A 53,602-nucleotide genomic window follows, 5' to 3' on the forward strand; every position below is an offset into this window, starting at 1 on the left:
TGCTTATAGCGTATTTGCCAACAAGGGTACATGGACCCAACCCACTTATATCTTAAAAATTGAAGATAAAAATGGCATCGTACTTTACGATAGCAAACCGACCATTAAAGTGGTAATGAATGAAGAAATAGCCTATGTAATGACCAGAATGCTAAGAGGGGTAATTACTGGAGGTACTGGATGGAGATTAGCAGGCAAGTATGGTGTAACTGCACCAATAGGAGGAAAAACTGGAACTACACAAAACAATTCTGATGGTTGGTTTATGGGCATCAGCCCCGATTTGGTAACTGGCGTTTGGACTGGTTGTGAAGATCGAGCTTTCCACTTTACAAGTACCAGAGATGGTGAAGGTGCCAATTCTGCCCTGCCAATTTTTGCTGGTTTTATGAAAAGGATCTATGCCAATCCGGGACTTAAAGTAAGTAGGGCCGACTTTGAACCACCAAAAAATGGTGTCTCTATTGTTTACGATTGTAATAATTATGTAGAACCCGAGCAGACTACAACAGAACTCGACAAGAAATTAGGCTTCTAATTTTGCAAATCATTCTTATTAAAAATGAGTGCTTTCGATCATAAAAAGGCATTGGCCGATATTCCGCATAAACCTGGTGTATACCAGTATTATGATGTAGAAGGTACGCTAATCTATATCGGCAAGGCTAAAGATCTACGCAATCGGGTTGGTTCTTATTTCAATCAAGACAACCAGATGAATGGCAAAACCAGGGTGCTGGTTTCTAAAATCAGACGGATCAGTTTTACCATTGTAGATACAGAGATTGATGCTTGGTTACTTGAAAATAGTTTAATCAAAAAGCATTTACCTCGGTACAATATCATGCTTAAAGATGATAAGACCTATCCATGGATCATCATCAAAAAAGAATCATTCCCCCGTGTGTATTGGACCCGTAAAATGGTAAAAGACGGGTCTACCTATTTTGGTCCTTATGCTTCTGTTGGCATGATGCATACCATTTTAGACCTCATTAAAGAAACCTATACCTTAAGAACTTGTAACCTTCCACTAACCATACAAAATATCAACGATGGAAAGTTTAAGGTTTGCCTAGAATACCAAATTGGGAATTGCAAAGGGCCTTGTCAAAACTATCAAACCAAAGCAGATTACGATCAAAATATTGAGGAGATCAAAGATATCCTTAACGGAAAAATTGGCAACGTTATCCGTGAGGTAAAACAAGTGGTTAAAAAAGCATCCGAAGACCTGAATTTTGAGTTGGCGCATAATTACCAAAAGAAATTATTGGTGTTAGAAAAATACCAAAGCAAATCGACCGTGGTTAACAGCGCCATTACCAATGTAGATGTGGTTAGCATTGCCTCAGATGAGCGTTATGCCTTTGTCAATTACCTTAAAGTAATGAACGGAAGCATCATCCAAACGCAGACCATAGAAATCAAAAAACGTTTAGACGAAACAGACGAAGAACTCTTAACCATTGCCATTACCGAGTTTAGAACAAAATTCAAAAGTACCTCTAAAGAGATCATCGTTCCTTTTCCCATTTCACTGGTTGATTCAAATTTGAAGTTTACTGAGCCCAAATTAGGCGAAAAGAAAAAGCTCTTAGAATTGTCTGAAAAAAATGTAATGTTCTTTAAACGCGAAAAGTTAAATCAATACGAAAAACTGAATCCAGATTTAAGAACAGATCGCATTTTAAGTCAGATGCAAAAGGATTTAAGGCTTACCCAATTGCCTCAACATATCGAATGTTTTGACAACTCTAACTTTCAGGGCAAGTATCCAGTATCTGCCATTGTAGTTTTTAAAGATGCCAAACCCAGTAAAAAAGACTACCGTCATTTTAATGTGAAAACTGTTGAAGGACCCAACGATTTTGCAACGATGGAGGAAGCCGTTTACAGGCGCTACAAACGCATGTTAGAAGAAGAGCAGCAATTGCCACAACTGATCATTATTGATGGCGGAAAGGGACAATTATCGTCTGCAGTAAGCAGTTTAAAGAAACTAGGAATAGACAAGAAGGTAACTGTAATTGGCATTGCCAAGCGTTTAGAAGAATTGTACTATCCTGGAGATAGTTTTCCTTTATACCTAGATAAAAAATCTGAAACCTTAAAAGTTATTCAGCAATTGCGAGATGAGGCACACCGTTTTGGCATTACTTTTCACCGTAAGAAAAGAGATCAGGGTACACTTAAAACAGAACTTGAAATTATACCGGGCATTGGTAAAACCACTGCAGACAAGCTATTGGTGAAATTTAAATCTGTGAAAAGAATTAAGGAAGCCAAAGCAGAAGAGCTTGCCGAAATTCTCAATAAAAAACAGATTATTGCTTTAAACGATTATTTTAAGGCATAAAGCTGTTGGTCGAGATTTATAATCTCGACTATTGTAATTGTGGATTTTAAATCCACCTTAAAACAAAGATCAGGATTACAAATCCTGATCAACATCAACAGTACATAAAAAAGCCTCGATCAATGATCGAGGCTTTTATTTTAATATTCCCAAAGGCCTTGTTCAAAATCGGCCCATTTTTTCTTAATCTTTTCTGCTTCAATCAGTCTTTCTTTTGAAGTTAAGAATAGGTCTTGTAACCTGTTATCCGCAGCATTTGATTCTTTTGTAATGTAGCTATAGAATAATCTTCTGATAAAAACATCGTCGAAATTAATTCCAGAGTTATCATTGCCATTGTTGGCAATTTTATGCTTCACCAAAATCTCACGTAGGTCATCAAAATAGAACCAACCCACTGCACTTTTTAAAGTATCAGCTCTTGCGGTATTGGTAGTTGGATCCATTACTGGGTTACCATTGTTATCTAATTGAGTTTTCACATCAATTCTAACTGGAGCAATGCCTACAATTCGTGGCTCAAAAATTCCTCTTTTGATATCTAAGATCCAATCTTCTTTAATTCTGATGATAGGATAACTTGCTGCAAAAAACTCATTATTTGCTCTATTTACTTCGTTGGTACTTGGATTAACCCCTAGAAAAGCAGTGTCAACAGCTGAGCTGCTGGTATCACTTATTTTTTTCTGGCTAATTGGATCTCCAGTCTGAAAATCTTCATTATCGCTAGCATACATATCCAATTCGCCATTCTTTAAGGCTTCATAAATAATACCCAACAAATTAACCTTAGGCGAAGCTAAAACAGAGTTACCACGATCACGCAGATCAATTTCTCTCCAGATACGTTTGGTAAATGCTACATCTTCTTTATTTACTACAGAGTAAGGTACAACGGTATCTGCTTCTGTGGTCTCCTTATAGATATAACCATCCTTTTTAGGTCCCAATTTCTTTTTAGGAATTACCTTTTTATCTTGCACAGGAGGTTGGGCTGTATTCTGAGCGAAAACAGTACCTGTTAATAATAGCAATGCGAATAGAAAAAATATCCTTTTCATAATTTTTTAGTTTACGGTAAATACCATCGTATTTATAATCGGTGTACGGCCATCCGGCAATTGAACCTGTATATTATCAATGTAAACAGTTGATCTAAATGGAAGTGAAGCCATTGCTGATTTAGCCTGAGGGCTTAAACCTCCACCTGAACAGAAAAATTGTTGTGCTTCTTGTCTAGGTCTAACCACTGTAACAGTAAATTTAAGTACTGGTATTTTAACATCAAATTCAAAGTTATCTATGCCAGCTACCACTTGTCCACTCGTAAGTTTGCTTCCAGTAAGGATACCTCCCATTACTCCAGCAAATTTTGCAGTTGGGTTTGGAATTGGTTTTACCCTAAATACATTACTGCCTAGGTTTAAGCTCTTCCCATCAGTTGTTCCGGTAACGCTAATGGTTACTTCTTTGCCAACCATGCTACCAGGTACATTTACTTCGTAGTTACCAGCACTACCTGTTAATGAGCCACCAGAGATACTTGCTTTTAAGCTTTCTAAAGAAAAACCTGGTGCTGAAACTGAGAATGGATTATCTATTCCGGCATAAATTACATTTAATCTTTTAGATGAAACTGTTGCCGATGGTTTAGCCACTTGGTAAGTAATCGGTTGTGTTTCATAGATCTTCACTTCTCCATCAGCTTGTTTTACCCTAATGGTACCTTTCCAAGTGAAAGAACCTACATTACTGGTACCACCTGTATAAGTTCCAACACCTTCTTTTACATTTAATGAAGTTCCGCCAACAGAAATATCAGGATTAGATTTAGAATCGCTAGCGGTTAAAAATACCTCGGCTTTGTAAGGCTGGCCTTGAATTACGTAACTTCCAGAAGGAACTGCAACGGCTTTAAATCGATCTAAAGTCATTTGGGTCTGGTTCATTCCGCTAAATAGCTTTTTAACTATTTCTGCTTCTGCATTTTTCAGATCGGCTTGGATTTTAGTTAAAATGGTATTTGCCGCTGTTAAAGGTGTGCCTTCGCCAAAGTTAATGTCTTCCCATTTTTTCTTGCCATTCACTGCCTTTTCAGGATCTTTTGCTTCTAAAGAGAAAGAAACATTAGCTTGATCTTTCGTTTCCAGCAAAGAAATCAGCTTTGCCCTTGTTTCATTGATCTTAGCTTTTAACTGTTCGCCTTCTTTTTTATTGATCATGATATTTTGTGCAATATCCATGTTGTCTCTCAATACAAAATCGCCTGTTTCTTCGTCAATACCTTCTCCTGCAGTTTTAAACTCGTCTTTTAGCCTTTGAATGTTTTTGTTCAACTCTTCAGCGTAAGCTTTGGCCTTATTGGCTTTATCCCAAAGTGGTTGGGCACGTTCAGGCTTATTTTTTAGTTCTGTATTCTGAAATGCACTAAAAAGTTGGTCTAAGCTTGTACTTACATTGGTTTTAGAGGCATCTAAACTATCGTTAATATTTTTAAATGCATTTAATATTGTATCTGAAACGTTTAGGGCAAGCATAGCTAGCAATACCAAATACATGATATTGATCATCTTCTGCCTTGTCGTTTCTCTTCCTCCTGCCATGTTTAATTAGGTTTTTTGGTTAAAATTATACAAAAATTAAACACGAGGTTGGTTCATTGCAGTTAGCATATTGCCGTAAATTGAATTTAACGACGCAAGATTTTTAGCCAATTTACCCACTTCTTCTTTGAACTGTTTTGAATCTTCCATCGATTCGTTAAAGTTGTTCATTGTTAATGATAAATTCTGATAGAATTTGTTCATCGATTTTAAGTGTGCACTAGAATCTTGCAATTCTAATTCGTATACAGCATTTAATGCTGATAAATTTTTAGCTAGGTTATTTACCTGATCATGGTAAGCTTGAGAGTCTACATTGCTTTCTCCCATTTGTACCAATTGTTCAGTAGCTTTACCAAAGGCAGTATTTAAATTATCAAAGCTCGAAGAAGCCGTTTTAATCTTTCCGGTAAATTCGTTGGTAGCTGTAGCGGCATCAGTTACATTAGAAATAGTGGCTACTTTATCGCCAAAAGTACGTAAACCTGTACCTAGACTTTCGATCAATTCTGGTCCAATTTTAGCATCAACCAACATTTTATCTAAAGCAGCTGTAGAAGAGAAACCTGCTGCAGCAACTGCTGGTCTGGTTGTTGCTTTAGGCAATTCGCCTGTAAACTTATCGCTCAACTCAGGATAAACGCGTTCCCATGGCAATTCTGGCTCAGGTGGGTATAAACCTGTTAAAAAGAACAATAATGCTTCTACTCCAAGTCCAACGCCAATTACATAATTGGCAGCAGAGCCACCAAAGTGTATAATTTTAGCCAATGCCCCCAGAATAACGATACTTGCTCCCCAGGAAATTGCCACGTGTAACCATCCTGGTTGTTTTCTTGCTGCCATAATCTTTTAAAAGTTTTGTTTTAGTTTTTTGCTTGTTGAAATTTAGTTGAGTGTGCTTCCAGCAAAATCAGATACACAACGGAAACCAATATAAGATCTTGGTTTATCTTGGTATTCATAAGTTGCAACAGAGTTTTGAAGGAAGAAACCTATGTCTTTCCAAGAACCGCCACGAACAACTTTAGCGCCTTTAGCAGTATTCGTGTAGTTAGGATTAAAATCTAATAATAAAGGAGTAGCCGATCGGTTATAAGCGGTACTGGTCCATTCGGCTACGTTTCCTGCCATGCAGTACAAACCATAGTCATTTGGCATATAAGATTTAGCATCAACGGTGTACATACCACCATCATCAGAGTAATTACCTCTACCTACCTTAAAGTTTGCCTGTAAGCAGCCTTTAACGTTCATGATATATGGACCACCCCATGGATATTTAGTTTGTGTTTTACCACCTCTTGCGGCATATTCAAATTCCTGATCAGTAGGTAAACGATAGTCGCTTCTAGAGTTGATAGGAATTTTTCTGGCGTTTGCCACATTTTGATACAACAAAGTTCTCCAGTTACAAAAAGCATTTGCCTGCTCCCAGGTTACGCCAACAACTGGATATTTATCATAAGATGGGTGGTTAAAATAGGTTTTAACCATTGGATCATTTTGAGAATAAGAATAATCCATTTTCCAAACCATGGTATCAGGATAAACACTAACAGAAGGATGCTCATTTGCTTTTCCAGGTGTTGGATTATCGGTGTAAGTTTCGATAAAGTCTTGTCTGCTTTTGTTCGGATCATTTCTACCCGCTGCAGCTAAATCATAGCTTTCATAACTGTAAGCATATTTTAATCTTCTTACATCAAGCTGATTTTTACCCGGCAAAGCATCTTTACCAGAATAATACATGTTTTGAAGTTTCGCTTTGTAGGTGCTGTTTTTACCCCAAAGATTGATACCATTTGCACCTACTTTACCCCAATCGATATTTTGTGGACCCATTGCAGGAGCACCCCCAGTTGTAGCCGGAGCTTTGTATAAACCTGGAGCACCAGACTGACCCATTGAAGTAATGGCGATTGAATCTCTAACCCAGTTTACAAATTGGCGGTATTCTGCATTTGTAATTTCTGTTTGGTCCATGTAAAACGCCGTAAATGAAGTCATTCTGCTCGGATTACCCTGAGAAAAATTAATATCTTCATCGGTCATCCCAATTAGCGTTCTTCCTTGAGGCACAAAAACCATCCCTAAAGGAATTGTTTTATTCTTGAATTTTTTATTGAAAGCACCCACCAACTCTCCTTGCGCACCGCCTTTTGAACAGCTTGCTAGTAGACCACTGATGATAAAAAAACCAAGAAAGTATATTTTTCTCATAAATCAATTAAAGCAAAGTCTTAGTTATATTAATAGCAATTTTATCGAATATCCTTGATATAAACAATTATTTACCTAAAAAAATCAACAACTGTGGCGAATTAAGCTGTCACAACACATTAATTTAACCTTAAATTTATTAACCATAAATTAACAGCTATTTTTTTAGCGTAAAACTACATCATATAATTGGGCCTACACTTTAACCTGATGAACCTTTGAACGAAAAAAATACTAGAAATCTACTTATTAGATTTCTTAATATAGTTTTCGATAGCCATGATCATTGATGGAGCTTCTGGACTTGGCGCAGCAATATCTACAATCTGCCCTGCATCTGTTGCTGCCTTATTGGTATTAGAACCAAATGCAGCAATACGGGTATTGTTTTGCTTAAAGTCTGGGAAATTGATGTAGAGCGATTGAATACTTGATGGGCTGAAAAATCCAATAATATCATAAAATACCTCTGCCAAATCAGAAAGATCGCTCACCACAGTTTTAAATAAAACTGCAGGTGTAACATCATATCCATTTTTTTGAAGGAAGTTCATGGTATCTTCAGTAGCCACATCAGAACATGGGTACAAGAATTTTTCAGTTGCGTGTTTCTTTAAAATTTCAGCTAAATCTGAAGCAGTTTGTTTACCAAAGAAAATTTTACGTTTTCTATATTGGATGTACTTCTGCAGGTATAATGCTGTAGATTCAGAGATGCAAAAATATTTAAGGTCTGCAGGAACTTCATATCTCATTTCTTCACATATTCTAAAGAAATGATCAACTGCATTACGACTAGTAAATACTACCGCCGTAAAATCTGCTAAATTAACTTTATCTTTTCTAAAGTCTCTAGCTGGCACTCCTTCAACGTGAATAAATGATCTAAAATCAATTTTCAAATTGTACTTTTTTGCCAGATCAAAATAAGGCGATTTTTCTGTTTCCGGCTTTGGTAAAGTGATCAGTATACTTTTTACTTTACGTAACCTATCTTCTTTCTTTTCCTGCATTTTAACTAATTACCTCTTAAAATCCTATTGCCTTGATTAATATTAAAATAGGGCAAATTTCGAGGGTGCAAAAGTACAAAAATAAATAGACTTTTGAAAACCGATAATGAGATAAAATATTTATTCCAGCCCTAATAAACTGAAAAACAAAAATAATTGCCAACAAAATAGTGGCTACTGCAATATAAAATACGCCATATTTGAGTGGTGACAAGGCAAAAGCAATCACCAAGGGCATGAACAATAAAGACGCATTAAAATAACTTAAATATAATATAGAGACGTACTCATTTACCGGTTTTTGAACATTAAACACATAACCTAGCAAACGCAAGATGATGATCTTGAAAATATACAATACAATAATGAGGATAGAAATGGTCACATAGAACTGAAATCCATGGGCTACATCATCAATCTGTTTATATTGTGCCATCAGGTAAAAAAACATCCCAATGGTAAAGCCAAACTGAACAAATAACAATAAAAATGGCCACGAGGTAAACAAATTATCCTCTTTATTTAAATTACCCAAGGCCCTATTGCTAAAGAACGATTGCACAATAGCCACCAACTGTTTAGAAAAAGTATGCTTTAAAATAGCAAACAGTAAAATCAATGTTGCAATTACGGCCAAGATCCAAACTTCACCTTTAGGCATAGGCGAACCTTCTTGGTAAACACTAATACCCCCTGTTTTAGATAAATACCTTTTAGCCAAACCCTCGGGATCAAAAAGCGGGAAGCCATATCCCTTGCTCAAACTATCGGCTATCAATGCTTTGGTCAACGAATCTGGCACCAATAACATTTTAGGGGTAATGGTATCTTTTACCGAGGTTACAACTTGTGCCGAATCTAAACTATCAACCAGCACCAAATTTTGTTTATTGGTATCTAATTTTAAAGACGCCTGCTTAGACTTAACCGAAGTTATACCAACCGTTAGGAGCAAGAAAAGAAGCCAAACACCTTTTTTATACATGTAAAACCAACAAAATATCAATTGTAGCGCTACAAATTTAGTGCTTTATTATTTTGTTTTCCTAATGCGAGCTAAAGCAATCAGCAAAAGATGATATGATTTAATTAATTTATCTTTGTCCAATGGCTGGTGTATATATCCACATTCCCTTTTGTAAAAAGGCTTGTACCTATTGCGATTTTCATTTTACCACTTCTTTAAAGTATGTGGATGAAATGACCGATGCAATTTGTACAGAAATACGATTGAAAAAGAATAGGATTAATGAACAGATCGGGAGCATTTATTTTGGTGGGGGCACGCCATCGGTTTTACCTGCTAAATCTTTACAACAGATATTTGATACACTTACGGAGTGTTTTTCGATCTCGGCCACTGCCGAAATTACGTTGGAAGCAAATCCAGATGACCTGGATGCGCAAAAAATAAAGGAATTGCGCCAACTTCCTATCAACCGGTTCAGTATTGGTATTCAATCTTTTTTTAATGAAGATTTGCTTTGGATGAACCGTGCGCATACTGCTGATGAAGCTGAAAGCTGTATCAAGAGAGCGCAAGATGCTGGTTTCGAAAATTTGAGCATCGACCTGATTTATGGTTACCCTATTTTAACCGACGAAAAATGGCTGTCGAACATCCATACTGCAACTACCTTGCAAACACCACATATTTCTGCCTATTCATTAACTGTCGAAGCCAAAACGGCCTTGGCCAATGCCATACAGAAAGGAAAACAAATAGGCTTGGACGATGCGCAAAGTGCAGCACAGTTTGTATTGTTAACCCAACAATTGGCTAAAGCTGGTTTTGAGCATTATGAGATCTCTAACTATAGTTTGCCCAATAGATATGCTGTACACAATACCAATTACTGGAAAGGCATTCCTTATTTGGGCATCGGCCCTTCTGCACATGGTTTCGATGGGCAGCAGCGCTACATCAACCTAGCCAACAATGCCAAATATTTAGGTTTATTAGCCGACAAAAAACTAGCCGAAACTGTAGAAGAGCTCAGCTCGATAGATCGATTTAACGAATATATCATGACTTCTTTACGAACCATGTGGGGAACAGATCTCCATCAAATTGGTAAAGAATTTGGAGCTCGTTATGCCGATCTGACCCAGAAACAAGCAAAGCCGTTTATTGAGAATGGCCAACTGAATTTGACCGACAACCTACTTAAACTTACCCCCGAGGGCAAATTATTTGCTGATGGAATTGCTGCCGCACTTTTTGCGGAAGAAGATGACTAAATTATTTTTTTAACATATGAAGCATAAAGTTGTTTGGATTACTGGTGCGTCTTCTGGAATTGGAGAAGCCTTGGTTTATGCATTTAATGCAATGGGGGCAAGACTCATTATCTCTGCTCGTAATCGGGATGAATTGTTTAGGGTAAAGGCCAACTGCAAGGATCAAATTAATGTTCATGTGTTGTCTTTAGATTTGGCAGATGGCGCCGCCTTGCCAGGAAAAGCGGAAGATGCACTCCGAATTTATGGGAACATCGACATCCTGGTTAACAGTGGTGGCATTAGTCAGAGAAGTTTGGCTTTAGATACTGACTTAGCTACAGAACAGCGCCTAATGGCGGTAAATTTTTGGGGAACGGTCATTTTAAGTAAAGCAGTACTTCCTCAAATGTTGGCCAGAGGCGAAGGCGATATCGTTTGTGTAAGCAGCTTGGTGGGTAAGTTTGGCACTCGTTTTCGTTCTGCCTACTCAGCTTCCAAACATGCTTTACATGGTTATTTTGATTCGTTAAGAATAGAAATAGACAACCCTAATATTCATATTTTACTGGCTTGTCCGGGCTTTATTAAAACCAATGTCACTATCAATGCCCTCACGGCAGATGGTTCGGCCCAAGGCACCATGGACGACGCCCAAGCAAACGGCATGGCACCCGAGCTTTGTGCACAAGAAATTATCAAGGCCATTACGGCAAAAAAAGAAGAAGTTTACATTGGTGGCAAAGAAACAAAAGGAGTATTGCTCAAAAGACTCTTCCCTAAACTATTCTCTAAAATTATTAGAAAAGCAAAAGTCACTTAGCTAAAATTATATTAATAAATTGATTGTCAATCAATTATAATTAATTTAATTTTTTTTCAATCTGCTCAGGTTTATTCTCCGTATCTGCTTTCATATCAAATTAAAAAGATTATGAAAAGAATATTCCTATCTGCAATTGTCGTAGTAGCTATGGCATTTACAACTCAAGTTCACGCTCAAAAAAATCCAATGGTTGGTGGCGCTGCAATGTATCCTACTAAAGATATTGTAGACAATGCGGTTAACTCAAAAGACCATACCACTTTGGTTGCAGCCGTAAAAGCAGCAGGCTTGGTAGAAACTTTAAAAAGCGCTGGTCCGTTTACAGTATTTGCACCTACCAACGAAGCATTTGCGAAATTGCCAAAAGGCACTGTAGAAACCTTGGTTAAACCAGAAAACAAAGCAACATTAACTAAAATTTTAACTTACCATGTGGTGGCAGGCAAAATGGGCAGCAAAGAAATTGCAGCAGCCATTAAAGCTGGCAAAGGCAAAGCAGAATTAACTACTGTACAAGGTGGTAAATTATGGGCTTGGATGGAAGGTAAAAACCTAATGTTGAAAGATGAAAAAGGAGGCACTGCTAAAGTAACTATCAAAGATGTTTTCCAAAGTAATGGCGTAATTCATGTAATCAATACTGTTTTAATGCCAAAATAAGGAGTTAGTTATCCAATTTTACCTATTGATTGAAAGCGTTCTAAAATTTTTAGAGCGCTTTTTTTATAAACTAAGCTAACCTTAAATTATCATAGACTTAACATTTTATGAGCTAAATCATATTTATTTCAAATTTTAATTTACACTTTTGTGTCGGGTAGATGATTTGATCAGTTTAATCCAAAACTTAATTTATTGGCACACTATGAGCTTTATTTTAAAACCTGTTGATACAGTAGAAACTATTAGTAGAGAAGATTTCAAAAAGAATTATCTTGACAAGAAAAAACCTTTAATTATTAAGGGTTTGACCAAAGATTGGCCTGCTAGAGAAAAATGGACAACTGAATATTTAAAAGAAATTGCCGGCGAATTGGAAGTTCCTCTTTACGATAACTCTAAAGCTGATCCTGCAAAGCCAATCAATGCTGCTGCTGCCCATATGAAATTTGGGGATTATTTAGACCTGATCAAACGTGAACCAACCGAATTAAGGATTTTCTTTTTTAACCTGTTTAAAAAAGTACCAAGCCTAATCAACGACATTAAAATACCTAAAGATTTAATGGGTGGTTTTATCGAAAGCATGCCTGCCATGTTCTTCGGTGGTTCAAACTCGGTTACTTTCTTACACTACGATATTGATTTACCACATATTTTCCACACGCATTTTGGTGGGCGCAAGCATATTATCCTTTTCGATTACAAATGGAAAGATAGATTGTATTGTTTGCCTAATGCTACCTATGCTCTGGAAGATTACAAAGTTGACAATCCAGATTTTGAAAAATTCCCTGCACTTAAAGGCATCGAAGGTTATGAAGTGTTTTTAGAACATGGAGATACTTTGTTTATGCCTACCGGAATGTGGCACTGGATGAAATACGTTGATGGTTCGTTCTCTTTAAGTTTAAGAGCCTGGGATCAATCAATTAGCCGTAAAATTGCCAGTGTTTGGAGCTTATTTACTCATGGGGCGGTTGACAGCTTGATTAAAATGACTTTTAAGGAGAAATATGCCATTTGGAGAGAAAAAGGCGCAGTTAAACGTGCCGAGCGAGCGCTAAGAAACGGCAGCCCAAGATAAAATCTCTGTTTCATACGCATTAGTATTGTTTGGTTTTGTTTATCTTTCAAGATTAACCGATAAACCAAACTGCTATTAATGACCACTATTTCTAAATCAAACAGCCAAGTTAAAACTGGTTTATACGCAGCTATTGTTGTGTTTTTGGCCTACACCATGATTTTCGGCTTTAGAAAATCATTTACCGTATCCACTTTTGACGGTTTAAGTATTGCCGGTTACAGCTATAAAACCATCTTGGTCATCTGCCAGATGCTGGGCTACCTTTTGGCCAAGTTCTATGGAATTAAATATATTTCTGAACTGAAAAGAACCGGTAGAGGTCAAATCATTTTACTACTTACAGGTATTGCCTGGTTAAGTTGGTTATTTTTCGCCCTCGTTCCCCTACCCTATAATATCGTCTTCTTGTTCGTTAATGGTTTCCCGTTGGGGATGTTGTGGGGCGTGGTCTTTTCTTATGTTGAAGGCAGAAGGAGTACTGATTTTATTGGCGCTGCCTTGGCCGTAAGTTTTATTTTTGCTTCGGGCTTTGTTAAATCTGTTGGGGCATGGCTGATGGTTAATTTTGGGATCTCAGAATTTTGGGTACCTTTTTACACTGGATTGGTTTTTTCTTTACCCTTGATCTTTTTTGTATATCTGATGGAAAAAATTCCTGCGCCAAGTGCAGAAGACATCAGTTACCGTGCAGAACGCATTCCAATGACCCCAGCTGATCGTAAAAAGTTCATCAAAGATTTTTTTGGCGGTCTGGTGGCCTGTGTGTTGATCTACTGCTTTGCCACCATATTTAGAGACATTAGAGATAATTTTGGTGCAGAGATGTGGAAAGAAATGGGCTTTTTTAATCAACCTGCTATCTTTTCTAAAACAGAAACCCCTATCACTTTAATTGTGCTTTTGTTAATTGGTAGCATGGTGCTAATCAAGAACAATTTCTTGGCTTTAAAAAGTGCGCATTACTTTATCATTATCGGTTTTATCCTAGCCGGAACCAGTACCCTCTTATTTAAAAACAATCTACTAGCACCCATTTGGTGGATGACTTTAGTGGGGCTTGGCTTATACATGGTTTACATTCCCTTTAATGCAGTATTTTTCGATCGGTTGATCTCTACCTTCAAGTACGCCAGCAATGTGGGTTTTCTAATTTACATTGCCGATTCTTTTGGTTATGTAGGCAGTATCGGGGTATTGCTAACCAAAGAGATTTTTAAAATTAAATTAAACTGGGTTACTTTCTTCTCTAACAGTGTAGTACTACTTTCTGTTGCTGGCTGTTTACTCACCCTATTCTCTCTGTATTATTTCACCAAAAAATATCGACAATTGACAAAACTTAGCTAGAGTGGTCTACCACAATTTTCCAAGCTCCATCAATCTTGCGTAACAAGAGGGTAAAATAACCTTTAAACTCAGCATTTACGACTTTAACATTCCAACTTCCTAAAACAAAAGCTTGGTCGGCAGTTAAAAGTTCAACTTTTTTAATCCCAAAGATCAAGGTGCCCATTGCCGTTTTATTCGGATAGTCCTTTCTATAATTGTCTAAGGTTTTTTGCCAGCCATAGGTAGGCCCCTTACTCCCTACAAACAATACGCTATCGCTTTTCCAGTAACCCTGCATAAACGCATTCAGGTCTCCTTTGTTCCAATCGCTACGTACTTTTTCCAACGCTTTTAAAATGCCTTCTTTTTCTGAATTTTGTTGCGCATACGCACTAAATGAAAGGGTAAACAGCAACAAAAAGATTAATTTTTTCATAATGGTTTGATGGGTTAGTTAAATCTATGATCATTTAATTGCAGAAGAAGGTAATCGAACCCTGTCTCCTGTCGCCAATAAAAACTTGTGGGTAAAACTATAAATTCATTTTTATTTCAAGCAATAAAATTGTTCCTTTATCCATACGATGAAAAAAACAGTTGCCGCCATAGGCGAAATATTGTGGGATGTACTGCCCGAAGGGAAAAAAGCAGGTGGCTCTTCTATGAATGTTGCCCTAAACCTCCATAAACAGGGCATCAATAGCCTATTTATCAGTGCCGTTGGTAATGATGAGCATGGAGCCGAACTACTCGATTTTTTAGCAGACCAACACCTCAATGGCGATTTGGTTCAACTCAATAAAACCCTACCTACAAGTACAGTAGCAGTAACGTTAGACGCCGAACATCAGGCTACGTATACCATTGTTGAACCTGTAGCCTGGGATGCCATTGAATTAACAGATGCAGCAATTGCTGCAGTACAATCGGCCGATGCTTTTGTGTATTGTAGTTTAACCTGTCGCAATGAAAAAAGCAGAGAGACCATTTTAGCCTTAATTAAACAAGCCAAACTTAAGGTATTCGATATCAACCTTCGTGAACCATTTTATACCATTGCTACACTAAAAATATTGTTGGCTGAGGCAGACATTCTAAAAGTCAATGAGCACGAATTGCGCTATCTTCAAACAGAATTGCACTTAACAGGAAGTACAGATGAGCAACTGCTCAAACAATTAGGGCTGTTGTTTAACATACAAACCATCTGCTTAACCGTTGGCGAAAAGGGTGCTTATGTTTTACATGAAGACAGGCTTTATCAACATCAAGGCTATCGGGTAAAAGTAGCAGATACAGTTGGGGCTGGCGATTCTTTCTTAGCTACCTTTTTGGCTAGTTATTTAAACGGTTATCCATTTGAGCAGATTTTGGATAGGGCTTGTAAGGTGGGTGCTTTTGTAGCCTCGCAAAAGGGCGCCAACCCTCCGTATGGAAGCGAAGTTTTTGAGTAGACAATTGATATGAAGTTCAGTTCTTTAAACGCCTCAAAAATGACATCAGGCTTAAAATACTGTGGCCTCAAACTTTTACCTTCGATACATCGTTTATATAACTAATGAGAGGATTCCAATTTTCTAAATTCCTGCCCAATGAATTGCCAAAAGGTGGTTTCAATGAACTGCTAAAGCTTTTTACCGAATTGCTCAATTATACCGCTGGCGATGCTGGAGAAACATTGGCATGGATGAACGAGCTCGACAAACAATATAAGTTTACCAATAATGAATATGCCATGGGCGATTTTATTGAAGACTTAAAAGAGAAGGGCTATCTGAAAGAAGAAGATGGTGAAGTTAAAATCACCCCTAAAACTGAACAGACCATTAGAAAATCTGCCTTAGAAGAGATTTTTGGCAAGCTTAAAAAAGCGGGAAAAGGAAACCACAACAGCAATATCTCTGGCATTGGAGAAGAGAAAAATGCAGACCGTAGGGAATACGCTTTTGGAGACAGTCTAGATCAGATAGACATGACAGCTTCTATCCAAAATGCACAGATTAACCACGGCATTGGCGATTTTACCTTAACGGATAGAGATTTAGAGGTGGAGGAGAAAGATTATAAAACATTAACTTCAACGGTGTTGATGATCGATATTTCACACTCTATGATCTTATACGGTGAGGATAGAATTACACCCGCAAAAAAAACTGCCATGGCCTTGGCCGAATTGATTAAAACAAAATACCCAAAAGATACTTTAGACATTGTAGTTTTTGGCAACGATGCTTGGCCCATTACCATCAAAGACCTCCCTTATTTACAGGTTGGGCCATACCATACCAATACCTTAGCTGGCTTGGAGTTGGCTACAGACCTGTTGCGCAGAAGAAAAACACACAATAAGCAGATTTTCATGATTACAGATGGGAAACCTACTTGTTTAAAAGAAAATGGTCGCTACTATAAAAACAGCATGGGCCTAGATAGAAAAGTAATTGGTAAAACTTTAAATATGGCTGCACAATGTAAGCGTTTAAATATCCCCATTACTACTTTTATGATTGCTCAGGACCCTTATTTACAACAATTTGTACGACAGTTTACACAGATTAATGGAGGCAGAGCTTTTTACAGTTCCTTAACTGGCTTGGGCGAGTACATTTTTGAAGATTACATTAAAAACAGAAGAAAAACTTTTAGATAAGGTAAAAGGTCGAAGGTTAAAGGCAGCAAGCCCAATACCTTAACCCTATACCCAAAACCTTATACCACCATATGCAAGCAAAAACACTAGGCGAATTAAAAGCCACCAATTATACCTCATTAAGTGTTAAAGACGAACTGAGAAAAAACCTGATCAAACAACTCCAAAATAAAGAAGCTGGTTTTGAAGGAATATTGGGTTATGAAGAAACCGTAATTCCGGAATTGCAAACGGCTATTTTATCTCGTCATAATATATTATTACTCGGTTTACGTGGGCAGGCCAAAACCAAAATTGCCCGTTTATTGGTTAATTTATTAGACGAATATATTCCTTATGTGGCAGGTAGTGAGATTTTTGACGACCCGTTGAATCCGATTTCATGGTTTGCCAAAAATGAGATCAAAGAGAAAGGTGATGAAACCCCAATTCTTTGGCAACACCGCAGCGACCGTTATACCGAAAAGCTGGCTACCCCCGATGTTACCGTTGCCGATCTGATTGGCGACGTTGACCCGATTAAAGCGGCTACCTTAAAATTAACCTATAACGACGAACGTGTAATTCACTTTGGTTTAATTCCAAGAGCACACCGCAGCATTTTTGTAATTAACGAGCTACCCGATTTACAGGCTAGAATACAAGTTGCTTTGTTTAACATGTTGCAAGAAAAGGATATCCAAATTCGTGGTTTTAAATTGCGTTTGCCTTTAGATGTCCAATTTGTATTTACGGCAAATCCTGAAGATTATACTAATCGTGGCAGCATTGTTACGCCTTTAAAAGACAGGATCGAAAGTCAGATCTTAACCCATTACCCTCGAACAATTGAAATTTCTAGAAAGATTACTTTCCAAGAGGCTAAATTAACCGAATCGCAGCGTTTGATCGAAGCCGATGGATTGGTGAAAGATCTTATTGAACAAGTAGCCTTTGAGGCACGAAAAAGTGAGTTTATTGACCAAAAATCTGGAGTTTCAGCTCGTTTAACCATTTCAGCTTACGAAAACCTGATCAGCAATGCAGAGCGACGCATGTTGATCAATGGTGAAGAATCTACTTTTGTTCGATTGGCAGATCTTAGTGGCATTATCCCTGCAGTTACGGGAAAAATAGAATTGGTGTACGAAGGAGAGTTAGAAGGTCCGGCTAAGGTAGCCCATACCTTGATTGGTAAAGCCGTAAAACATTTATTTGCCCGTTATTTCCCAGATCCAGAAAGAGCTAAGAAAAGCAAAACAGCTAATCCATATACCAAAATAACCGAATGGTTTACCGAAGGCAATACCATTGAAATTGCAGACGATTTAACGGTTAAGCAATATCAAAAAGAATTGATGGCTGTAGATGGTTTGCATGAACTTGTTCAACAGTTCCATCCTAAACTAAGCGAAAACCAAACCTTGTTAATGATGGAGTTTGTGTTACACGGTTTGGCCGAATTTTCTCAGGTAAGCAAAAACTATTTGAATGGTGGTTTTGGTTTTGCTGATATGTTTGAAAGTCTATTCAATGCAGACCTTACAGATGATGAAGAAGACGATTTCAACTAATTTATTGTAACTAAACCCGTTTTTATCATCTAATTGATATACACCTAGATTTATTTATTGCCTTTATAATCCATGAGACCATATTTTCTGATCGTACTTTGCTTTGTCGTTTTACTACTTGATTTTTATTGCTACAAAGCAATTGTAAGTGTCTTCAAAAAATGGTCGCCCAAAACAAAAAGAAATTTCACCATTGTTTGGTGGACAATTAATATTTTGTTGATTATCGGTGTATTTGCTGCTATTTTTCTCAATTTGTTTTTAACAGCAAGGGCAGTAATCCTTGTGGCCTTCTTCTTATTAACCGTAGGCAAATTCTTTATGTTGCCTTTCCTTTTAATTGATGATTTGAGACGAGGCCTGTTAAAAATTGTAAAGCTGGCCCAAAAAGAAAAACCTGCTCCTGTTGAAAATGAACCTGCTGTTGGCGAACCAATTAGTCGTTCTTCATTTTTGGTTAAAGCCGGATTGGTAGCAGCAGCAGTTCCCTTAAGTTCTTTAAGTTGGGGTATTGTTTCTGGGGCATACGACTATCAGATTAACCGCAGAAAATTGATTTTACCAAATCTACCCGCTGCTTTCGATGGAATTACCTTAGGACAGATTTCTGATGTACACTCTGGTAGTTTTTACAATCAAAAAGCAGTAAAGGGTGGTGTAGAAATGTTATTGGCCGAAAAACCAGATTTGATCTTTTTTACAGGTGATTTGGTAAATAATCTGGCCAACGAAATGCGTGATTACCAAGACATATTTGCAAAAGTAAAAGCACCATTAGGTGTTTACTCTGTTTTGGGTAACCACGATTATGGCGATTATCATTTTGGTAGAGAAAGTTCGCCAGCGAAAGTTAAAAACCTACAAGACTTAATTGCTACACACAAAGTAATGGGATGGGACCTTTTAATGAACCAGCACCGCAGGTTAAAAGTGGGTGGAGAAGAAATAGGCATTTTAGGAATTGAAAACTGGGGAATGGGTCGTTTTCCTAAATATGGCAAAATGGAATTGGCCACCAAAGACACTGATGATTTGCCTGTAAAACTATTGTTATCTCATGACCCATCTCATTGGCGAGGAGAGGTTTTAGAGAAATATCCGCAAATAGATGCCATGTTTAGTGGCCATACACACGGTATGCAGTTTGGCGTAAGGTTAAAAGAGTTTCAATGGAGCCCGGTTCAATACATTTATAAAGAATGGGCAGGATTGTATAAAGAAAAGCAACAACAGCTCTATGTAAATGTTGGTTATGGCTTTTTAGGCTATCCAGGGCGTGTAGGAATTTTACCAGAAATTACGATATTTACGCTAAGCAGAGGTTAGGGTTTGGGAGAATAGGAAATAGGGAATAGTTTACTTTGCCAATGAACAAATGAAAATAGAGAATAGGGAATAGATTACTTTAGCAATAAACAAATGACACCACTGAGCCAATAAAGTAAATCGAAGAGGTAAAATGGAAAATGGAACCCGAGTTAAAGGTTGAAAGTGTAAAGTAGAAAGTTATGGGTTGTGGGTTACAAGTTGCAGGCTAAAGGTTTAAATCTGCTACCCTTAACTTCGGACTTTCTAACTAATGAACAAATCACCACTGAACTAATTAACCACCCTGTCTTTATACTTTGTACTAAGTACTTTATACTAATGAACCAATGAACTAACAAAGAATGATTAAAAAAGCACTCTTCTCTATTTTAGATTTTCTGCTTTTTAGCAATCTCTTCATTGCCGTTTGTGCCGTAGCGCAAGGTTTAGTTACTTATTATTTATTAAAAGTTCCTGCAGATAAATCTGTACTTGCCTTTTTATTCTTTTCAACACTACTGATCTACAACTTGAGCATGTTGCTGGCCAAGCCAAAAGATCCACAAAAATCGCCATTTAAAAGAGTGCGATGGATCTTTGCCCACGATCGGCTGATTATTTCGATTACGCTCATCTCTGCACTTTGTATTATTCCACTAGGCTTATTGTACCTGAGCTTTCAAGCTAAACTTTTAATGGGTTTTGTTGGTTTAATTGCCCTTGCCTATAATTTCCCTTTTTTAAGTATCAATCAGAAAAAGATTGGGTTAAGAAACCTACCAGGCATTAAACTATTTTTAATTGCTTTAGTTTGGTCGGTAAGCTGTGTACTTTTGCCTATTGTAGAACTAGAACACAATTATGGCATATCGGTAACCTTACTGGAAACCCTTTTATTGGTTGCCAAACGCTTTTTGTTCATTTGTGCCATTACCATTCCTTTTGATATCCGAGATCTTTTTCAAGACAAACTTTACGAGCTTAAAACTATCCCAGTGATATTGGGAGAGAAAAAAGCATGGATTTTTTGTCAAGGTTTATTGGTCATTTACCTGATCCTACTTGTTCTTTTCACCAAAGAATTTAACCTCGATGTGATCGGTTTGGCCTTAACCATATTTCTAACTGGCTGGCTCATCTTTAAATCTAACCTGAAAAGGAACGAATATTATTATTTCTTCTTTTTAGATGGCACGATGATCTTACAGTGTGTAATCTTAGCGATTTGCCATTTCATGAGCACTTCTTTATTAGTTTAAGTTCAAATCCCTCATGGTAATGTTTACAGGTTTTCCATCCCATTGGATATGGATTTTAAGTGTTGCAGTTGTTGCATCATAAAAATAAAAATTTGAGGCACTGAGTAACACCTGATCTGAACTGGCTTTACGCAACTTAACCGTTCCATTAAGCAATGCAGATGGCATTTTCTTTACTCTAGGAATTTCGATAAATACATCACGTTGTTTTGGAGCACCTACAAATGTTCCTGTTTTTTCGAGCTTTAACACATGTGTGCTGTTACTGTTGCTAGCTTTGAAAGTAAGCAGTTCAAACTCTCCTTTTTGGTCTGCATTTGCTGTTTTACCATCGTCCATATACATGTTAAATGCACTACTTTTTACTTCTTCAGCTGCATAATATTTCAGAATTAAGGTAGTGGCATTGTAACCATCGGTATTGGGCATGGTATTGGCCATTGGAATAATACTACCAGCCTTTGCAAAAACGGGCATTGAGGTAAGTGGGGCTTGAACCATTGCTGTACCCATATAAGTCCGATCATCACGAGTATCTATCCACTTGCCAGCAGGAAAAACAACCTTACGTTTTGTTGCTCCTTTTTCTAACACTGGTGCTACCAGCATATTTGCACCCCATAGGTATTCATCATCTACATTCTTCAAGGCTTTGTTTTGGATATCGAAATAGTTAACTGGCAAAACCAATGGCCTTGCGGTTTTTGTATTTAACCAAGTTAAAGAATAGTTGTAGGGCAAATAACGATACCTCAGGTTCAAATATTCTTTAATGATATCTTTTGTGCTTTCATCCCAGAAAACTGGCTCTGGATAAGCAATATGATCTGTAGCAGTAGTTTTTACTGCTGTACCCACTGCACCAGGATCAGACGAGGCAATTTTAACATCGGCATGTGCCCTGATAATGGGTAAAAAGCTAGCAAATTGCAGCCACCTAATGTACAATTCAGGTTCTTTCTCTCCTCCGGTAAAACCTCCAGCATCTGGATGCATGTATCCAATGCCACTCATGCCCATTCCTGTAATTAGGGGGATTTGGATTTTCATGGCTTCCCAAGTTCTAGACACATCGCCACTCCAGGTAAAAGTAGCATAGCGCTGCATGCCTGCACCACCAGAACGAGTCAGATTAAAAACACGCTCTTTCGGAAAATCCTTTTGATAATTTTCATAGATCAACTTGTTCCAGGTTAAAGGATAGATGTTATGGATTTGTCTTTCGCTACCCAAAACAAATTGCATGCTATCTGAGTGCATTTCTGGCTCTCCTAAATCTGTCCAGAAACCGGCTACTCCTTCTTTAATCCGAGCTTTATAATTGTTCCATAAATATTGCTGGGTTTCTGGTTTAAAAACATCTAACAATGAGGCTGGACCAGCCCAGAACTTTTTCAATACATAAGGATACTCATTTATACCCCCCGCAAATAATTTAGCCTGAGCTGAACTTTGGTAATTGGTAGACTTTAGGGTTGCAAAGGTTTGGGTAATTGGAATGGTCTTGATCCCCATCTTTCTTAAATCTGCCATCATTTTAGGGGCATTGGGAAATGTTTTTTTATACCAGTCCATATTTCCGATCCCAGAAATATCATCGGCATACCAATAAAGATCCAAAATCATGGCATCAATTGGAAAGCCTTCTTCCTTTGTCATTTTAGCTACTTCCATCATCTCCTGTTCACTTCGGTAACCAAAACGAGATTGCATAAAACCTAAAATCCACATGGGCGGCAAGGGTTGCTTACCAGTAAGCTTGGTATAGTTATTTAAAATCTCATCATAATTATTGCCTGCCACTACAAAATATGAGGCTACCCCCACATTGGTTTGGTAATTGATTACATCTGTTTTTGTTTTGCCTAAATCGAAGGTGCCAGAACCATAATTATCAAAATAAACGCCATAATGTTTATTGGTTACAAAAAACGGTACTGAGATATTCAGGTTTTTTTCGCCCGCGGTATAACCATAATGCGCTTGGTGGTAATTTTCTAATAATTCTCCTTTTCTGTTGGCCTTTAAGGCATGAGAGCCTAAACCATAAATACTTTGGGTACTGTCTATTTTAAAATTAAGCTCTTTTTTATCGTCACTTACCGAAACGTAGTTGGTATTCTGCAGCAGTCTTTCCTTCCCATTTAAGTAGAAAGTGATGGCAAGCGTTTTCTTATTAATTTTAGCACTTAAAGCAGTAGAGCTTAACCAAATTTCGTTGGCATTTTGTTTTAAAGTGGTTTTTACGCTATCAGGCGTAGCAATTAAAGTATAAGGAATATCGTATTTGATTTCGTTGCCGAAGTAGGCCACCCTAAATACCTGTTTGGTAAAGGGCGTAATTTCTATGTGGCCTTTTTCTCCTTTGATCTGTAATTTTTTACCATCGTAGCTATGTTTTTGGTATTGGCCAATGGTGGTTTGTTGGGCAAAGATGGCTTGCGAAAAACCTAGAAAAAAAAGGGCATAAAAAATCCTGAACTTCATATCATTAAAATTTGAGTGGAAAACTACAAAAATCAAATAAGAAATTCAGGAGAAATATTATCCCGCGTTAAAGCGGTAACCTACACCACGTACGGTTTGTAGCAGTTGTGGATTATCTGGGTTAAGCTCGATTTTTTTACGCAACCTTACAATGTGCATATCCAAAGTACGGGTATTCACATCAGAGTTATAGCCCCAAACTACCAGCATCAGCTCATCGCGGTTAATGACTTTATTTGGGTTACGCAAAAAGTACAATAAGATTCTATTTTCTAAAATCGTCAATTCGATTTTTTTGCCATCTCTAAATAAGGTATGGATATTTGGGTGATGTTCCATGTTTCCAAAACGGTGAATTTCAGAGCGGTCGTTGTTTAACAAGAACTTCGCTTTGCTATCTAACATCGCTACCAAAACATCCATGTTAAAAGGTTTGGTTACATAGTCTGATGCACCAAAATTATAGGCATCGATCTTATCTACATCTTGTGCCTTGGCGGTCATCATAATCACTAAGCCTTCATATCCATTTTTTCGCACTTCTTCGCAAACATCGGCACCTTCTTTGCCTGGCAACATCCAATCTAACAACACCATATCTGGTTTTTCAGACATGATGGTATCTACTGCAGTTAACCCATCGCCACTTTCCAGTACTTGATATCCCTCTGCCTGTAAACGATGAACTACTAAAAAACGTAGGTTTTCATCATCCTCAACTATCAGTATTTTAATTCCTTTAGACATCTCTTTTAATTATTATATGGTAGTACAATTTTAAATTCTGTTCCTTTATCTACAACACTTTTAACAGATATTTCGCCGTTCATAAAGTTAACTAGTTCTTTACAGAAAGCCAAACCCAAACCTACACTTCCATTTTGGTTATATCGGTTTTGAACACGGTAAAACTTTTTAAAGATATTATTTATTTCTGATGATGGAATACCTATTCCCGCATCTTTAAATCTGAGCACCACCTTATCTTTAATTAAGCGGGCACTGATATGAAGCTTTTTATGGTTTGGTGAAGAATATTTATAAGCGTTCTCTGCCAAGTTATCGAATAAACTGCCCAATAAAACCGGATCGGTAATAAAGGTAGTAAACCCAGAGGTTTCATACGTAAAGTCAAAATCAGGGTGTTTCAGCTTGTGTACATCAATTGTACTTTCTATAAAATCATCAATATTAATTTCGTCCTGATTTAAGATAATGGCTTTGTTCTCTATCTGCGTAAAGGCCAACAACTTATTCATCAAGCCATTCAGCTTATCGGCCTCTTCATCTAATATTTTACCGTAGAGCTGTTGTTCTCTGGCACTTAAACTTGCTGCGCTTTTAATGTTATTTCCCGCAATTTTAATCACGCTTACGGGTGTTTTAAACTCATGCGTTAGGTTGGTTACAAAATCGTACTGTAGCTTAAACATCTTATGGTTGATGTTCAGGTTTCTATAGATTAAAAAGGCGACCAACACCAATACGCCATAGAACAATAACAGTAAAGCGGCTATCGGCAAAAAGAAACTATAAATCTCTTTTTTAACAAAAGATTTTGAGGAGATAAAGTAAAGCTTATAATCAGAGAATGGTCCACCTAAAGTAATCTCGCCCGTAATGTATTCTGATGAAGTATCAAGAGGGTCATAGGTAATGGGCTCTATCCTGATGTTTTGGTACAACAAAGGCCTGGTATTTTTGATCTTGATTTTACTGGGGTCCAGCTCAAAAGAAAGCATATCCTGCTGATAAACAGGATCTGAATCCAATTTATAGGCCACCATTCTTTTATAAACTTTTAAGAGTTCAAAACTTGGGATATTGAAGTAGTCTATCCGATTTGAGCGGATATTGGTAAAATTGCTAAACAAGCTTTCTTGACTGGGAGCTTTTGCAGTATCTAGTTTAGCCGCAAACTTCATCATCTTTAAAGAGAGCTGATCAAAACCATCCCGATCCACATTATTCACAATATCGTTCTCTCCAAACAGTTTGATCGAATCTTTGGGTATGGTGCTGCCAAACTGATAAACATTCTTAAGCCCTACAGAACAATCGCCATAGTTGACCCCATTCTCTTCAAACTTGATGTTTTTTACCAAGGCATCATAAAAGACTACCTTAGAAACAAAAGGGTATTGCAGTAAGATTGTATCTACATATTTAGCGGCCGTAGCCGAATCTAAATAACCATTGTAATAAGAAATTACAGGCAATTTGTTTAAAAAGAAATCATTATAGGGTTTGATACTTTCTTCGAGCACATTGGCCTTGGCCGATACAAAATCGTTCTCGATATTCTTTTTACTAAAGTTAAATGCTAGAAAAAGAGAAATTACAAATACTACGGAGATTAAGACAATAAAAGTTATTATCAGCGAAAAATTCTTACGATAACCACTATCCTTTTCTGAAACCATTTGATCAACAGGTTACTTTTTCTTCAAATTAACCTCTAAAAACTGTTCTAAAGCCGAGTACATTTTCTGACGACCTTCTTCTCTATTCATAGAAAAAGCGGCATCTTCCTTTTCGTAATAGGTAACAGGTGCGTTCCGTTTCTTTAGCTCTTTTACAAACTGTATCGCATCGCTGGTATTGATTCGAGGGTCTTTGATATTTTGTGTAATAAAGATAGGAATATTAACCTTATCTGCATGGAAAATTGGCGAAGCCTGACGCAAGTATTCAAAATCGACATCTGGATTTCCAAAGATCTCATAATACATCTGTAAACTCGATTTATAAAATGGAGGTATGGATTTGATATAACTCAACAAATTGAGTACACCAGAGTTGGAAGCCGCACATTTGTATAATTTTGGATTTTTAATGGCACTGTTTATGGCAATATACCCGCCCAAACCATTTCCATAAATGGCTATTTTTTGTGGGTTTGCTATTTTTTGGTCGATCAACCATTTTACACCGTCATCAACATCGTCTTGTATCTTAGCTCCCCATTGTTTAAATCCGGCAGCAAAAAAAGCCTTACCATAACCAGAAGAGCCTCTGTAATTGACCTGTAGCACACCATAACCTCTATTGGCCAAAAACTGTACCTCGGCATTAAAGCCCCAGGTATTGCGTTGCCCTGGTCCATTATGCGGCATTACCACAATAGGTAAGTTATTGGCTTTGGTATTTAGGGGTAGCGTAAGGTAACCATCAATCTTTATTCCATCTCTAGATGTATAACTGATTGGCTTCATTTCGCACATCTGATCTTCCTGAATGGCAGAATTGATGTCACTTAATTTCTTTAAATTTCCAGTATTGGCTACATAGAGGTAATAAGAACCCGGGTTGCGGTCTGTAAATGTGCGGATCACAAACACATTTTCGCTTTTGTCCTTGCTTATAATTCTAGATTCCGTATTTGGCAACAACTGGTCTATCTTTTGGTACAAAACCTTGGCCTCGTCATCTAGATAGTGTTTGTGTTTTTTCCAGGTTTCGTAAACCACATAGGCCATTTTACCTTTTTGTCTAGAATATTCTCCATCTACAACATTTAAGGTATCATTGGCAAAAAGTACGCTTTTCTCTTTTCCAGTAATACAATCCAATTCTACCAAAGCTTTTTTATCCCTGTTGATGTTGGATATGGCATAAACGATGTTGGGCTTGGTTTCTGAGAAAGCAATTGGAAGTATAGTGGTTTTAAAGTCATTGGTCATGATGGGACTAAATTTCTGCCCTTCATTTTCTCTATACAACAAAGTTTGGCTTACCCCATCACTTGAAATGGCCATCCGTAGCATACCCTTAGCATCTGTTACCCAATCAATAATATTACCCGGATTTTGTGCCGCCATCTGCATTTCTCCATTTCTTACGTTTAATCTGTAAACGTCTGAAACGGTAGAATCTCTTTTATTAGACGACACCAACAAAAAATTATCCTCCATCAGTTGATCATCCAAAACCCTGATCTTGTTCTTCTCGTTTTTGCTCAACTGTTGTTCATTCTTGCCTTCTTTATTGATGATAAACAGGTCAGACTGGAAACGTTCTCCTTCTTTTTCTTTGTAATAGATCAGTTCGTCGTTACTTACCCACGAGTAAAAACTGATATTTTTTTCATGGAGTTTGGTCAACTGTACTGTTTTACCAGTTTCAATGTTCTCTACAAAAAGGTTTTGTTTTTTATCCTGTAACTTTAAATAGGCCAAGCTCTTTCCATCTGGCGAAACGCGATAGGTAGCTTTATCCTGTGATTTGAAAAAGTCGTTAACGGGTAATACAGCAACCTTTCCTCCTTCTTTACATGCAAAGAGAAACAATAGCAATAGCAACCCTAAATATTTTTTTATAACCGTCATATATCTATTCTACAAAAATACGGATCACCTTTTGGCAAAAACATTAATTATTAATATTGTTACTTACCGTAAACCTTATTCTAGGTCTCAATGTAGCAACATTGACATTATTCAAATCATAATATCGGTAACATTTAGAATACGCGTTAACATTTTTCGTTATTTTAGCACTTAAGCTTTAATTGACTATTAATTTTAGCGCTATTAATTTATTCCACTAATGAAGAAACTCATTCTTTTAATCTGTAGTATTTTCTCTTTCTCTTTTTTGCAGGCGCAAGAAGGGGTAGATGAGGCATTGGCTTATCAATATTACCAACAGGCAGATTATGAAAAGGCTGCAGTGCTTTTAGAAAAATTATTTAACGCTACCAAAAATGATGGCTATTTCGACCTTTATTTTACTTCATTAATCAAAATAAAAAAATACAAAGAAGCAGAAGCCATTCTCAAAAAATTAATTAAAGAATATCCAGATAAATCTCAATATGGTGTTGCGTTGGGTAGAGTTTATCAAGAAAATGGCCGAATTGAAGAAGCCAACAAAATATTTCAGGGGGCCATTAACGCTACACCAAAAGACGAAAACAAATTTAGACAACTAGCCAACGATTTTTATCGTTTTGAAGCTTACGATATGGCCATTGCTACTTTTATACAGGGCAGAAAAGTATTTGGCGACGAACAGCTCTTCGGTTTTGAGTTATTGAGCATCTATCGTTATAAAAAAGACAAGGTGATGTTGATCCAAGAATACATGAATGTATTGACCAACACCCCTCAATTATTGCCCCAAGCACAAAATGCACTGGCCTCTATTTTTGAAGACAATAAAGATTATCAATTGCTTCAAACAGCCTTATTTAAGAAAATACAAAAAGATCCACAGGCCGAGGTATTTACCGAAATGTTGATTTGGCAATACATTCAACAGCAAGAGTATGAGATAGCCTTAAGGCAATTGATTGCCCAAGACAAACGGACCAAGGGCGACGGAACTTTTCTTTTCAATACAGCCAATACTTTTTTGGCCAACAAGGCTTACCCAACTGCAATTAAAGCTTATGAGTACATTTTAACAAAAGGAACTGAAAGCGAGATCTACGTGAGGGCTAAAGTTGCATTGATCAATGCCAAATATGAGTTGGTAGTAGCTGGTAAATTTGACAACCAGGCTATCGCTGCCCTAGCTAATGAATATCAAGAAATTTTAACCCAATATGGCAAAAATATCGAGACCTTATTTGCCTTAAAAAAACTAGCCTATCTACAAGCTTATTATCTGAACGATTTAAAAAAAGCAGAAGAAACCTTAGAAAGTGGATTAAAAATTATGAATGTTCCATCTGCAGAAATTGGGCAGCTAAAAATTGATCTTGGCGATATTTATGTATTGTCTAAACAACCTTGGGAGGCCATTTTAGTATACGAACAAGTAGCCAAACAATTTGAAAACCAAGTTATCGGAAACGAAGCACGTTACCGAGCTGCAAAACTCAATTTTTATGTGGGCGATTTCAAATATGCAAAATCTCAGGCAGATGTTTTAAAGGCATCAACTTCTGCATTAATTGCCAACGATGCCCTAAATCTCAGTCTCCTGATATCGGACAACCTACAGAGCAAAAATGACAGCCTAGCTTTAGTGATGTATGCTGATGCGGATATGTTTCAGTTTATGAACAAAACGGATAAAGCTTTGGCAAAACTGGACAGTATTGACACCATGTTCCCTAAAAATAGCCTAACTGACGATATTTTAATGGCTAAAGCCAATATCTACATCAAAACAAACGACCTAGCAAATGCAGTTACCATGCTTAAAACATTAATTACCGACCATAATACCAGCATTTGGAGAGATGATGCACTTTTTACATTGGCAGATATTTTAGAGAAAAAGCTGAACAATCCAGAAGAGGCTAAAAAACTATACCAACAGTTGATGAATGATTATCCGGGCAGTATGTTTAATGCAGAGGCTAGGAAACGATTTAGGAATATGCGTGGTGATAATTTAGGCACATAATCCTATCTTTGTAACATGTTATTATACAATGTAACCGTAATTATTGAAGATGCAGCTAAAGAGGAGTGGTTGCAATGGATGCAAGACATTCATATTCCAGCAGTAATGGCAACTGGAAAATTCGTCTCTAACAGATTATTGAAAGTTTTAGATTCTCCAAATGAAGGCACTACCTTCTGTGTACAATATATTGCTGAAAATTTAGCAGAATATGAAGATTACCAACAAAACTATGCGCCAACATTGCAAGTAGAAATGCAGGTAAAATTTGAAAACAAATTTGTGGCTTTCAGAACATTAATGGAATTTATAGCTTAATGAATATCATAGAAACTCCCATCAAAGACCTTTTTGTAATCGAGCCTAAAATCTGGAAAGATACAAGAGGCTATTTTTACGAAAGCTACAGTGCCAAACAATTAGCTGAGGCAGACATCAATGCCATTTTTATTCAAGACAATCAATCATTTTCTCAAAAAGGTACTTTACGAGGCCTACATGCTCAGGCACCACCTTTTGCACAAGGAAAGTTGGTACGTGTAATTAAAGGTGCAGTGCTGGATGTTGCTGTTGATATTAGAAAAAACTCGCCTACGTATGGTCAGCATTTCAGTATTGAGCTAAGTGGCGAAAACCATAAACAGCTTTGGGTACCTCCCGGTTTTTTACATGGCTTTTTAACTTTAGAAAATGACACCATCTTCACTTATAAAGTAACCAATTACTACGATAAAGATTCTGAAATTGGTATCATGTGGAATGATCCGACTCTCAATATCAATTGGAGTGCACAACTCGAAGAATCTGCATTTCTGTTATCTGATAAGGACTTGATTCTTAAAGATTTTAAATCTTTGCAGAGCCCATTTTAATCTTAATAGTGGTTCGTGATGGCACGAACCACTATTAAATAAGATTATTGTTTAATCAAATCGTATAGCTCATCCAATTTTGGAGAAAGTACGATTTCAATTCTACGGTTTTTGCTACGGCTTTCGGCTGTTGTATTTGGACCCAAAGGCTGGAATTCTCCCTTTCCTGTTGCAGTCATTCTTACACTTTCTACCTTTTGCTCTTCGGTTAAGAAACGCACAACCGAGGTTGATCGAAGTACACTTAAATCCCAGTTGTCTTTAATTTGGCCAAGGTTGGTAATTTTCTGCGAATCGGTATGTCCTTCTACGGCGATGTTAATTTCTGGTTGTTGTTTCAATACAGCAGCCAATTGGGTTAAGGCTTGTTTACCTTTCTCGTCTATGATGATACTTCCAGAAGGGAATAACAATTTATCTGTTAGTGAAACATAAACTTTTCCGTTCTTAATTTCTACAGTTAATCCATTTTTGGTGAAACCTAACAATGCTTCTTGTAGTTTGGCTTTCAACTGGTTTGTTGCCTCATCACGTTTGCGTAAAATCTCTTCTACTTCTTTTAAACGTTGCTCACGTTTCTTTAAATCGCCAGAAAGCTTATTGATCTCAGAAGAGCTATTACTTCTTAATTTGGTATAATTGGCATCCATTTCATTGAACTGGCCTCTTAATTCGGCTATTTGTCCATTCAATGCTGCCGTATCTTTTTTAAGGCGGTTGATCCGTTGTTCTAAACTTTCATTCTTAGATTGGGCGTCGCTCCAACCCACATTTAATGAATCTTGTTTGGCCAAAAGGGCTTTATACTTTTTTGGAGATAAGATTACACATGAACTTACAGTAGAAATACATAGTACAACCAGTAGAAATAGGCTTAGTCTTTTCATTAGTAGAATTTATTCGTTTAATTTATTTTCAATTATCAAGAGCTCGTTAAAACACTATAACGGTAAAAAAGCTATTCCTATATGGTTGTCGCTTTTCTCAAAAATAACACAAATGGTTGTATTGTTGTAAAAGCAGTTATCAACTTATCCACTATGGTAGGTTTTAAAAACTCAGAATCGGCTATCTTATAAATAGATATGAAACTTTTTAACTTCAATAGCTCAATCTGCGGATGATCAATTTCATAGCCTTTTGGGGCTTTTTTTAAGGTGTCTTCTTTGCTTAATTTGTAAATATCTTTAAATGCTTTGGCACTGATGATCTCTACAAACTCAGCCGTATTGTAATCTATTTCTTCTCTGATCATTTTAAGCACTGCTGCTTCAGGCTGCCAAAACCCTACACCAAAAAAACAGTTACCCGGTTGCAGATGCAGGTAATAACTTGGGGTATTTGGCCCATAACCTTTCACATCGAATGCAATGCCATAGTTATTTTTATAGGGGTCTTTATTTTTGCTAAAACGCACATCTCGATAAATGCGCATCAATGCTTTTTTTGGCTCTGTATCTGCTGGGTATTGTGGATCTATGGCCGATAATTCTTTGATTAATAAAGCTATAAATGGAAATAAATCTGCCTTGGCCTCCTCATATAAATGTTTGTTTTCGGCAAACCACTCACGGTTATTATTTTCGGCAATGTTTTTAAGAAAATCGAAAGTTTTTTTGTTTAACATTTTAGGTAACTGTTTAAGTGTTCAATGGTTCATTAGTTCAGTTGTCATTGGTTCATTGGTCATTGGTAACTGTCAACTGAGAACTTCAAACTGCGCTACTCCTGATCATACTCAGCTTTGTACTTTATCTTGGGCGATAGCCAATGCAATAAAATTACACGTGAATATCGGTAATTTAAAGGTGATAATAAAAGTGAACCTAAAAAAATGACACCCACATACCATCCTAGCGAATCGAAATCTAATCTCCCTCCAGATAGGTAATAAGTTGCAAAACCCATACTGATCATTTCTACCATATTCATGGCATAACTTACATACATGGCTGCATAAAAATAGCCCGGTTCTATTTCAAACCTTTGTTTGCAATGCGCACAATTAGTATTGGTACGTTGAATATTGAAACCGTAGCTGCTGCCTGTAAAAATATCTCCTCTTCTACATTGAGGGCACTTGCCTTTAACAATGGCATACCATTTAGGTGTTTTCTTCATAGCGAATACCTAACAGCAATAGTTTGGATGGAGAACAGTTATTGATTAACAGATGGAGATGAGATCCTTTTGCGATAGTTTCTATACCATAACACGCCAACTCCTGTCATTAAAAGATATGGAATGGCCAAGAGATATAGAATACCAGTATTGAGGCCTTTTCCTTGTGTATTGCCATTTTTTGTGCCTTGTTCTGCACTAATGGTACACATAGAGCATTGCGCCTTAGCTGCTGGGCTAAATGAGAAGCTCAACACAATGATAAAAAGAAAAACAATTGCCTTTTTCATGAGCTACAAATATATCTATTAAATAAAGGTTTTAATTAAAAATTGTGTCATAAAACACCACAATTTTTATAACACAATTTTTAAAAGTGTTTCTAAAATTAAGGAGCCTAAAAAATTACCATCGGCTAACAATCAATTTGCCGTTACAAACGTTATTAAAAAAGAATAACCATTTAAATTAATACGTATGAAATGTCCCAATTGTAATGAAACTTTATTGATTACCGAGCGCCATCAAGTAGAAATAGACTATTGTCCGAGTTGTAGAGGGGTATGGCTAGACAAAGGCGAGCTGGATAAATTATTGGCCTTTGCAGCCGAACAAAACAGCAGACCTGAACCGCGTTATGAAGATCGTAAGGAAAATTATAGTTATGAGCAGCAGAACAATCATCATCATGACAGTTATAAAAATCAGAAATATGATCAGCGCCACTCCTCTTCTCAACATCCAAGAAAAAAGAAATCTTTTCTTTCAGATTTTTTCGATTTCGATTAAGCGCTATTAAAGCATTTGCTTATTAAAAGATAGCGGGATTGATGTATCAGTAATACATCAATCCCGCTGTGCTGTTTAGACTTAAATTAGCTCCAGTTTAATTTAATAGCTCGAAAGCTATCAATTAGCATACTTAAGCAAAATTATAATAAGGAGAAATCATCAGGTATACGATTACGCCAGTTACCGCTACATATAACCACATCGGAAATGTGATTTTTGCAATCTTTTTATGTTTATCAAAACGTTGTGCCAAAGCTCTAACGTAGGTTACCAAAACAAAAGGGATGATAATTACTGATAAACAAATATGGGTGATCAGGATAAAATAATAAATGTATTTGATCGCTCCTTCACCACCAAACTTGGTAGAATCAGAAGTCATGTGGTAGGCTACGTACATGGCTAAGAAGAGCACAGAAAGAAATATGGCGAACTTCATTAGGTTCTCATGCAGTTTTCTCTTACCATTTTTAATGGCCAATACTGCAACAACCAAAACTACAGCAGTAATTCCATTTATAGTTGCATAAATTGGTGGCAAAAAGGATAAAGGTTTTACATCATAACCTAACTTTCTCAAATTCACCCCAAATAATAAGGCTACCACTAAAGGTATCGCTACAGATAGTACTACAATCCACTTGTTATATTTTTTTTCAACTGAGTTCTCCATATCGTATATTTTTAAAATTCGTTGTTTTGTAATCTTGATCTTGTTGGCGAGGACACCAACAGTAGCTATTGTATAGCTTAAAATTCTTTAGCTTCTATTTAGTTTTGATAGATTCTTGATCTCGTTGGCAAGGACACCAACAGTAACTATTGGTTCTCCGTATGGTTGATCTTAAAAATAGCTAACTTAATCACCCCAATTTATTTTGACTATTCCCTATTCCCTATTCCCTATTCCCTACCCTACCTACCGTCTTTTATATTTCTTAATTCTTCTGCCACAAGCACCTTAATTTCATCATCTAGTTTAGACAATGCTTCTTGGTTAGTTGCTTCATAATACCCACGTATACGATGCTGAGAATCTAACAATACGAACATATTGCCATAAGCAAATTTAGTTAGGCCATTATCAGTTGTTTTTAAGGCATCTAACAATAAACCTTTTCTAATCAATTGGTATACTTGTGTACTATCTCCTGTTAACAAATCCCATTTCCCTGCAACGGCATTGATCTTTTTGGCATATTCTGCTAAAACTGCTGGTTGGTCTCGTTGCGGGTCTATACTTAATCCAATAAAATGGATCATGTCATTCTTTTCGTATACTTTGCTAAAACCTTCCATTGCCTTATTGGCAAAATCTACTCCAAAAGGCCTGTCGTTGCTATAAAAAAGATTAAGTACAATTACCCTACCCTTGTAGTTTTTCCAAGTGGTGGTATCTGCCTTTTGGTTCAGCAGCTTAAAGTCATCCACGATGTGGTAAATGGTATCGGGTATTTGTTTGCCCCTAACAGAATGAAAGGTAGACGCTACTTCTTTAGAACCATAAATGGCCAAGGGTTTATACCTGTTTTTACCCTTTTCCTGTAGTAAATAATATAAAAATCCCGGTACCGCTAAAATGGTTACCAGGATTAATATCTTTTTTATTGGGTTATACTTCATTAAAGTTGAGGCATGTGATCGTGGATATAACCACCTTCAATTAACATCAGTACAATGAAATAAATAATAAATACAAATGATACGGTAAGTGCCAATTGTAAACCTAATTTCTCGAATTTCAAGTGCATGAAATAAGCCACGATATAAAATGCTTTTAACAAGGTTAAAGCAATGTATACGTAATTACCTACATGTTGAGACATGTGTTTACCTGGAATTGCCCATAATGCAATAATGAACTCGATTACGGTAATCAACAAAAGGATACCGAATACTTGCCATATTTTCTTTTTGTTCATTCCTCCATGCTCATCATGTGCATGTTCTTCTGTTGTATGTACGTTGTGCTCTGACATAATATTTTTATTTATAGAATGATAATTAAACTAAGTAGAAGAATGTAAATACAAACACCCAAACTAAATCAACAAAGTGCCAATAAAGACCTACTTTTTCTACCATTAGGTAATGGCCACGTCTTTCGAAAGTACCATTAATCGTCATACATAATATGATGATATTGATCACCACACCACTAAATACGTGGAAACCGTGGAAACCAGTAATGGTAAAGAACAAGTTTGCAAATTGTTGTGCAGCTACTGTAGATACAGGTCCGTTAAAGAAATGTGTCAATTCTTCTGCAGTTGGGATTGATCCCCACCAAAATCCTTCGTGGTGCAAGTGTGTCCACTCTATGGCTTGACAGCCTAAGAACATGAAACCACCAATAATGGTAGCTACCATCCACCAGATTACTTCTTTTTTAGCTCTTCTGTGTCCAGCTTCAACGGCTAATACCATTGTTACAGAACTCATGATCAAGATAAAAGTCATGATCCCTACGAATACTAAAGGATATCCGCTATCAGCAATACCAGGAATAGATTGAAAAACGTGATCTGGATCTGGCCAAGTAAATTTAGTAAAACGTTGCGCACCATAATAAACCAATAATGATGAGAATGTGAAGGCATCCGATAATAAGAAAAACCACATCATTATTTTGCCATATTCTACCGACCACGGAGAACGGCCACCAGCCCATGGAGTGGTTTTAACTTGGTCTAATTTCGATAATGAATCCATTTAGTAATAGTATAATTGTTTGTTAAAAATTCTAACTGTTCAAAAGTAAAAAAACATACAGATATATCCATAATATATCTATAAAATGCCAAAAAATTGAGGTAATTTCTTGACGATAAATCGCTTTATCTGATGGAATATCTTTATAAGAACCCACCAAACTATTTAAGATAAAGCAAATACCTGCTAAAATGTGTAAAAGGTGGAAACCTGATACCACATAAATTAATGATATTGCTGCATTATTGTTAATTAAAGCTGCTCCGCTTTGGTACAAACTAGACCATGCCTGAAACTGAAGTACGCCAAACACAACGCCGAGCGCCAAGGTAATCCATAAAAACAGTTGCTGAAAACCTCTTTCGCCATTTCTTAAAGCTCTTGTAGCCAAGAAAAGGAATACACTGCTGGCTACCAATACTGCAGTACTGTACATAAATGCATCTGGCAATACCAAACCATGCCCCTTACCCTTAGATGCTGAAAATACGATATAATAACTTGTCCAACCACCAAACATAATGGTAGATGAAACTACGAACAACCACACCACAAACTTTTTGGGTTTGGCATCAAATTTCACTTCCTGTTGTTGCAATGTATGCACCATTTTTAAAAATTATTAAACTATTAAATCAAATAATAAAACCAACTGCACTAATGGAATATAAAAGAATGAACAAAACATTACCTTTTTTGCACTCGCTAAATCCATCTTCACCATTAACTGATAAGCATACCAGCTAAACAAAAGCCCTGCTAACACAGATACTCCTGCAATATAATAGCCTCCAAAACCAAGAAAAGTTGGGAATAAACTTACTGGTATAAGGATGAGCGTACTGATAAAAACAATTACAGCACTAACCTTATCTCTTTTCTTAGTTGGCAATAACCTAAAACCTGCTTTTTTATAGTCATCGTCCAATACCCATGCAATTGCCCAAAAGTGAGGGAACTGCCAAACAAATTGAACTAAAAATAAGATTACAGCAATTTCATAATCTACAGGTACATAACCCACTTCAGATTGGCCACCGATAGCGGCAATGTATCCAATTAGGGGTGGTAATGCACCTGGTATGGCACCCACAAATACCGCAATTGGCGATTTTTGTTTTAATGGAGTATATGCAAAGGCATAAAGCAAAATGGAAAAAACAGAAATCAAACCTGTTTCTAAATTCAATTTGCCCAGCAACCATGTACCTGCAATACCCATAATCAATCCCAAAACTAATCCTTGCCCTGTGGTCATTCTTCCTGCAGGCATAGGTCTGTCTTTGGTCCGATCCATTAATTTGTCCAAATCCTTTTCAATAATTTCATTGAAACAATTCGCTGCAGCAGTAACCAAAAAGCCACCTATAATCAAGATCAACCAGTTGTTCCAATTGATCCCTTCGGCAATTCCTCTATCAACCTGAATTTTAGAGCCAATTAAAAAAGTAACCGATGCAGAAAACACTACCAAAAAGGTAAGTCTGAATTTGATTAGCTTCGAGAAATCTGCAAAAAAATGTTTCAATTTAAATTGGTTAATTGGGTTTATAGGTAGCCGTACGGTACACTAATAAGTATAAATAATATTGTAAACTAAATAATATCGTCGAAAACAAAATATGTATCGCTTGTGCATACGGTGGTAGTGCCAAATACGATAGTATAAATCCACTTGCTATCTGCACAATCAAAGTAATCACAATGTAGTTCGCAGTCATTAATGGCCAAGCTTTTCCGCTAAACCGATCAATTACCATTTTATAAACTACAAAATTACACACGGCAACCAGAATAGCTAAATCTCTATGGTAAGAGAATATGTTACCAACTTTACTAATCCAAGTATTTCTACCTCCATACTGTAAAGACTTGGCTATAGAATCTATACTTTCTCTAACTTCTGTGCCTAATACAATTTGTGCAATGCTAATGACAATGGTGAAGGCTAAAAATCCTTTTAGCCATAAAATGCGGTACATAATTACACTTCGTTCTTTATGCAATTGTTTTGCATAGTTGTAAGTGTAGATTAGAATACCCAAAATTACGATGGCCAATAACATATGTACCGTTACTACCCATTGTGTTAAATTGGTAGACACTACAATTGAGCCCAACCAACCTTGGTAGCCAACTACCAAAATATTTAAAATACTTAGTACAACAATCCGTTTCGCAGTTTTACGATAAACGAATGAGTAAATAGCTGTAAGTATTAAAAATATACCGAGTACTGCACCTGTTAAGCGGTTAATGTATTCTGTCCAGGTTTTAGCCGGATTGAACTCTTCAGGTACGGTAATGCTTTGGTCGTGTCTGATACTGTCTGCCAATTCTTTTTTACCCATACTCTCCAGGTACTTGGCAAATTTTTCGTTCTTCTTTAATCTTCCAGCAACATACTTCTCTTTATAATCAGCAGGTAACTGCGATACTGAGGTTGGCGGAATATACTGATCGAAACATTTAGGCCAATCTGGACACCCCATGCCAGAACCAGTACTGCGAACGATACCTCCAGCCAAGATGACCAAAAGTGTTACAATAATGGTAATGAAGTTTAACCTTATAAATCTATTCTCAGATTTAGCAATCATTGGTGTGTATTGGATTAAAAAAATAAGGTACCTGTTGTAAGTTAATTCACTTCAGCAGATACCTTATTTCATATACTTAAACAAGCTTATACTTGTTTATTCTGCTTTTTCTGCTGGTTTATTGGCAGCTTCCCAATCTTTTTGAATTTGCTCTGCCTCTGTGTTTCCTTCAAAATCATGTGGCAAGTTAGAGCTCATGGTTTGAGAGAAAGGAACAGTTTGCGGAATAAAGTCTGTTTCTGCACCTGGCTTACTATAGTCATATGGCCAACGGTATACAGTTGGGATTTCTCCTGGCCAGTTTCCATGTAAATGCTCTACCGGAGCAGTCCACTCTAAAGTATTAGCTTCCCAAGGGTTTTGAGGTGCTTTTTTACCTTTAAATATAGAGTAGAAGAAGTTAAATAAGAAAGCTACTTGAGCCAATGCTGCAATAATAGCAGCCCAAGTTACAAATACGTTTACAGTTAACCATTTTTGCATAAACTCAAACTCAGTAAATGCATAGTAACGACGTGGTACACCATCTAAACCTAAAAAGTGTAGTGGGAAGAATACCAAGTAGGCACAAATAAATGTTAACCAGAAGTGTAGGTAGCCTAACTTCGCGTTCATCATTTTTCCGAACATTCTAGGGAACCAGTGATAAACACCCGCAAGCATACCAAAAATTGCTGCAGAACCCATTACCAAGTGGAAGTGGGCAACAACAAAGTAAGTATCGTGTAAGTTGATATCTAATGAAGCATTACCTAAGAAGATACCTGTTAAACCTCCAGAGATAAAGAAAGAAACTAAACCAATGGCAAACAACATCGCAGGTGTAAACCTGATGTTACCTCTCCATAATGTAGCTAAATAGTTAAATGTTTTTACAGCTGATGGTACCGCAATAATCAAAGTGGTAATCATAAATACCCCACCCAATAACGGGTTCATACCGGTTACAAACATGTGGTGACCCCAAACGATAAACGATAGAATGGTAATACCAATCAATGAATAGATCATGGCATGGTAACCGAAAATTGGTTTTCTTGAGTTTACAGAAATAATCTCTGATGAAATACCCAATGCTGGCATAATTACGATATATACCTCTGGGTGACCTAAGAACCAGAACAAGTGTTGCCATAAAATTGGCGAACCACCTTCGTTTGGTAAAATCTGTGTACCCATTACAATATCAGATAGGTAGAAACTGGTCCCAAAACTACGGTCGAATACCAATAATACTACACCAGCAACCAATACAGGGAAAGATAAGATACCTAATATAGCGGTTAAGAAGAATGCCCAGATAGTTAATGGCATTTTCCAAAGATCCATTCCTTTAGTACGCATGTTCAATACCGTACTTACATAGTTGATACCACCCATTAAAGATGAAGCAACAAAGAGTACCATACTGATCAACCACATGGTCATACCCAATGCAGAACCGTCAATCGCTTTTGGAAGCGCTGATAGCGGCGGATAAACTGTCCAACCAGCACTTGCAGGACCTGTTTGTATAAAGAATGAACCCATCATAATTACACAAGCAGAGAAGAAGAACCAGTAAGAAAGCATGTTTAAGAATGGTGATGCCATATCTCTTGCTCCTAGCTGTAAAGGGATCAATAAGTTACTAAAAGTACCACTTAAACCAGCGGTTAGTACAAAAAATACCATGATGGTACCGTGAATGGTTACCAATGCCAAATAAAAATCTGGTCTTATTCTACCACCTTCAGCCCATTTACCTAAAAATGTTTCTAAAATTGGGAAACTTTGATCTGGCCAAGCCAATTGTAATCTAAATAAAATAGATAGACCCATTGCAATAACTGCCATAATAATACCAGTTATTAAAAACTGCTTGGCAATCATTTTGTGGTCTTGACTAAATATGTATTTAGTTAAGAACGTTTCTTGGTGATGTCCATGACCGTGATCATCATGGTTATCGTGGTGGTGTGTATCTTGTAGTGATATAGTTGACATAATAAGGGCTCTCCAGTATTATTATTTTTTTAAAGCTAGTTTACTTTTGTTTGCAGTGGTGTCTTTTGCTGTAGTATCAGCTGTTGCTGGTTTAGCAGCAGGCTCAGCTAGCACAGGTAATTTAAAGGCTTTTCTTAAATCGTTGGTTAAGTAAGTACCTTGTTTTACCACCCATTCTTCATATTCTTTTTCTGTAACAACTCTTACAGGCTTTTGCATATTATAGTGGTTAGTACCGCAAATTTTTGCACAAAGTAAAAGGTATTTAAACGAAGGATCGTTTGTTTTTGCCTTCATTTCTTCTGATGTAATGGTTGGGGTAAACTCAAAATAAGAAGTCATACCAGGTACAGTATTCAACTGCACTCTAAAGTGAGGCATATAAAAACTGTGCAATACATCTTTACTGGTTAAAATAAAACGAACTGGTTTATTTACCGGTAAAACAATTTCATCAACCACTTGGTCATCCCAAGTATTTTTGTCTGTAAAATCGATACCTAAACCATTGATACTTGTAATCAATTTATAGTTCTTTTTACCTACAACACCATCAGCACCAGGGTAACGTACATCCCAAGTAAACTGAGAAGAAGTTACTTCAATACTTAATGGTTTTTTATTAGGATCTTCAATTTTATAGAAAATAGATCTCCAGGTTAAAAAGCCCATCAATACCAAAACAGTTAAAACCAAAGCTGGAACGATTGTCCAGATACGCTCTAAAGCATTGTTGTGTGGGTAATAATATGCTTTTCTTTTTCCAGTACTTTTATAGAAATAAGCAAAGGCAAATAACACAATGTGTGTAGCAATAAATACAATAGTGGTAATGATCAAGGTGATGTTAAACATCTGGTCGATCTTTTTACCATGCTCTGATGCTGCTTCTGGCAAGATCATGTTTCCATGAACTGTATATTCCCAGTATACACCATATAAACCAACTACAAGGAATATAGCGAACAAAACGCCATTGATCATATTCCAGTTAATTCCCTCAGGTTTACCTTCACTCTCGCGAGTTAATTCATAAACTTTAATAGCCTTTCCAACTATTGCAATGAACAAACATAATAGCAAGAACAACAATACATAGAACAAAGTCGATTTATAGATCGGCCCCATATCTACAGGTTTAGCTGTTGCGGCAGCGGCTGCTTCTCGAGCAAACGCACTGGTACTTGCAAACGCAGTAAATAGTACTGCTAAAGCCGCCATTGTTTTATTATTTATCAATTTTCTTAAACTCATTTTCTTAAAAGTAGTACGCTGTACTTTTATTATATTAATTTATATATTTCTAAATCTAACCTATTACAAATGGTGATTTAAACTTTCTTGTAAAAACGGATGGTTTTTCGCTATCAATGGTTTTTTACTTAAAGCACTTAAAACTGTAAAAGTAAACAAACCTAAGAAACCTAATGCAGTTCCTATTTCAATAATTCCAAAACCACTTCCTGGTTTTCCATCAACCACTTTAGTTCCAAACTCAAATACCCCTGGCATAATCATTTGATAGTAATCTACCCAGTGACCACAAAGCACAATGATTGATACCGTTAATAAGATATTCTCACTTCTTTTATTGTCACGATCCATTAACAATAACAATGGAGACAAGAAGTTCATGATCAAGTTGATGTAGAACCACGACTCGTAGTTATTGAAACGTTTGTAGAAATATACAGTCTCTTCAGACATGTTTGCATAGTAGATCAATAAGAACTGAGCAAACCATACGTAAGTCCAGAAAATAGAGAAACCAAAAATAAACTGTCCTAAGTTGTGTAAGTGGCTATTGTTAACCCAGCTCATGTAACCAGCTCTTCTTAATAAGATAATGATTACAGCAATAGTAGCTAAACTACTTACCCACATTGCAGCAAAGTTATACCAACCAAACATAGTTGAGAACCAGTGTGCCTCTAAAGACATGATGGTATCAAAAGCAAAGATTGGAGTTGTAAAACCGTAGATTACTAAAAATACACATGAGTATTTAAAACTTTTACGGTAAGAGTTTAATCCACCTTCTAAATCTTCATTGTTAGACCATTTTGCCAAAAGCATAGCGAAAATGCTATACACTCCTAAAAAGATCACTTGTCTGGCCATGAAAAAAGGCACGTTCAAGAACGCCGATTTACCATCGATCAATTTATCGTAGTTAGGAGAATTTGGATCAGTTAAACCTGGTGCATTCCAGTGGTGGTATAAATTATGTGTATATAAACCTAAGCCTACTACAACCAATAAGATCACCACAGCTATAGGTAAAACTTTTGCCATTGCTTGGGGTACACGAAGTATCGATGCAGACCAACCTGCTTGTGCAACGAATTGAACGGCTAAAAAGAAAGCCCCAGACATACATACACATGCAAAGTAATATGCCATTAGTAACAGGTTAGCGAAGGTACGTTCGTGCGCATCGCTCATAAATCCGTAAGCAATTGCACCAATACCCACAAGGATACCGATAATGCTCAGCGTTTTTACTTTTCCTGTAAACTCAAATTGTTCACTTAAATTATAATGATGAGTTCCCATTTATATCTGCTTTTCTTATTGTATTTTTTGTAATTGTTGAACATACATCACCACTTTCCATCTTTCGTCTGGTGTAAGTTGTGAAGCATGAGATCCCATTGCATTTAAACCATACATAATCGTGTGGTAAATTTTTCCTGCTGGCAAATCTTTCATAAGCCCACCACGAGATGAGTTTGCATCTGGTGCGTGGTATGAAGGTACACCTAACATTCCTTTGTCAAGCTTTACGATATGACCTTGTCCATCTCCTTTATCTCCATGGCATGGAGAGCAGAATACTGTATAGAAGTGTTTACCTTCTAACAAATTCTTTTCGGTTAATGGCAAAGGATTTACCAAAGCTGCAGAAGCAGCATAGCCTTCTGGTGTATTTGCAAGTTCGTACTTTACAAATCCAACTGGATCTGTATGTGCAGGTGGAGTTTGTGCTGTTGCTCCATTTGCAAAATTTTTGTTTGGTTGATCCTGATTGTAAGCAATCGGATCGTACATATTTCTTGCATACTCTAAGCCTGTACTTCTTTTATCTCTACAAGCTGAAAGCATCGCCACAGAAGCAAGCACTATAAATGCGGCGTAAACTATATTCTTCTTATTCATAGCTAACATACTTCCTTTCATTATACTTTACTTCTAAAGCACCTGCACCTTTTAATAGTTCGTCTATTTTAGTGTGCTCTGTATTTTCTTTCGCATCAATTGCGATGATAAAACGATCGTTAGTTGCACGTAAATCCATTACTCTTGGTGCTCTACCTGGAAACAAGTGAGTTGATGCATAATATGATCCTACTAGGCCAAAGGCACAAAATAGAATGGTCAACTCAAAAGTTATTGGAATAAAATCTGGTAAAGCAAAGTGGGTTTTACCACCAATGTTGATTGGCCAGTCTACTACTGTAGCTAAATACACTCCAGTTAACATGGTTAACGTTCCAGTTATTCCGAAAAAGAACGCAGCTATATCTAACCTAGATCTTTTAACTCCCAATTTTGCTTCGATGCCGTGTATAGGCATTGGCGTATATACATCATGAATTTTGATGTTATTTTCCTGCAATTTCTCGATGCCATGCATCATTTCATCAGGATCGCCAAAACTGCCTAAAATATATTTGATATTACTCATTGTTATATTTTTGCGTATTCTTCTTGTTTAACACTATCAAACTTATCTAAAGACTCTATATATTCAGCTACTTGTTCTTTGTCCAAGTGACCGTCTTTGATCAATTCCATTTTAGCTTGCTCACTTGCACTCTTCAATAACAGTTTCACCTCTGCAATTGCAATAGAAGGTAATACTCTTAAGAACAATAAGAACAAGGTAAAGAACACGCCTATTGAACCTACGAATACACTTACGTCAACCCATGTTGGATAGAACATTGCCCAACTTGATGGCAAATAATCGCGGTGTAAAGAGGTTACAATAATTACGAAACGCTCAAACCACATACCGATGTTTACTACGATAGATAAAATCCAGGTAGCTGCAATGTTGGTACGGATCTTTTTGAACCATAACAACTGTGGAGAGATTACGTTACAAGTCATCATCATCCAATATGCCCACCAGTAAGGACCAGTAGAACGGTTGATGAAGGCATACTGCTCATATTCTGAACCAGAATACCAAGCGATAAAGAACTCAGTTAAATAAGCCACACCTACAATCGAACCTGTTAAGATGATAATCTTGTTCATTGATTCGATGTGGAACATGGTGATATAGTTTTCTAATCCCAATACTTTACGGGCAACCAATAATAGGGTCAATACCATCGCAAAGCCTGAGAAAATCGCCCCAGCCACAAAGTATGGAGGGAAGATCGTGGTGTGCCATCCCGGAATAACCGAGGTTGCAAAGTCCATTGATACAATAGTGTGTACCGAAAGTACCAGTGGCGTTGAAATACCTGCCAAAATTAATGACACGGCCTCAAAACGTTGCCAAGTTTTTACGTTACCATTCCATCCGAAAGAAAGAACAGTATATACTTTTTTACGCATGCCTACTGCTCTATCTCTAATGGTTGCAATATCAGGCAATAAACCTGTGTACCAGAACAATAGTGATACTGAGAAATAAGTAGAGATCGCAAACATATCCCATACCAATGGTGAGTTAAAGTTTACCCAAAGTGAACCGAATTGGTTTGGCAATGGCAATACCCAATAAGCCAACCATGGTCTACCCATGTGAGATACTACATAAGTTGCGGCACAGATTACGGCGAAAATCGTCATCGCCTCTGCCGAACGGTTAATGGAGTTACGCCAGTTCTGACGGAAGAGTAACAATACCGCCGAAATCAACGTTCCTGCGTGACCAATACCTACCCACCATACGAAACCGGTGATGTCCCAAGCCCAACCTACTGTTTTATTTAAACCCCATGATCCGATACCGAACCAGAAAGTATAACTTACGGCAACCACCCAAAGTGTAGCGCCACAAAGTGAAAGAATAAAGCCAATCCACCAAGCTTTGTTAGGCTTGTTCTCTACCGGTAGTAAAATGTCATCCGTAATTTGTGCATACGTGATGTTTTTACCGGTAATTAATGGTTCTCTTAAAATTGATTCGTTATGTCCTGACATAATTTATATTGCTGCAAGTACTTGCTTAAGCGTGTACTTCTTTAGTTTCTGAATCTATATTTCTAACTTTTGTCATATAACCAATACCTGGTTGTACGTTGATCTCTTCTAATACATAGTAGATACGTTCGCTACGCAATGCTTTAGAAACTTCCGAATTAGGATCGTTCTTATCTCCGAAGATAATTGCATTTGCTGAACAAGCTTGTTGACAAGCCATTTTGATATCACCATCTTTTAGTGCACGTTTTTCCATTTTGGCCGTTAATTTACCAGCTTGGATACGTTGGATACACATAGAGCATTTTTCCATTACCCCTCTTGAACGTGTAGTTACATCTGGGTTCAATACCAATTGTGTAAATTCATTGTTCAAGTAGTTATCGAAACGTGAATCATTCCAGTAGTTGAACCAGTTGAAACGGCGTACTTTATATGGACAGTTGTTTGCACAATAACGTGTACCTACACAACGGTTATAAGCCATATGGTTTAAGCCGTCTGATGAGTGTACAGTTGCCAATACCGGACAAACTGTTTCGCATGGTGCGTGATCACAGTGTTGGCACATCATTGGTTGGTGAACCACAGAAACATTATCCAAATTGTCCATATGGGCAATTTCTTTCTCTTCTGTTACATCATGACCTGTTTTTTCGTCATTAAAGCTATAGTAACGATCAATACGTAACCAGTGCATTTCTCTGCGTCTACGTACTTCGTCTTTACCTACAACCGGAATATTGTTTTCTACGTTACAAGCAACAATACAAGAACCACAACCAGTACAAGCATTCAAATCGATTGCCATTACCCAGTCATTACCTAATTTCTCGTATTTATCGGTAGTCCATAAATCGTAAACTTTATGTTTATGGTGGTTACCAGAACCTGCAGCAGGATCTTTTAAGTAGTCTTTTAAAGTAGTCTCACGAATGATGTTTCTACCTTCGAAAGAATAGTGCGTTTGTGTTTGCGCTAATTCTTCTCTTCCACCTGTTGCTGCTAAAGTAGCAGTAGTAGCATATTTTAAAGTGCCATTGCTAAAGCTTACAAAAGGGAATGCATTTTTACCTACATTATCTCCAGCTTTACCAACTTTAGTACGACCATAACCTAAAGCTACAGAAGCTGTACCCATGGCTTGTCCTGGTTGAATTAATAAAGGTAAATCAACAGCATAACCATTTGCGCCTTTTACAGTTAGGATATCAAATTCTTTGTAACCTAATTTCTCTGCTTGTTTAGGGGCAAGGGCGATATAGTTGTCCCAAGTAACTTTAGAAACTGGGTCAGGTAATTCTTGTAAGAATGCATTGTTGGCATGTTTACCATCACGCATCGGAATGCTTTCGTAGATATGTAACTCGATATCTTTTTGTAAAGCTTTGCTACTTGCGCCAATAGAAGCAGCAACTGCATCTAAAGACATATTGAAACCGTATGAACCAGCAGTTTTTGCAGTTGAAGTAACTACACCTAATTGTAAGAGTTCATTCCAGTTTTTACCAACGCTAGGTAAAATGTTTTTCTCCCAGTTGTTACGTACATACTGGTAATAATCCTGAACAGCAGCATCAGACCAGATCAATAAACTTTGCTCTGCTTGACGTGAGTTAAATACTGGATTAATGGTTGGTTGGATTACTGAATAGTAACCTTCGTAAGAGTTAGCATCGCCCCAAGCCTCTAAATAGTTAGGGTTAATTGCTACCACATCGCAAAGGTCTGAAGTTTCGTCAACTCTGTCTGAGAAAGAAACTTTCAAAGCAACCTTAGTTAAAGCTTCAGCAAACTTAGTATTTGTAGCATCGTAAACTGGGTTTGAGTTTAAGAAGAATACTGCTGCAACTTCTCCCCTGTTCATTTCATTAATCAACTCTGCAAATTCTGCATCGTTACCTTCATAACGTTTGCAAGGATTATCTAAATCAATAGTAGTACCATAACTACCAATAGCAGCATTAATGGCATTTACTAAGATTTGAGTTGAAACATCATTAGAACCAGCAACTACTAAAGCTTTGCCTTTGTTCTGTAATAATTCTTTGGCAACTAATTTTAAAGCTTTATCGGCATTGGTATTATTACCCAATGTACCGCCAGCTAAATTACTACCAGTAATTGCATTATATAAGGTAATCAATGCTGGACCTTCTTCCGATAATTTAATCGGAATACGAGTATCAGCGTTGGTACCAGTTAAGCTCATTCCAGTTTCAAATTGAAAATGGCGAGACATTTTCTTTTTCTCTAAAGATTTATAATCTCTATTAGAAACATATTGTGCAGTAAATTCTTCACCACTGATCCAAGTACCCAAGAAATCGGCTGCGAAACTTACAATTAAATCTGCTTTATCAAAATTGTATTTCGGCACTACTGCTTTACCAAAGCTATTTTCGTTGGCTTTGATAATACCTGTATAAGATACAGCATCGTACTGAACATGTTTAGTAGTAGGATATTTAGCTGCGAAGTCTGCAACAACACCTTTAGCCGATGGGCTATTTAAGCTTGATGAAACCACACGGATCTTTTTACCAGATGCCTGTGCTTTATTCAATTCTCCTTTTACAAAAGCATCTAACTTCGACCAAGTGGTCTCTTCCTTTTTAAGTAAAGGCTGTTTTAATTTAGATACATCATAAAGATCTAATACAGAAGCTTGAGCTTGTGCATCGGTACCACAATTGAAAGCTCCCGCATTCGGATTGGCTTCAATTTTAATTGGGCGACCAACTACTGTTTTCACCAATACACTTTGACCGTTAAAGGTCGAAACGTAAAAGTTTGGTATGCCTGGTACAACCTCTTCCGGTCTAATTAGATAAGGAATTGATTTGTGTACAGGTGTTTTCTGACAAGCTGCTAAAGTTACCGCACCTAAACCAAAACCTAAGGCTTTTAAAAAGTCACGGCGTGGGGTAACTGTACTTAATCCTGCTTCACTTAAAACATCTTCTATTGGAAGGGGCTCTGCAAATTCGTTTTTGTTGTTTTCAACAAAATCGGGAGTGTTTTTATACTCTTCTAAGCCTTTCCAGTATTTTTTGTTGCTTTCCATTTAAGCTATATTACTGTTTATCGAACGTTCTTTACTAAACTCTATTAATTAATAATGGCATTTACCACACTCTAAACCACCCAACATTGCTGGAGTAATTTTTTCGCCTTTTTTAATTTTCTCATGCGCTGCAATTACATTCGCATAGAAGGCATCATTTTTCTTACCAGAGATATCAGCATCTTTATGGCAGTTCACACACCATTTCATGGTTAATGGAGAATATTGATAAACTTCTTCCATTGTATTAACTGGACCGTGACATGCAAAACATACTGGCTCATTTGGTTTTAAACCTTTTTCTTTACGGATAGCTTCCTCACCTACTACTACGTGTTGAGAGTGGTTAAAGTAAGCGAAATCTGGCAAGTTGTGTACACGTACCCACTCTACTGGTTTCTCTTTGCTCTTATCGTAAGTTTGTGTAGTTGGGTCGTAACCTAAAGCGGTATATATTTTTTGTATCTCAGGAGAAATTGAACCATTTTCTTGTATAGCTTGAACACTTTTGTGACAGTTCATACAAACGTTTAACGAAGGAATGGTTGAGTTTTTAGATTTAAATGCACTGGTATGGCAATATTGACAATCGATCTGATTGATCCCTGCGTGTAACTCGTGAGAGAATTTAATTGGTTGTACCGGCTGATAACCAGTGTGAACACCAGTATCCCACATGCCCATCCAACCGAATGAACCTAATACCATTACTAAACACAGCACAAAGAAAAACACAAATTTCTTGTTTTTGAATAAGCCTTTAACGCCAACTGCAAGAGAAACTTTTTCTTCTTCAACAATGTCAATACCTTGTTTTTGAAGAATTAAACGCTCTAACATTTTTACTGCACGGCCTAATACTACCAAAATCACAATAGAAAGAATGATAATGGCAATTACACCAGCAATAGAAAGGCTTGAAGCACCTTCATCTTTTACAGCAGCTCCAACTTCTGCAACTTTCTTAGGCTCTCCTACTTTAGCATATGCGATGATGTTTTTAATCTGATCATCAGTTAATGTAGGGAAAGTTGTCATTTCCGTTGGTTTCAACTTTGCCGCTTCAATTGCTTGCTTGTCGCCAGAATCAACCAAAGCTTTCCAGTTTTTAATCCATTTAATTGCCCATGCTTCATCAAGCTCATTCAATTTTGGTGTCAAAGCCGGACCAGTAGATTCACGATCAAGGTTATGACAAGAAGCACATTTATTTTTAAATAATGTTTTACCTTCTACTAAATCCTGCGCTTGAGTAACTGTTACAATTAAAAAAGATAAGGACGCAAAAATGAATGCTGACTTCCAAACCTTCTTAAATTTTAATGAGATATTCCTCATAATGAGTATTTTATGCTATTTTTTGAAATAAATTTTCGATCTGAGCGTTGTGTTGGCCGATAGCCCCTCAGAAAGATTGGAACAAAAGTAAAATTTATTAAGTTACCAATGACATATTAATGACAGTGAAATACAATTTATAATCATTCTAAATTATTGCATTTTCTGCCCTAAACATAAAAAAATCAACAATTTTTAAAAAACTGCTGATTTTCTTACGCTTATCTTTTGGATAAGAATTTTGTAAATTAAATTACATTTTTAATATCCAAGCAAAAATCAATGGTGCTACAATTGTAGCGTCTGATTCTACAATAAATTTAGGAGTATGGATGTCTAATTTACCCCAAGTGATCTTCTCGTTTGGCACCGCACCAGAGTAAGAACCATAAGAAGTTGTAGAATCTGAAATCTGGCAGAAATAGCTCCAGAAAGGGATATTCTCCATTTCCATGTCTTGATATAACATTGGTACCACACAGATTGGAAAATCGCCAGCAATACCTCCGCCAATTTGGAAAAAGCCAATTCCTTTACCTGCAGAGTTAGCAATATACCAATCGGCTAACCAACCCATATATTCAATTCCACTTTTCATTGTAGTGGCTTTAATTTCGTTTTTCATTACATAAGAAGCGAAGATGTTACCCATGGTAGAATCTTCCCATCCTGGCACTACAATTGGCAGATTTTTTTCTGCTGCTGCCAGCATCCAAGAGTTTTTAGGGTCAATTTCGTAATATTGCTCTAAATCGCCACTTAATAACATTTTGTACATAAACTCATGTGGAAAATAACGTTCGCCAGCTGTATCTGCATCTTTCCAGATTTTATGGATGTGTTTTTGCAAACGACGAAAAGCTTCTTCTTCCGGGATACACGTATCTGTTACACGGTTGTAATGGTTTTCTAACAAATCCCATTCATCTTGCGGACTTAGGTCGCGATAGTTTGGAACACGTTTATAATGAGAGTGCGCTACAAGGTTCATAATGTCTTCTTCCAAGTTTGCACCTGTACAAGAAATAATCGAAACCTTATCTTGCCTGATCATTTCTGCCAAAGAGATTCCCAATTCTGCGGTACTCATTGCACCTGCAAGGGTAATCATCATTTTTCCACCTTCATCTAAATGGGTTTCATAACCTTTAGCGGCATCCATCATTGCTGCTGCATTAAAATGGAGATAATTGGTCTCCATAAATTTCGATATCGGTCCTCTTGTTGTACTCATTTCGTATTTTTTTTGTTCGGCGCAAAAGTAAGCATTTTAGCTTAACTGTTGAAATTGGTTGAGTTAATAATCAGATAGGTCTTGTTAAAGGTTTACGGCATCTTGTTCAATTGAAACAATTAACAAATTCAATAGCAGAAAAAACATGGCAATATAGCTATGGTTAAAATTCTGATAGCTTCTTTAAATATTGATTTTGCCCACATCAATGTGTTGACAATCCGCTTTCTTCAGTTTTAAACATACTTTTTTATCTTAAAGAGATACTATTTTATCCTATAGTTAATTAATTATCTCACTAAGAAAACTATTCAATACTTTTAACACTAACAGGTATTCAAAACTAAGTTTTAGTTGCTGATGGCATAGATTAACGCTCTATAAAGTCAGTGTTTATTTTAACCATAAAGCTACTTTATATGCATCGGCTCTTTACTCAATTACAGCTACTGCTGTATCTATTTCATACCATTTTACCTGATAAGGCTTTTCGCCTTACCCCTATTTATAGTTTAAACAGAAGGTCAGCACCAAAATACAAGGCATTATGTTTATTCGATTAGCAATTTTCAATATTGTTTCACCTAATTCCAAAATGGTTGAATGCAACAGCAGATACCATTCAATACCCCTATCAAATTTACTGAATTAAATTAACGTTATGAATCCAATGCTACAAAGTGTAAATGACACCAATGTTATTACATCAATGTTCAAATCATTTAAAAGACATTTATTGTACCTCTTTGCAATAATTTTCTTTACCCTCCTGACTATTTCGAGTACTCAGGCACAAACTCAATTTTGGAGTGATACTTTTGAAGATACCGGAGCACCAAGTGCTGGAACAACACGTACACCTTCTTTAGATCAAGCATGGGGACCCACTCCATATGCTTATTATTTTATGCGGACGGATGGGACTAACCTTGCTTTGCAAGCACCTTTCCCTGAGCTTTGGGACACGTTTACAACCTACCAAAATTTTCAAGGAAGTAAATTTTGGGCAGGTGAAGATACCGATCGCGTAAGGACGGGATCAAATGTTTCTACCGATAAAATTCAGCAGATTGAATGGACAGGTATCAATATCAGTGGAAAAACTGGGCTAAGCTTTAAAGGTTTGTTTGCTGCAAACTTAAATCACGGCTGGCAAAACATAACTTTCGGTGCTGCCTACGATTTTTTAAGAGTAGAGTACAGTATCGATGGGGGCCCATGGACCAGAGTAGGCTCATTTGTTGGTGATGCAGCAGTAGGTAATGCAGGTTCTATATGTGAGGATACAGATGATGATAAAATTGGAGATGGACTTCTTAAACTTTCCAAAACTTTTCAGGAATTCACATGGCCGATCACTGGTACTGGAACAACGATGTCGCTCCGTTTTGTGGTAAGTGCAGATGGTGGTGCTACTCAAGAATTTGCAATCGACAATTTTCGTCTTTTCGAAACAGCAACACCAGCCGCAGTAATTACTGGCAACCCGCCCAACCGTACCATCTGTGCTGCAGGGAGTACAACGTTTGCGATGACGGCTAACAATGCTACTGGCTACCAGTGGCAGGTGAACACTGGTGGTGGTTTCGTTGACATTACCAATGGTGGTGTTTACAGCAATGCGACCACTTCTACCTTGACCATTACCGGTGCTACCGGAACGATGAACGGCTACACTTACCGTTGCCGTGCGATCAGTGCCGGGGGCAATGCGAACACCAATGCTGCGACCTTGACTGTTTCGGCCATTACCGTTGCCGGTACCTCCAAGACGGATATT

The 53,602-nt window shown here is 37.0% G+C and carries 48 protein-coding genes (1 of these 48 running past the window's edge); 17 read left to right on the forward strand and 31 right to left on the reverse strand.

Features of this window, described 5'->3' with window-relative positions; translation table 11 throughout:
- Together AQF98_RS13610 and uvrC are read left to right on the forward strand one after the other, a co-directional pair.
- Positions 1–538: the end of a transglycosylase domain-containing protein gene (locus AQF98_RS13610; protein WP_055132492.1), read on the forward strand. 1,691 nt of this gene lie to the left of the window's left edge; the window shows 538 of its 2,229 coding nt (coding positions 1,692–2,229); its start codon lies off the left edge, out of view; its stop codon occupies positions 536–538.
- Positions 539–562: 24 nt separating this feature from the next.
- Positions 563–2,359: an excinuclease ABC subunit UvrC gene (gene uvrC / locus AQF98_RS13615; RefSeq protein WP_055132493.1), complete on the forward strand. Its 1,797-nt coding sequence runs from the start codon at positions 563–565 to the stop codon at positions 2,357–2,359.
- A gap of 140 nt (positions 2,360–2,499) precedes the next feature.
- On the opposite strand, the gene gldN is transcribed toward uvrC, so the two are convergent.
- The 6 genes from gldN to AQF98_RS13645 form a co-directional block, all read right to left on the reverse strand.
- Positions 2,500–3,420 carry a gliding motility protein GldN gene (gene gldN, locus AQF98_RS13620; protein WP_055132494.1) on the reverse strand — a complete coding sequence of 307 codons (921 nt, stop codon included), beginning with the start codon at positions 3,418–3,420 and terminating at the stop codon, positions 2,500–2,502.
- Between the two features lie 6 nt (positions 3,421–3,426).
- A complete protein-coding gene (gene gldM, locus AQF98_RS13625; protein ID WP_055132495.1) occupies positions 3,427–4,962 on the reverse strand; it encodes a gliding motility protein GldM in 1,536 nt (511 codons plus the stop codon).
- A 36-nt stretch (positions 4,963–4,998) separates the two neighbouring features.
- Positions 4,999–5,808, reverse strand: coding sequence for a gliding motility protein GldL (gene gldL / locus AQF98_RS13630; RefSeq protein ID WP_055132496.1), 810 nt, complete (start codon positions 5,806–5,808; stop codon positions 4,999–5,001).
- Between the two features lie 42 nt (positions 5,809–5,850).
- Positions 5,851–7,185, reverse strand: a complete 1,335-nt coding sequence (locus tag AQF98_RS13635) for an SUMF1/EgtB/PvdO family nonheme iron enzyme (RefSeq protein ID WP_055132497.1) — start codon at positions 7,183–7,185, stop codon at positions 5,851–5,853.
- Positions 7,186–7,427: 242 nt separating this feature from the next.
- The gene (locus tag AQF98_RS13640; RefSeq protein ID WP_055132498.1) at positions 7,428–8,198 is read right to left on the reverse strand and encodes a uroporphyrinogen-III synthase; all 771 of its coding nucleotides are present in this window, start codon (positions 8,196–8,198) and stop codon (positions 7,428–7,430) included.
- Between the two features lie 16 nt (positions 8,199–8,214).
- Positions 8,215–9,183 carry a DUF4271 domain-containing protein gene (locus tag AQF98_RS13645; RefSeq protein ID WP_082435056.1) on the reverse strand — a complete coding sequence of 323 codons (969 nt, stop codon included), beginning with the start codon at positions 9,181–9,183 and terminating at the stop codon, positions 8,215–8,217.
- Between the two features lie 122 nt (positions 9,184–9,305).
- Here AQF98_RS13645 and hemW point away from each other — a divergent pair, with 122 nt between their 5' ends.
- The 5 genes from hemW to AQF98_RS13670 all read left to right on the forward strand — a co-directional run bounded on the left by hemW (position 9,306) and on the right by AQF98_RS13670 (position 14,341).
- Positions 9,306–10,439 carry a radical SAM family heme chaperone HemW gene (gene hemW, locus AQF98_RS13650; RefSeq protein WP_055132499.1) on the forward strand — a complete coding sequence of 378 codons (1,134 nt, stop codon included), beginning with the start codon at positions 9,306–9,308 and terminating at the stop codon, positions 10,437–10,439.
- A 16-nt stretch (positions 10,440–10,455) separates the two neighbouring features.
- Positions 10,456–11,241 carry an SDR family oxidoreductase gene (locus tag AQF98_RS13655; protein WP_055132500.1) on the forward strand — a complete coding sequence of 262 codons (786 nt, stop codon included), beginning with the start codon at positions 10,456–10,458 and terminating at the stop codon, positions 11,239–11,241.
- A 111-nt stretch (positions 11,242–11,352) separates the two neighbouring features.
- Positions 11,353–11,904: a fasciclin domain-containing protein gene (locus tag AQF98_RS13660; protein WP_082435057.1), complete on the forward strand. Its 552-nt coding sequence runs from the start codon at positions 11,353–11,355 to the stop codon at positions 11,902–11,904.
- 205 nt (positions 11,905–12,109) lie between these two features.
- On the forward strand, positions 12,110–12,991 hold the full coding sequence (locus AQF98_RS13665) for a cupin-like domain-containing protein (RefSeq protein ID WP_055132502.1): 882 nt from the start codon (positions 12,110–12,112) through the stop codon (positions 12,989–12,991).
- Positions 12,992–13,069: 78 nt separating this feature from the next.
- The gene (locus tag AQF98_RS13670; RefSeq protein ID WP_055132503.1) at positions 13,070–14,341 is read left to right on the forward strand and encodes a DUF5690 family protein; all 1,272 of its coding nucleotides are present in this window, start codon (positions 13,070–13,072) and stop codon (positions 14,339–14,341) included.
- Here AQF98_RS13670 and AQF98_RS13675 read toward each other — a convergent pair.
- A complete protein-coding gene (locus AQF98_RS13675) occupies positions 14,334–14,759 on the reverse strand; it encodes a DUF4440 domain-containing protein (protein WP_055132504.1) in 426 nt (141 codons plus the stop codon). The genes AQF98_RS13670 and AQF98_RS13675 overlap by 8 nt on opposite strands.
- 148 nt (positions 14,760–14,907) lie before the next feature.
- Here AQF98_RS13675 and AQF98_RS13680 point away from each other — a divergent pair, with 148 nt between their 5' ends.
- The 5 genes from AQF98_RS13680 (at position 14,908) to AQF98_RS13700 (ending at position 21,093) form a co-directional block, all read left to right on the forward strand.
- A complete protein-coding gene (locus AQF98_RS13680) occupies positions 14,908–15,777 on the forward strand; it encodes a carbohydrate kinase (protein ID WP_055132505.1) in 870 nt (289 codons plus the stop codon).
- A gap of 104 nt (positions 15,778–15,881) precedes the next feature.
- Positions 15,882–16,973 carry a VWA domain-containing protein gene (locus AQF98_RS13685; RefSeq protein ID WP_055132506.1) on the forward strand — a complete coding sequence of 364 codons (1,092 nt, stop codon included), beginning with the start codon at positions 15,882–15,884 and terminating at the stop codon, positions 16,971–16,973.
- A 71-nt stretch (positions 16,974–17,044) separates the two neighbouring features.
- On the forward strand, positions 17,045–18,526 hold the full coding sequence (locus tag AQF98_RS13690; protein WP_055132507.1) for a sigma 54-interacting transcriptional regulator: 1,482 nt from the start codon (positions 17,045–17,047) through the stop codon (positions 18,524–18,526).
- Positions 18,527–18,598: 72 nt separating this feature from the next.
- On the forward strand, positions 18,599–19,852 hold the full coding sequence (locus AQF98_RS13695) for a metallophosphoesterase (RefSeq protein ID WP_055132508.1): 1,254 nt from the start codon (positions 18,599–18,601) through the stop codon (positions 19,850–19,852).
- A 344-nt stretch (positions 19,853–20,196) separates the two neighbouring features.
- The gene (locus AQF98_RS13700) at positions 20,197–21,093 is read left to right on the forward strand and encodes a hypothetical protein (RefSeq protein ID WP_055132509.1); all 897 of its coding nucleotides are present in this window, start codon (positions 20,197–20,199) and stop codon (positions 21,091–21,093) included.
- Here AQF98_RS13700 and AQF98_RS13705 read toward each other — a convergent pair.
- Genes AQF98_RS13705 through AQF98_RS13720 form a run of 4 tightly spaced genes read right to left on the reverse strand, consistent with a single transcriptional unit; the run spans position 21,085 to position 27,908 of the window.
- Positions 21,085–23,580, reverse strand: coding sequence for a TIM-barrel domain-containing protein (locus tag AQF98_RS13705; protein WP_055132510.1), 2,496 nt, complete (start codon positions 23,578–23,580; stop codon positions 21,085–21,087). The genes AQF98_RS13700 and AQF98_RS13705 overlap by 9 nt on opposite strands.
- A 57-nt stretch (positions 23,581–23,637) precedes the next feature.
- Entirely contained in the window at positions 23,638–24,327 is a 690-nt protein-coding gene (locus AQF98_RS13710; RefSeq protein ID WP_055132511.1) for a response regulator transcription factor, read from the reverse strand.
- 5 nt (positions 24,328–24,332) lie between these two features.
- Positions 24,333–26,003: a sensor histidine kinase KdpD gene (locus AQF98_RS13715; protein ID WP_055132512.1), complete on the reverse strand. Its 1,671-nt coding sequence runs from the start codon at positions 26,001–26,003 to the stop codon at positions 24,333–24,335.
- 12 nt (positions 26,004–26,015) lie between these two features.
- Positions 26,016–27,908, reverse strand: a complete 1,893-nt coding sequence (locus tag AQF98_RS13720) for a prolyl oligopeptidase family serine peptidase (RefSeq protein WP_055132513.1) — start codon at positions 27,906–27,908, stop codon at positions 26,016–26,018.
- Between the two features lie 220 nt (positions 27,909–28,128).
- Here AQF98_RS13720 and AQF98_RS13725 point away from each other — a divergent pair, with 220 nt between their 5' ends.
- The 3 genes from AQF98_RS13725 to rfbC are packed head-to-tail and all read left to right on the forward strand — an operon-like array spanning position 28,129 to position 30,809.
- A complete protein-coding gene (locus AQF98_RS13725; RefSeq protein ID WP_055132514.1) occupies positions 28,129–29,937 on the forward strand; it encodes a tetratricopeptide repeat protein in 1,809 nt (602 codons plus the stop codon).
- 15 nt (positions 29,938–29,952) lie between these two features.
- Positions 29,953–30,255 (forward strand): DUF4286 family protein, encoded by a 303-nt coding sequence (locus tag AQF98_RS13730; RefSeq protein ID WP_055132515.1) that lies wholly within the window; start codon positions 29,953–29,955, stop codon positions 30,253–30,255.
- Positions 30,255–30,809 carry a dTDP-4-dehydrorhamnose 3,5-epimerase gene (rfbC, locus tag AQF98_RS13735; protein WP_055132516.1) on the forward strand — a complete coding sequence of 185 codons (555 nt, stop codon included), beginning with the start codon at positions 30,255–30,257 and terminating at the stop codon, positions 30,807–30,809. Before AQF98_RS13730 ends, rfbC begins: the two co-directional genes overlap by 1 nt.
- A 44-nt stretch (positions 30,810–30,853) precedes the next feature.
- Here rfbC and AQF98_RS13740 read toward each other — a convergent pair whose 3' ends face one another.
- The 4 genes from AQF98_RS13740 to AQF98_RS13755 form a co-directional block, all read right to left on the reverse strand.
- Positions 30,854–31,696, reverse strand: coding sequence for an OmpA family protein (locus AQF98_RS13740; RefSeq protein WP_055132517.1), 843 nt, complete (start codon positions 31,694–31,696; stop codon positions 30,854–30,856).
- Positions 31,697–31,773: 77 nt separating this feature from the next.
- Positions 31,774–32,436, reverse strand: a complete 663-nt coding sequence (locus AQF98_RS13745; RefSeq protein WP_055132518.1) for a DUF2461 domain-containing protein — start codon at positions 32,434–32,436, stop codon at positions 31,774–31,776.
- Between the two features lie 95 nt (positions 32,437–32,531).
- Complete coding sequence (locus tag AQF98_RS13750; protein WP_055132519.1) at positions 32,532–32,930, reverse strand: hypothetical protein; 399 nt, start codon at positions 32,928–32,930, stop codon at positions 32,532–32,534.
- 38 nt (positions 32,931–32,968) lie between these two features.
- Positions 32,969–33,220 carry a hypothetical protein gene (locus AQF98_RS13755; protein WP_055132520.1) on the reverse strand — a complete coding sequence of 84 codons (252 nt, stop codon included), beginning with the start codon at positions 33,218–33,220 and terminating at the stop codon, positions 32,969–32,971.
- A gap of 187 nt (positions 33,221–33,407) precedes the next feature.
- Here AQF98_RS13755 and AQF98_RS13760 point away from each other — a divergent pair, with 187 nt between their 5' ends.
- The gene (locus tag AQF98_RS13760) at positions 33,408–33,719 is read left to right on the forward strand and encodes a zf-TFIIB domain-containing protein (RefSeq protein ID WP_055132521.1); all 312 of its coding nucleotides are present in this window, start codon (positions 33,408–33,410) and stop codon (positions 33,717–33,719) included.
- Positions 33,720–33,852: 133 nt separating this feature from the next.
- Here AQF98_RS13760 and AQF98_RS13765 read toward each other — a convergent pair whose 3' ends face one another.
- From AQF98_RS13765 to AQF98_RS13840, 16 genes are all read right to left on the reverse strand, one after another.
- Positions 33,853–34,395, reverse strand: a complete 543-nt coding sequence (locus tag AQF98_RS13765; protein WP_055132522.1) for a DUF420 domain-containing protein — start codon at positions 34,393–34,395, stop codon at positions 33,853–33,855.
- Between the two features lie 242 nt (positions 34,396–34,637).
- The gene (locus AQF98_RS13770) at positions 34,638–35,345 is read right to left on the reverse strand and encodes an SCO family protein (RefSeq protein ID WP_055132523.1); all 708 of its coding nucleotides are present in this window, start codon (positions 35,343–35,345) and stop codon (positions 34,638–34,640) included.
- Positions 35,345–35,701, reverse strand: coding sequence for a cytochrome C oxidase subunit IV family protein (locus AQF98_RS13775; protein WP_055132524.1), 357 nt, complete (start codon positions 35,699–35,701; stop codon positions 35,345–35,347). The genes AQF98_RS13770 and AQF98_RS13775 overlap by 1 nt, the downstream gene beginning before the upstream one ends.
- Before the next feature lie 25 nt (positions 35,702–35,726).
- Positions 35,727–36,434, reverse strand: a complete 708-nt coding sequence (locus tag AQF98_RS13780; RefSeq protein WP_055132525.1) for a cytochrome c oxidase subunit 3 — start codon at positions 36,432–36,434, stop codon at positions 35,727–35,729.
- 31 nt (positions 36,435–36,465) lie between these two features.
- Positions 36,466–37,044, reverse strand: a complete 579-nt coding sequence (locus AQF98_RS13785) for a cytochrome c oxidase subunit 3 (protein WP_055132526.1) — start codon at positions 37,042–37,044, stop codon at positions 36,466–36,468.
- A gap of 12 nt (positions 37,045–37,056) precedes the next feature.
- Positions 37,057–37,962 (reverse strand): heme o synthase, encoded by a 906-nt coding sequence (gene cyoE, locus AQF98_RS13790; RefSeq protein ID WP_055132527.1) that lies wholly within the window; start codon positions 37,960–37,962, stop codon positions 37,057–37,059.
- Between the two features lie 10 nt (positions 37,963–37,972).
- Complete coding sequence (locus tag AQF98_RS13795; RefSeq protein WP_055132528.1) at positions 37,973–39,034, reverse strand: heme A synthase; 1,062 nt, start codon at positions 39,032–39,034, stop codon at positions 37,973–37,975.
- Positions 39,035–39,130: 96 nt separating this feature from the next.
- Positions 39,131–41,020 (reverse strand): cbb3-type cytochrome c oxidase subunit I, encoded by a 1,890-nt coding sequence (locus AQF98_RS13800; protein ID WP_200911883.1) that lies wholly within the window; start codon positions 41,018–41,020, stop codon positions 39,131–39,133.
- 21 nt (positions 41,021–41,041) lie between these two features.
- A complete protein-coding gene (locus tag AQF98_RS13805; RefSeq protein ID WP_055132530.1) occupies positions 41,042–42,274 on the reverse strand; it encodes a cytochrome c oxidase subunit II in 1,233 nt (410 codons plus the stop codon).
- A 63-nt stretch (positions 42,275–42,337) separates the two neighbouring features.
- The gene (locus AQF98_RS13810; protein ID WP_055132531.1) at positions 42,338–43,576 is read right to left on the reverse strand and encodes a hypothetical protein; all 1,239 of its coding nucleotides are present in this window, start codon (positions 43,574–43,576) and stop codon (positions 42,338–42,340) included.
- A gap of 15 nt (positions 43,577–43,591) precedes the next feature.
- Complete coding sequence (locus AQF98_RS13815; protein WP_235524232.1) at positions 43,592–44,188, reverse strand: cytochrome c; 597 nt, start codon at positions 44,186–44,188, stop codon at positions 43,592–43,594.
- Positions 44,172–44,708: a DUF3341 domain-containing protein gene (locus AQF98_RS13820; RefSeq protein WP_055132533.1), complete on the reverse strand. Its 537-nt coding sequence runs from the start codon at positions 44,706–44,708 to the stop codon at positions 44,172–44,174. Before AQF98_RS13820 ends, AQF98_RS13815 begins: the two co-directional genes overlap by 17 nt.
- A 2-nt stretch (positions 44,709–44,710) precedes the next feature.
- Positions 44,711–46,183, reverse strand: coding sequence for an NrfD/PsrC family molybdoenzyme membrane anchor subunit (nrfD, locus tag AQF98_RS13825; protein ID WP_055132534.1), 1,473 nt, complete (start codon positions 46,181–46,183; stop codon positions 44,711–44,713).
- A 25-nt stretch (positions 46,184–46,208) separates the two neighbouring features.
- Positions 46,209–49,250 (reverse strand): TAT-variant-translocated molybdopterin oxidoreductase, encoded by a 3,042-nt coding sequence (locus tag AQF98_RS13830; RefSeq protein WP_055132535.1) that lies wholly within the window; start codon positions 49,248–49,250, stop codon positions 46,209–46,211.
- Positions 49,251–49,298: 48 nt separating this feature from the next.
- Positions 49,299–50,588: a c-type cytochrome gene (locus AQF98_RS13835; RefSeq protein ID WP_055132536.1), complete on the reverse strand. Its 1,290-nt coding sequence runs from the start codon at positions 50,586–50,588 to the stop codon at positions 49,299–49,301.
- A 253-nt stretch (positions 50,589–50,841) separates the two neighbouring features.
- On the reverse strand, positions 50,842–51,822 hold the full coding sequence (locus AQF98_RS13840; protein WP_055132537.1) for a deoxyhypusine synthase family protein: 981 nt from the start codon (positions 51,820–51,822) through the stop codon (positions 50,842–50,844).
- A 661-nt stretch (positions 51,823–52,483) separates the two neighbouring features.
- Between AQF98_RS13840 and AQF98_RS13845 the strand changes: the two genes are divergently transcribed.
- Positions 52,484–53,602, forward strand: a 1,119-nt coding sequence (locus AQF98_RS13845) for a hypothetical protein (protein WP_055132538.1), incomplete at its 3' end; no start/stop codon positions are given.

Origin of the sequence: Pedobacter sp. Hv1 (assembly GCF_001412215.1) — a bacterium.
Classification (GTDB): domain Bacteria; phylum Bacteroidota; class Bacteroidia; order Sphingobacteriales; family Sphingobacteriaceae; genus Pedobacter.

Excerpts from the sequence above, each read along its gene's own strand:
- gldL (WP_055132496.1), bottom strand. The coding sequence starts at position 5,808 with ATGGCAGCAAGAAAACAACCAGGATGGTTACACGTGGCAATTTCCTGG.
- AQF98_RS13665 (WP_055132502.1), top strand. The coding sequence starts at position 12,110 with ATGAGCTTTATTTTAAAACCTGTTGATACAGTAGAAACTATTAGTAGA.
- AQF98_RS13660 (WP_082435057.1), top strand. The coding sequence starts at position 11,353 with ATGAAAAGAATATTCCTATCTGCAATTGTCGTAGTAGCTATGGCATTT.
- AQF98_RS13800 (WP_200911883.1), bottom strand. The coding sequence starts at position 41,020 with ATGTCAACTATATCACTACAAGATACACACCACCACGATAACCATGAT.
- AQF98_RS13765 (WP_055132522.1), bottom strand. The coding sequence starts at position 34,395 with ATGGAGAACTCAGTTGAAAAAAAATATAACAAGTGGATTGTAGTACTA.
- AQF98_RS13815 (WP_235524232.1), bottom strand. The coding sequence starts at position 44,188 with ATGTTAGCTATGAATAAGAAGAATATAGTTTACGCCGCATTTATAGTG.
- AQF98_RS13755 (WP_055132520.1), bottom strand. The coding sequence starts at position 33,220 with ATGAAAAAGGCAATTGTTTTTCTTTTTATCATTGTGTTGAGCTTCTCA.
- AQF98_RS13720 (WP_055132513.1), bottom strand. The coding sequence starts at position 27,908 with ATGACGGTTATAAAAAAATATTTAGGGTTGCTATTGCTATTGTTTCTC.
- AQF98_RS13835 (WP_055132536.1), bottom strand. The coding sequence starts at position 50,588 with ATGAGGAATATCTCATTAAAATTTAAGAAGGTTTGGAAGTCAGCATTC.
- AQF98_RS13840 (WP_055132537.1), bottom strand. The coding sequence starts at position 51,822 with ATGAGTACAACAAGAGGACCGATATCGAAATTTATGGAGACCAATTAT.
- gldN (WP_055132494.1), bottom strand. The coding sequence starts at position 3,420 with ATGAAAAGGATATTTTTTCTATTCGCATTGCTATTATTAACAGGTACT.
- AQF98_RS13715 (WP_055132512.1), bottom strand. The coding sequence starts at position 26,003 with ATGGTTTCAGAAAAGGATAGTGGTTATCGTAAGAATTTTTCGCTGATA.
- nrfD (WP_055132534.1), bottom strand. The coding sequence starts at position 46,183 with ATGTCAGGACATAACGAATCAATTTTAAGAGAACCATTAATTACCGGT.
- AQF98_RS13795 (WP_055132528.1), bottom strand. The coding sequence starts at position 39,034 with ATGATTGCTAAATCTGAGAATAGATTTATAAGGTTAAACTTCATTACC.
- AQF98_RS13745 (WP_055132518.1), bottom strand. The coding sequence starts at position 32,436 with ATGTTAAACAAAAAAACTTTCGATTTTCTTAAAAACATTGCCGAAAAT.
- AQF98_RS13695 (WP_055132508.1), top strand. The coding sequence starts at position 18,599 with ATGAGACCATATTTTCTGATCGTACTTTGCTTTGTCGTTTTACTACTT.
- AQF98_RS13685 (WP_055132506.1), top strand. The coding sequence starts at position 15,882 with ATGAGAGGATTCCAATTTTCTAAATTCCTGCCCAATGAATTGCCAAAA.
- AQF98_RS13780 (WP_055132525.1), bottom strand. The coding sequence starts at position 36,434 with ATGGATTCATTATCGAAATTAGACCAAGTTAAAACCACTCCATGGGCT.
- AQF98_RS13775 (WP_055132524.1), bottom strand. The coding sequence starts at position 35,701 with ATGTCAGAGCACAACGTACATACAACAGAAGAACATGCACATGATGAG.
- AQF98_RS13820 (WP_055132533.1), bottom strand. The coding sequence starts at position 44,708 with ATGAGTAATATCAAATATATTTTAGGCAGTTTTGGCGATCCTGATGAA.
- AQF98_RS13700 (WP_055132509.1), top strand. The coding sequence starts at position 20,197 with ATGATTAAAAAAGCACTCTTCTCTATTTTAGATTTTCTGCTTTTTAGC.
- AQF98_RS13760 (WP_055132521.1), top strand. The coding sequence starts at position 33,408 with ATGAAATGTCCCAATTGTAATGAAACTTTATTGATTACCGAGCGCCAT.
- AQF98_RS13750 (WP_055132519.1), bottom strand. The coding sequence starts at position 32,930 with ATGAAGAAAACACCTAAATGGTATGCCATTGTTAAAGGCAAGTGCCCT.
- AQF98_RS13770 (WP_055132523.1), bottom strand. The coding sequence starts at position 35,345 with ATGAAGTATAACCCAATAAAAAAGATATTAATCCTGGTAACCATTTTA.
- AQF98_RS13645 (WP_082435056.1), bottom strand. The coding sequence starts at position 9,183 with ATGTATAAAAAAGGTGTTTGGCTTCTTTTCTTGCTCCTAACGGTTGGT.
- AQF98_RS13785 (WP_055132526.1), bottom strand. The coding sequence starts at position 37,044 with ATGGTGCATACATTGCAACAACAGGAAGTGAAATTTGATGCCAAACCC.
- AQF98_RS13680 (WP_055132505.1), top strand. The coding sequence starts at position 14,908 with ATGAAAAAAACAGTTGCCGCCATAGGCGAAATATTGTGGGATGTACTG.
- AQF98_RS13635 (WP_055132497.1), bottom strand. The coding sequence starts at position 7,185 with ATGAGAAAAATATACTTTCTTGGTTTTTTTATCATCAGTGGTCTACTA.
- rfbC (WP_055132516.1), top strand. The coding sequence starts at position 30,255 with ATGAATATCATAGAAACTCCCATCAAAGACCTTTTTGTAATCGAGCCT.
- AQF98_RS13675 (WP_055132504.1), bottom strand. The coding sequence starts at position 14,759 with ATGAAAAAATTAATCTTTTTGTTGCTGTTTACCCTTTCATTTAGTGCG.
- AQF98_RS13730 (WP_055132515.1), top strand. The coding sequence starts at position 29,953 with ATGTTATTATACAATGTAACCGTAATTATTGAAGATGCAGCTAAAGAG.
- AQF98_RS13710 (WP_055132511.1), bottom strand. The coding sequence starts at position 24,327 with ATGTCTAAAGGAATTAAAATACTGATAGTTGAGGATGATGAAAACCTA.
- AQF98_RS13725 (WP_055132514.1), top strand. The coding sequence starts at position 28,129 with ATGAAGAAACTCATTCTTTTAATCTGTAGTATTTTCTCTTTCTCTTTT.
- AQF98_RS13805 (WP_055132530.1), bottom strand. The coding sequence starts at position 42,274 with ATGAGTTTAAGAAAATTGATAAATAATAAAACAATGGCGGCTTTAGCA.
- AQF98_RS13705 (WP_055132510.1), bottom strand. The coding sequence starts at position 23,580 with ATGAAGTTCAGGATTTTTTATGCCCTTTTTTTTCTAGGTTTTTCGCAA.
- gldM (WP_055132495.1), bottom strand. The coding sequence starts at position 4,962 with ATGGCAGGAGGAAGAGAAACGACAAGGCAGAAGATGATCAATATCATG.
- hemW (WP_055132499.1), top strand. The coding sequence starts at position 9,306 with ATGGCTGGTGTATATATCCACATTCCCTTTTGTAAAAAGGCTTGTACC.
- AQF98_RS13670 (WP_055132503.1), top strand. The coding sequence starts at position 13,070 with ATGACCACTATTTCTAAATCAAACAGCCAAGTTAAAACTGGTTTATAC.
- AQF98_RS13810 (WP_055132531.1), bottom strand. The coding sequence starts at position 43,576 with ATGGGAACTCATCATTATAATTTAAGTGAACAATTTGAGTTTACAGGA.
- AQF98_RS13830 (WP_055132535.1), bottom strand. The coding sequence starts at position 49,250 with ATGGAAAGCAACAAAAAATACTGGAAAGGCTTAGAAGAGTATAAAAAC.
- AQF98_RS13740 (WP_055132517.1), bottom strand. The coding sequence starts at position 31,696 with ATGAAAAGACTAAGCCTATTTCTACTGGTTGTACTATGTATTTCTACT.
- AQF98_RS13690 (WP_055132507.1), top strand. The coding sequence starts at position 17,045 with ATGCAAGCAAAAACACTAGGCGAATTAAAAGCCACCAATTATACCTCA.
- uvrC (WP_055132493.1), top strand. The coding sequence starts at position 563 with ATGAGTGCTTTCGATCATAAAAAGGCATTGGCCGATATTCCGCATAAA.
- AQF98_RS13640 (WP_055132498.1), bottom strand. The coding sequence starts at position 8,198 with ATGCAGGAAAAGAAAGAAGATAGGTTACGTAAAGTAAAAAGTATACTG.
- AQF98_RS13655 (WP_055132500.1), top strand. The coding sequence starts at position 10,456 with ATGAAGCATAAAGTTGTTTGGATTACTGGTGCGTCTTCTGGAATTGGA.